Origin of the sequence: Nitrospirillum bahiense, from assembly GCF_007828025.1 — a bacterium.
Taxonomy (GTDB): domain Bacteria; phylum Pseudomonadota; class Alphaproteobacteria; order Azospirillales; family Azospirillaceae; genus Nitrospirillum; species Nitrospirillum amazonense.
The window spans coordinates 573,728-623,977 of the sequence record NZ_VITO01000001.1 but is presented as its reverse complement, the minus strand read 5'-3'; the positions used below and the strand labels follow the sequence as shown (position 1 = coordinate 623,977).

Annotated in this window: 41 protein-coding genes and 1 tRNA gene (1 of these 42 running past the window's edge); 34 read left to right on the top strand and 8 right to left on the bottom strand. The window is 68.7% G+C overall.

Annotation, left to right across the window (positions count from 1 at the left end):
- Nucleotides 1-329: 329 nt before the first annotated feature.
- The 4 genes from FBZ88_RS02630 to ptsP form a co-directional block, all read right to left on the bottom strand.
- Entirely contained in the window at nucleotides 330-1,592 is a 1,263-nt protein-coding gene (locus FBZ88_RS02630) for a carbohydrate porin (protein ID WP_246138463.1), read from the bottom strand.
- Between the two features lie 131 nt (nucleotides 1,593-1,723).
- Complete coding sequence (locus FBZ88_RS02625; RefSeq protein ID WP_145615265.1) at nucleotides 1,724-3,505, bottom strand: fructose-specific PTS transporter subunit EIIC; 1,782 nt, start codon at nucleotides 3,503-3,505, stop codon at nucleotides 1,724-1,726.
- Nucleotides 3,506-3,546: 41 nt separating this feature from the next.
- Nucleotides 3,547-4,527: a 1-phosphofructokinase gene (gene pfkB / locus FBZ88_RS02620; RefSeq protein WP_145615264.1), complete on the bottom strand. Its 981-nt coding sequence runs from the start codon at nucleotides 4,525-4,527 to the stop codon at nucleotides 3,547-3,549.
- On the bottom strand, nucleotides 4,524-7,055 hold the full coding sequence (gene ptsP / locus FBZ88_RS02615; RefSeq protein ID WP_145615263.1) for a phosphoenolpyruvate--protein phosphotransferase: 2,532 nt from the start codon (nucleotides 7,053-7,055) through the stop codon (nucleotides 4,524-4,526). The genes pfkB and ptsP overlap by 4 nt, the downstream gene beginning before the upstream one ends.
- Nucleotides 7,056-7,218: 163 nt before the next feature.
- Here ptsP and FBZ88_RS02610 point away from each other — a divergent pair, with 163 nt between their 5' ends.
- On the top strand, nucleotides 7,219-8,211 hold the full coding sequence (locus FBZ88_RS02610) for a LacI family DNA-binding transcriptional regulator (protein WP_145615262.1): 993 nt from the start codon (nucleotides 7,219-7,221) through the stop codon (nucleotides 8,209-8,211).
- A gap of 221 nt (nucleotides 8,212-8,432) precedes the next feature.
- Here FBZ88_RS02610 and FBZ88_RS02605 read toward each other — a convergent pair whose 3' ends face one another.
- Both FBZ88_RS02605 and FBZ88_RS02600 read right to left on the bottom strand, forming a co-directional pair.
- Nucleotides 8,433-9,032, bottom strand: a complete 600-nt coding sequence (locus FBZ88_RS02605) for a cytochrome b/b6 domain-containing protein (RefSeq protein WP_246138462.1) — start codon at nucleotides 9,030-9,032, stop codon at nucleotides 8,433-8,435.
- Nucleotides 9,032-9,340 carry a PepSY domain-containing protein gene (locus tag FBZ88_RS02600; RefSeq protein ID WP_186464161.1) on the bottom strand — a complete coding sequence of 103 codons (309 nt, stop codon included), beginning with the start codon at nucleotides 9,338-9,340 and terminating at the stop codon, nucleotides 9,032-9,034. Before FBZ88_RS02600 ends, FBZ88_RS02605 begins: the two co-directional genes overlap by 1 nt.
- A gap of 116 nt (nucleotides 9,341-9,456) precedes the next feature.
- Here FBZ88_RS02600 and FBZ88_RS02595 point away from each other — a divergent pair, with 116 nt between their 5' ends.
- The 7 genes from FBZ88_RS02595 (at nucleotide 9,457) to FBZ88_RS02565 (ending at nucleotide 18,817) form a co-directional block, all read left to right on the top strand.
- Nucleotides 9,457-9,777 (top strand): PepSY domain-containing protein, encoded by a 321-nt coding sequence (locus tag FBZ88_RS02595; protein ID WP_145615260.1) that lies wholly within the window; start codon nucleotides 9,457-9,459, stop codon nucleotides 9,775-9,777.
- On the top strand, nucleotides 9,774-10,436 hold the full coding sequence (locus FBZ88_RS02590; RefSeq protein ID WP_145615259.1) for a response regulator: 663 nt from the start codon (nucleotides 9,774-9,776) through the stop codon (nucleotides 10,434-10,436). The genes FBZ88_RS02595 and FBZ88_RS02590 overlap by 4 nt, the downstream gene beginning before the upstream one ends.
- Nucleotides 10,433-11,791: a sensor histidine kinase gene (locus FBZ88_RS02585; protein ID WP_145615258.1), complete on the top strand. Its 1,359-nt coding sequence runs from the start codon at nucleotides 10,433-10,435 to the stop codon at nucleotides 11,789-11,791. The genes FBZ88_RS02590 and FBZ88_RS02585 overlap by 4 nt, the downstream gene beginning before the upstream one ends.
- 128 nt (nucleotides 11,792-11,919) lie before the next feature.
- Nucleotides 11,920-12,861, top strand: a complete 942-nt coding sequence (locus FBZ88_RS02580; RefSeq protein WP_246138461.1) for a glutaminase — start codon at nucleotides 11,920-11,922, stop codon at nucleotides 12,859-12,861.
- 258 nt (nucleotides 12,862-13,119) lie between these two features.
- On the top strand, nucleotides 13,120-14,388 hold the full coding sequence (locus tag FBZ88_RS02575) for an NHLP bacteriocin system secretion protein (RefSeq protein WP_145615256.1): 1,269 nt from the start codon (nucleotides 13,120-13,122) through the stop codon (nucleotides 14,386-14,388).
- Between the two features lie 38 nt (nucleotides 14,389-14,426).
- A complete protein-coding gene (locus FBZ88_RS02570; protein ID WP_145615255.1) occupies nucleotides 14,427-16,589 on the top strand; it encodes an NHLP family bacteriocin export ABC transporter peptidase/permease/ATPase subunit in 2,163 nt (720 codons plus the stop codon).
- 2 nt (nucleotides 16,590-16,591) lie between these two features.
- On the top strand, nucleotides 16,592-18,817 hold the full coding sequence (locus FBZ88_RS02565) for an NHLP bacteriocin export ABC transporter permease/ATPase subunit (RefSeq protein WP_145615254.1): 2,226 nt from the start codon (nucleotides 16,592-16,594) through the stop codon (nucleotides 18,815-18,817).
- Here FBZ88_RS02565 and FBZ88_RS02560 read toward each other — a convergent pair.
- Nucleotides 18,796-21,651 carry a type 2 lanthipeptide synthetase LanM family protein gene (locus tag FBZ88_RS02560; protein ID WP_186464160.1) on the bottom strand — a complete coding sequence of 952 codons (2,856 nt, stop codon included), beginning with the start codon at nucleotides 21,649-21,651 and terminating at the stop codon, nucleotides 18,796-18,798. The two genes, FBZ88_RS02565 and FBZ88_RS02560, sit on opposite strands and share 22 nt — an antisense overlap.
- A 35-nt stretch (nucleotides 21,652-21,686) precedes the next feature.
- Nucleotides 21,687-21,983 (bottom strand): hypothetical protein, encoded by a 297-nt coding sequence (locus FBZ88_RS02555; protein ID WP_040849894.1) that lies wholly within the window; start codon nucleotides 21,981-21,983, stop codon nucleotides 21,687-21,689.
- A 435-nt stretch (nucleotides 21,984-22,418) separates the two neighbouring features.
- Between FBZ88_RS02555 and FBZ88_RS02550 the strand changes: the two genes are divergently transcribed.
- The 26 genes from FBZ88_RS02550 to FBZ88_RS02425 form a co-directional block, all read left to right on the top strand.
- Nucleotides 22,419-22,494, top strand: a tRNA-Glu gene (locus FBZ88_RS02550).
- Between the two features lie 385 nt (nucleotides 22,495-22,879).
- Complete coding sequence (locus FBZ88_RS02545; RefSeq protein ID WP_145615252.1) at nucleotides 22,880-23,980, top strand: hydrogenase small subunit; 1,101 nt, start codon at nucleotides 22,880-22,882, stop codon at nucleotides 23,978-23,980.
- Nucleotides 23,980-25,779 (top strand): nickel-dependent hydrogenase large subunit, encoded by a 1,800-nt coding sequence (locus FBZ88_RS02540; protein ID WP_145615251.1) that lies wholly within the window; start codon nucleotides 23,980-23,982, stop codon nucleotides 25,777-25,779. Before FBZ88_RS02545 ends, FBZ88_RS02540 begins: the two co-directional genes overlap by 1 nt.
- A gap of 19 nt (nucleotides 25,780-25,798) precedes the next feature.
- Entirely contained in the window at nucleotides 25,799-26,380 is a 582-nt protein-coding gene (locus tag FBZ88_RS02535) for a HupE/UreJ family protein (RefSeq protein ID WP_088872947.1), read from the top strand.
- Between the two features lie 13 nt (nucleotides 26,381-26,393).
- Nucleotides 26,394-27,131, top strand: a complete 738-nt coding sequence (gene cybH / locus FBZ88_RS02530; RefSeq protein ID WP_186464159.1) for a Ni/Fe-hydrogenase, b-type cytochrome subunit — start codon at nucleotides 26,394-26,396, stop codon at nucleotides 27,129-27,131.
- A 237-nt stretch (nucleotides 27,132-27,368) separates the two neighbouring features.
- Nucleotides 27,369-28,079, top strand: coding sequence for a HyaD/HybD family hydrogenase maturation endopeptidase (locus tag FBZ88_RS02525; RefSeq protein WP_145615250.1), 711 nt, complete (start codon nucleotides 27,369-27,371; stop codon nucleotides 28,077-28,079).
- Nucleotides 28,079-28,396: a HypC/HybG/HupF family hydrogenase formation chaperone gene (locus FBZ88_RS02520; RefSeq protein WP_145615249.1), complete on the top strand. Its 318-nt coding sequence runs from the start codon at nucleotides 28,079-28,081 to the stop codon at nucleotides 28,394-28,396. Before FBZ88_RS02525 ends, FBZ88_RS02520 begins: the two co-directional genes overlap by 1 nt.
- Nucleotides 28,393-28,836 (top strand): thioredoxin domain-containing protein, encoded by a 444-nt coding sequence (locus FBZ88_RS02515; protein WP_145615248.1) that lies wholly within the window; start codon nucleotides 28,393-28,395, stop codon nucleotides 28,834-28,836. Before FBZ88_RS02520 ends, FBZ88_RS02515 begins: the two co-directional genes overlap by 4 nt.
- Before the next feature lie 10 nt (nucleotides 28,837-28,846).
- Nucleotides 28,847-29,698 (top strand): hydrogenase expression/formation protein, encoded by an 852-nt coding sequence (locus FBZ88_RS02510; RefSeq protein ID WP_145615247.1) that lies wholly within the window; start codon nucleotides 28,847-28,849, stop codon nucleotides 29,696-29,698.
- The gene (locus tag FBZ88_RS02505; protein ID WP_145615246.1) at nucleotides 29,695-29,919 is read left to right on the top strand and encodes a rubredoxin; all 225 of its coding nucleotides are present in this window, start codon (nucleotides 29,695-29,697) and stop codon (nucleotides 29,917-29,919) included. The genes FBZ88_RS02510 and FBZ88_RS02505 overlap by 4 nt, the downstream gene beginning before the upstream one ends.
- Entirely contained in the window at nucleotides 29,916-30,473 is a 558-nt protein-coding gene (gene hybE, locus FBZ88_RS02500) for a [NiFe]-hydrogenase assembly chaperone HybE (RefSeq protein ID WP_145615245.1), read from the top strand. Before FBZ88_RS02505 ends, hybE begins: the two co-directional genes overlap by 4 nt.
- Nucleotides 30,470-31,432, top strand: a complete 963-nt coding sequence (locus FBZ88_RS02495) for a hypothetical protein (protein WP_145615244.1) — start codon at nucleotides 30,470-30,472, stop codon at nucleotides 31,430-31,432. The genes hybE and FBZ88_RS02495 overlap by 4 nt, the downstream gene beginning before the upstream one ends.
- The gene (hypA, locus tag FBZ88_RS02490) at nucleotides 31,432-31,773 is read left to right on the top strand and encodes a hydrogenase maturation nickel metallochaperone HypA (protein ID WP_145615243.1); all 342 of its coding nucleotides are present in this window, start codon (nucleotides 31,432-31,434) and stop codon (nucleotides 31,771-31,773) included. Before FBZ88_RS02495 ends, hypA begins: the two co-directional genes overlap by 1 nt.
- Nucleotides 31,773-32,642 carry a hydrogenase nickel incorporation protein HypB gene (gene hypB / locus FBZ88_RS02485; protein WP_145615242.1) on the top strand — a complete coding sequence of 290 codons (870 nt, stop codon included), beginning with the start codon at nucleotides 31,773-31,775 and terminating at the stop codon, nucleotides 32,640-32,642. The genes hypA and hypB overlap by 1 nt, the downstream gene beginning before the upstream one ends.
- Before the next feature lie 8 nt (nucleotides 32,643-32,650).
- On the top strand, nucleotides 32,651-32,932 hold the full coding sequence (locus FBZ88_RS02480) for a HypC/HybG/HupF family hydrogenase formation chaperone (protein ID WP_145615241.1): 282 nt from the start codon (nucleotides 32,651-32,653) through the stop codon (nucleotides 32,930-32,932).
- The gene (gene hypD / locus FBZ88_RS02475) at nucleotides 32,919-34,061 is read left to right on the top strand and encodes a hydrogenase formation protein HypD (RefSeq protein ID WP_145615240.1); all 1,143 of its coding nucleotides are present in this window, start codon (nucleotides 32,919-32,921) and stop codon (nucleotides 34,059-34,061) included. The genes FBZ88_RS02480 and hypD overlap by 14 nt, the downstream gene beginning before the upstream one ends.
- Entirely contained in the window at nucleotides 34,058-35,086 is a 1,029-nt protein-coding gene (gene hypE, locus FBZ88_RS02470) for a hydrogenase expression/formation protein HypE (RefSeq protein WP_145615239.1), read from the top strand. The genes hypD and hypE overlap by 4 nt, the downstream gene beginning before the upstream one ends.
- Nucleotides 35,087-35,098: 12 nt before the next feature.
- The gene (locus tag FBZ88_RS02465; RefSeq protein ID WP_145615238.1) at nucleotides 35,099-36,601 is read left to right on the top strand and encodes a sigma-54-dependent transcriptional regulator; all 1,503 of its coding nucleotides are present in this window, start codon (nucleotides 35,099-35,101) and stop codon (nucleotides 36,599-36,601) included.
- Nucleotides 36,602-36,604: 3 nt separating this feature from the next.
- Nucleotides 36,605-37,945: a sensor histidine kinase gene (locus FBZ88_RS02460; protein WP_145615237.1), complete on the top strand. Its 1,341-nt coding sequence runs from the start codon at nucleotides 36,605-36,607 to the stop codon at nucleotides 37,943-37,945.
- Nucleotides 37,929-38,954: an NADH-quinone oxidoreductase subunit B family protein gene (locus FBZ88_RS02455; protein WP_145615236.1), complete on the top strand. Its 1,026-nt coding sequence runs from the start codon at nucleotides 37,929-37,931 to the stop codon at nucleotides 38,952-38,954. Before FBZ88_RS02460 ends, FBZ88_RS02455 begins: the two co-directional genes overlap by 17 nt.
- Nucleotides 38,951-40,405, top strand: coding sequence for a nickel-dependent hydrogenase large subunit (locus FBZ88_RS02450; protein ID WP_145615235.1), 1,455 nt, complete (start codon nucleotides 38,951-38,953; stop codon nucleotides 40,403-40,405). Before FBZ88_RS02455 ends, FBZ88_RS02450 begins: the two co-directional genes overlap by 4 nt.
- On the top strand, nucleotides 40,405-42,756 hold the full coding sequence (hypF, locus tag FBZ88_RS02445) for a carbamoyltransferase HypF (RefSeq protein ID WP_145615234.1): 2,352 nt from the start codon (nucleotides 40,405-40,407) through the stop codon (nucleotides 42,754-42,756). Before FBZ88_RS02450 ends, hypF begins: the two co-directional genes overlap by 1 nt.
- A gap of 467 nt (nucleotides 42,757-43,223) precedes the next feature.
- A complete protein-coding gene (locus FBZ88_RS02440; protein WP_246138459.1) occupies nucleotides 43,224-44,315 on the top strand; it encodes an AraC family transcriptional regulator in 1,092 nt (363 codons plus the stop codon).
- Nucleotides 44,316-44,470: 155 nt separating this feature from the next.
- Nucleotides 44,471-46,792 (top strand): TonB-dependent receptor, encoded by a 2,322-nt coding sequence (locus FBZ88_RS02435; protein WP_186464158.1) that lies wholly within the window; start codon nucleotides 44,471-44,473, stop codon nucleotides 46,790-46,792.
- A gap of 139 nt (nucleotides 46,793-46,931) precedes the next feature.
- Nucleotides 46,932-48,989 (top strand): acetoacetate--CoA ligase, encoded by a 2,058-nt coding sequence (locus tag FBZ88_RS02430; RefSeq protein WP_145615231.1) that lies wholly within the window; start codon nucleotides 46,932-46,934, stop codon nucleotides 48,987-48,989.
- Nucleotides 48,986-50,250, top strand: partial view of an MFS transporter gene (locus tag FBZ88_RS02425; RefSeq protein ID WP_246138458.1) — the 5' portion only. Its footprint extends 163 nt past the window's final position; the window shows 1,265 of its 1,428 coding nt (coding positions 1-1,265); its start codon is at nucleotides 48,986-48,988; its stop codon lies beyond the right edge, outside the window. Before FBZ88_RS02430 ends, FBZ88_RS02425 begins: the two co-directional genes overlap by 4 nt.

The following is a 50,250-nucleotide window of genomic DNA, read 5'->3' as shown; positions in this document are numbered from 1 at the left end:
GACAGTGCGCCGGGGGATCGATCCCCCGGCGCACTGTCGGCTCTGTGCGAGCGCCTCAATGCGACGCCTCGCCGATGCCTTAACTACCGAACGCCAGCGGAGGTCTTCCACGCCAAGCTCGCGGAACTTGGGGCGGTTGGTTAGGATGAAAAAGCCAAGTCGCACTTCGACTTGAGCCCACCCCCGGAAGGACAAACCTTGAGTGGAGAGCATCTGTTCGCATCGCCTTATTCCCATTGGAAAAGCGATCTCAAGGAGACTCCCGGATTTCATCATTTTTGAGTCAGAGCCAAAACCGCATGCCGATACAGCATGTCCGTATCGGGGCGCTAGCGTCCCCGGAGGAGCGCCGCGAGGTCCAGGTCGAACCGTAAGCCGACGACGAAAGCGTCCGGGGCATCGCGCAGGCGGGCGGGGTCGCTGAACTGGTCTGGATGGATGACGTATTGCAGGTTGGGCTGGATGCGAACGGCGCGGGCCAGTTGCACGCCGTAGCTCAGCTCCATCATGATCTGGTCATCCGCCGGCGTGCCGCGGCCGCCAGCCGCCGCGCGGGCCAAGCTTAGCGCCTCCAGGGCGTCGTGGCTGTACTTCTGCTGGTTCACGACGAAGCCGATGGTATCGTCGTCGCGCCCGGCGAAGGTGCCGCGTTGGACCAAGCCCAATTCCAGGAAATGGTCCTCGATCAGCTGGCCGCTCACGCCCGTCATCGCCACGCCGAACAAGGTCAAGCCCCGCTGCGACGTGTCGTCGGGGCGCAGCACCATCTGTTCGAAACGGAAGAACACGCCCGATCGGCCGTTCAGGGTGGCGTTGGGCTGGCCGCTGACCACGGCGGCGCGTCCGCTCGCGTCGCGGAGCGGGTCGGTATAATCGGCGCCATCGTACCAGCCGCCGACCTCGTATTTGCGGGGCAGGCGGTCGTTGTCAAACGTCGTCTGATATCCCAGCGCCATCGGCGCGATGGCGCCCGTAGCGGTGGCTGTGCCCCAATCAAAGCCATGCTCGGTGCTGGACTGGTGGCTGGGATTCACTTCGTAGGCGCCGACATGCAGATAGACCGTCGGCGTCAGCCAGGCGGTGGCGTGGGCACCCCAGCTGGATACCGGCCACCAAGTGAAGCTGCTGGTTTTGAAGACGAAGGTGGGGTTGCCGCAGGCGGAGTTGATCTGGAAATTGGCGCAGAGCGCTGACCCGAGGAAACTTATGTTAGCCACCGTGCGCCCACCCTCCACCACCAGGCGGCCGTCCAGCAGGGACTGTTCCACCGTGAAGCGGGCCAGGCGCGTGTTCTGCGCGCCATAAATCTCCTGCAGCGAAGTGGTGCTGCCCAGATACTGGGTCGCCAGGTTGCTGCCGTGGCGGTTCACCGCGGCGACATGCAGGGTCCCTCCGCTCCAGTCCAGGGCATTGGTCAGGTTCACGTCCGCGCCCAGTAGAATTTGGCCGGCATAGGCAGCCCCTTGGCGCATGCCGCCGCTGGGATTGGCCGCCGCCTCGCCCGTGTAGCTGGCCAGCCAGTCGACGGTCTCGCCCGTGCCTGGTTCGGCGGCCAGGGCGGCACCGGACAGCATTATGGCCAGGGCGGCCACTGGAAACGTTTCCACAACGGGGCGCAAAAATGGATTGGGCACCGAAGGTGCAACGTGACGCATATCATCCCTCCCTGGGTTCTTCTGGGTACGGCCTTGTGGCGACCATGTTGATTGGGTGGTTCGGGTCTTCAGACCGGACGCTTCAGGACGCGCAGGGCGACGGCCGTGACCCCGGCGCCGATGGCCAGCGCCGCGACATAGCCGCCGACATGACTGACGGCGTTGGGGATGGGCAGCACGAACACGCCACCGTGGGGCACCCGCAGTTCCGCGCCGATGGCCATGGAAATGGCGCCCGCCACGGCGGATCCCGCCACCAGGGCCGGGATGACCCGCAGCGGATCGCGGGCGGCGAAGGGGATGGCCCCCTCGGTCACAAAGGCCAGGCCCAGCACCGCCGCCGCGCCGCGCGTCTCCCGCTCCTCCGCCGTGAAGCGGCTGGCGAACACCTGGGCGGCCAAGGCCAGGCCCAAGGGCGGGGTCATGCCGGCGACCATGGCCGCCGCCATCGGGGTGTAGACCTGGCTGGCGATCAGGCCCGTGGAAAAGGCGTAGGCCGCCTTATTGATGGGGCCGCCCATGTCGAAGGCCATCATGCCGCCGATCAGCACGCCCAGCAGGATGGCGCTGCTGCCCTGCATGCCCTTCAGCCAGGTGGTCAGGGCGGCCAGCGCGCCGGCCGTCGGCCCGCCCACGACGTAGATCATCAGCAGGCCCGTCAGCAAGGTGCCCAGCAAGGGCAGGATCAGCACCGGTTTCAGGCCCTCCAGGGTCCGGGGCAAGCGGATATGGCGGTTCAGGAAGGCGGTGCCGTAGCCGGCGATGAACCCGGCCAGGATGCCCCCCAGAAAGCCCGCCTGAAGATTGGCCGCCACCATGCCGCCGATCATGCCGGGCGCGATGCCCGGCCGGTCGGCGATGGAATGGGCGATGTAGCCCGCCAGCACGGGCACGATCAGCACGAACGCCCCTTTGGCCCCAACCTGGAACAGGGCGTAGGCCAGCGTGCCCTTGTGGGCGTCGTCATAGGCGTAGATGCCGCCCAGCGCGAAGGCCAGCGCGATCAAAAGGCCCCCCGCCACCACGAACGGCAGCATGAAGGAAACGCCGGTCATGAGATGCTTATAGGGGCCCGTCCGCCCACCGCGCCCGGCCTTCGCCCCGGCGACGGCTTGCGGCGAAGGGCCTTCGGCGCGCCCCTCGTCCGGCCCGCCGTCCTCCGCCTCGGCCAGGGGCGTCGCTTCCGCCAGGGCCCGCTGGATAAGGCCGGCGCCATCGGAGATCGCGGGTTTGGTCGCCGACTGGAACACCCGCTTGCCGGCGAAGCGGCCCAGATCCACTTGGCGGTCCGCGGCGATGATGACGATATCGGCGGCGGCGATCTCGTCATCCGTCAGGCCGTCGCGGGCCCCGACCGATCCTTGCGTCTCCACGCGGATGATGTGCCCCAGTGTCTTGGCGCCATGCTGCAGGCCCTCGGCCGCCATGAAGGTGTGGGCGATGCCCGTCGGGCAGGAGGTGATGGCCACGATGTGTCGTGGACCTTCGGCTATCGACGGGGTAGCGGCCTGGGCCCGCTTGACCCGATGCGGCTTGGCCGATTCCGGTTCAGCCAGGACCAGCGCGTCCAAGACTGCGGCGGGGTCGGCCAGGACGGCCTCGATGCTGGTGCTGTGGTGGGGCAGTGCCCCAAAGCGATCAGCGTCCAGGATGCCCGATCCCACCAGCAGGACGGCGTGCGCGTCCTGAATCTGCGCCGGTTCCAAGGCGCCAAGGACGCCCTGCCCGGTACGCACCTCCACGGCGATGGTATGGCCCCTGTTGCTGGCGGCCTTGCGCAGGGCCTCCGCCGCCAGCAGGGCGTGAATGGTCATTTCGCCGGCGCCGATTACAGCCAACAGTGTGGACATGGTTCCTCCCCGGGCCGGGTCTTCGGCCCGCCCTTCATCCTTCAGTGCGGCGCATACGTCGCGGTGGTTGATGCCCAATCATCGGCCGGTGTCATCGTGACCTGGTCGGCCAGGGCCTGGACGATCTCCACCCCGGGGAGGTTGGGGCCGGCGCGGCCCAACTTGGCCACGGCGAACCCGGTCGCCAGGCGGGCGATCGCCTCCAATCCCAAGCCGGCATGCAGCCCGGCCGCCAGCCCGGCCACCATCGCGTCGCCAGCGCCCACGGTGCTGCTGCCCCGCACCTCGGGGGCTTGGGCGTGCAGGGCGGTGTCGCCGTCCACGAACAGGGCGCCGCCGGTGCCCAAGGACACGACCACCAGGGGGATGCCATGCCCTTGCAGGTGCCGCGCCGCTGCCAGCAAGTCAGGCGGAGCCAAGGGCCGGCCGGCCCAGCCCTCCAACTCATGTCGGTTGGGCTTCACGCAATGGGGCAAGACGTCGGCGGCCAAGGCCCGCGCCAGCGGCTCCCCGCTGCTGTCCAGCACAACCCGGGCGCCGGTAGGGGCCAGGCCGGCCACCATCTGGGCATAGGTGTCAGGGGGCAGTCCGTCAGGCAGGCTGCCGGCCAGCACCACCGAGGTGCCGGGGCCGACGGATTCCTCGAGATAGGTCTGGATCCGCTCCACCGTTTCCGGGGCTGCCGCCAAGCCTGGCAGGTTGATGTCCGTGGTGCGGCCGTCGTGGCGATCCAGCAGCTTGATGTTGGTGCGGGTTTCGCCGGGAACGCGCAGGAAGCGGTCGAGGATGCCCTTGGCGGCGAACAGCGCCTCGAACGGGGCGGTGTTGTCGATGCCCAGCAGCCCGGTCGCGGCCACATGCAGGCCCCAGTCGGCCAGGCAGGAGGCCACGTTCACGCCCTTGCCACCGGCATTGTGGCGCACGGCCGCGGCCCGGTGCACATGGCCTGGCCGCAAGTCGTCGAGGGTGACGGTCTCGTCGATCGCCGGGTTCAGGGTGACGGTGTGCAGATCAATGCTCATGCCATGCCTCCTTCCAGCGCCCGCACGTCCTCGGCGGCCTCGCAAGCCAAGGCCTGGGCCGCCAGCGCGCGCAACGCCGTCAACTCGCTGTCGCGCAGGCGCGCCTTCACCGACGGCACCTCACGCGGGGTCATCGACAGCTCATGCACGCCCAGGCCGGTCAGCAAGGCGGCGCCGAAGGGGTCTCCGGCGATGCCGCCGCAGACGCCAACCCAGCGGTCATGCTTGGCCGCCCCCGCCACGGTGGCCTGAATCAGACGCAGCACGGCGGGATGCAGGCTATCCGCCTGGGCGGCCAACTGTGGATTCTGGCGATCAATGGCCAGGGTGTACTGGGTCAGGTCGTTGGTGCCGATGGAGAAGAAGTCGGCATGGCGGGCTATGCTTTCGGCCTGCAGCGCTGCGGCGGGGACCTCGATCATGATGCCCAGCGGCACCGCCGGCGCCTCGACCTCGGCCCGGATGCGCTCGCTGACCGTGCGCAGGGCGATGATCTCGGCCGCCGTGGTGATCATGGGGAACATGATGGACAGGCTGGCGCCCGCGCGCGCCGCGCGGTACAGGGCGCGCAGCTGCGGCTCCAGCAGATCGGGCCGGCGCAGCAGCAGCCGGGCCCCGCGCACCCCCAGGAAGGGGTTTTCCTCATGCGGCAGGTTAAGATGGGCCACCTGCTTGTCGCCGCCGATATCCAGGGCGCGGACGATCAGCGGCCGGTTGCCCAGAGCCACCGCCATGGCGCGATAGATGTCGAACTGTTCGTCCTCGCTGGGGCTTTCGCCCCTTTCCAGAAACAGGAACTCGGTGCGCATCAAGCCGACGCCCTCCGCACCCTGCGACAGGGCGAAGGCCGCCTGGTCGGGCAGGTTGATGTTCGCCCCGATGGACACGGTGTGGCCGTCACGGGTGCGCGCGGGCAGGGCGCGGGCCTCCGCTTCACGGGCGCGGGCCTCCGCCTTGACCGCCAGCCATTGCCGCGCGGATGCCAGGTCGGCGTCGCTCGGCTCCAAGTACAGTTGTCCCGACTGGCCATCCAGGATGGCGTTGGTGCCATCCGCCAGTTCCAGCAGGGCGGCACCGCCCCCCACCAGGGCCGGCAAACCCAGTGTGCGGGCCAGGATGGCGGTGTGTGAGGTGGGGCCGCCCGAAGCCGTGGCCAAGCCCACCACACGGGCCGGGTCCAGGCCGGCGGTGTCCGAGGGGGATAGGTCCGGCGCCACCAGGATGCAGGGTGTGTCGGGCAGGTCGAGCAGCGAGTTGGCGCGCAAGGAGGGGTCGATATGCCCCAGGACACGGCGGCCCACGTCGCGCAGATCGGCGGCGCGGGCGGCCAGGACGGGATTGCCCAGCGCCGCCAACCGGCTGGCCATGCGATCCACCGTCTGATTCCAGGCCCAGGCCACGCCATGACCGTCCACCATCAACTGGCAGGCCAGGGTGATCAGGTCGGTGTCATTCAACAACTCCGCCTGGGCTTTGAAAATGCCGGCGTCGGCTGCACCCAGCCGGCGGGCGGTGTCATCGGCCAGCGCCTTGAGTTGTTGGCGCGTGCGGCTCAACGCCTCCTGCAACAGGCTGCCCCCCTCCGCCAGGGCGGCGGGATTGTCCGGCACCACCGGGTCCGCCGCCTTCAGCACATGCAGCGGGCCAATGGCCAGTCCTGGCGCCGCCGGCACGCCGCCGATGGCGGTCAGCGGCGCCGGGGGCGTCCAGCCGGTGCGGGGCGTCTGGCGCGCGCGGCTGGCCGCCAGGGCCGCGTCCATCTTTTCCTGGGCGCTCAGGCCGGTCATGGCTTGCCGCATGGCCGCCAGCGCCCCTGCGGCATCACCGCCGGCGGCGGACACCACCACCGTGTCACCGGCGCACAGGCCCAGTTGCAGGAGGGCGATCAGGTTCTTGGCGTCCGCCGCTTGGTCGCCATGGCGGACCCGGATCTGGGCGGCGAAGCGGCGGGCGGTGTCCACCCAGTGGGCCGCCGGCCGGGCGTGCAGGCCGCTGGGATAATCCACCGTCCAGTCGAAACCGGGCGCGAGATCACCCACCGGCGCACCGGCCGCGTTTTCGTCCGTGCGCCCGACCAGGGCCGTGTCGCGGCCCAGGGCGGCCGCGATCTCGCCGGCATCGGTCGTCACCAACAGACGCTCCAACCGGTCGCTGTCCTGGATCAGGCGGGTCAAGCGGCGCAGGATGGTGATGTGCGCGTCGGACTGGGCGGCAATGGCGACCACGAGGCGCGCGCGTTGGCCGGCGTTCCACTCCACGCCATCAGGGATCTGCAGGATGGCCAGGCCGTTGCGGCGGACCAGGTGGCGATCCTCCCCCAGGCCGTGGGGAATGGCGACACCTTGGCCCAGGTAGGTGTTGGCCACCTCTTCCCGGCGGACCATGCTTTGTTCATAGGCGGGATCGACGCACCCGGCGGCGACCAGCAGCTGTGCCGCCTCGCCAATGGCGTCACGCTTTCCAGCCGGACGCGCGCCGATGCGGATCAGCTCGCGGGGCAGCAGGTCGCTCTCAACGGCGAAAGGCATTCTCGGAACCTCCCGAATTCATTCTTGTGCTTAGTGGTAACGTTTCCACAAAAATTGTCAAAGGGAATCCCTAGGGTCTATCTGGGCATATGCGCCGTATTCCCTTTGAACGCGCGGCGGAAGGCTTTAGACTGAGGCAAAATAACTGGAAACGATTGCGAAGATGACGGTCAACATCAAGGACGTCGCCCGGGTTGCCGGTGTATCGGTTTCCACCGTGTCCCGCGCCTTGGGGGAGGGGCCGGTCAGCGCCGAGGTGCGGGAACAGGTGCAGGCGGCGGTACGCGCCACCGGTTACAAGCCCAACCTGTCGGCGCGGCGGCTGCGCTCGCAACGCACCCAGACCATTGGCCTGATCGTCGCCGACATCCGCAACCCCTTCTTCACCGCCGTCGGCCGGGCGGTGGAGGACGCGGCCTACCGCGCCGGCATGCGGGTTATCCTGTGCAACACCGATGAGGACCCCGCGCGCGAGGCGCTTTACCTGACCCTGATGCAGGAAGAACGGGTGACGGGGCTGATTTTCGCCCCGACCCGCGCCACGCTTGATCGGTTACAGGCCGATGCCCTGGATTTTCCCATGGTGCTGATCGACCGCGCCGGTCCGGGCGGGCAATTTGACACCGTGTTGCTGGACAATCGCGAGGCCAGCGCCACCCTGGTCGATCACCTGGTGTCCCGGGGGTACACCCGCATCGGCGGCCTGTTCGGTGCCACCAGCACCACCGGCGTCGAACGGCGCGACGGCTATCTGGCAGCCATGGCGGCCCGGGGCTTGGCGGGGGAGGCGCGCTTCGCACCGCCGTCGGCGGAGGCCGCCGAGAACGCCGCCGCCGCCTGGCTGCGCCAACCTGATCGGCCTCAGGCCCTGCTGGTCAGCAATGGGCTGTTCCTCACCGGCGTGGTGAAGGCGGCCCGCACCCTGGGGCTGCGCATCCCCCACGACATCGCCGTCGCGGGCTTCGACAACGAACCTTGGACGGAACTGGTTGAACCGGGCCTGACCGTCATTGAGCAGCCGGTCGAAACCATAGGCCGCGAGGCTATGGCCCTGTTGTTCCAGCGCCTGAAGACCCCGGACGCTCCGACGCGCAAAGTGGTGCTGTCCGGCCGTTGCGTTGCCCGGGGCTCGACGGCCGCCCTGCCGCGCACGTGATGGAGGCCGCAGGCCCGCACCTGGTCGCGCGCCTGCGCCCAATCACATATAAACCATTCCCTATACGACGCAGCGGCGCCGAGCCTGCCTCCTGAAGTATAAAATCGGCGTGATCACATGGCCCTGCGGATTTTAGAATAATAAGGCAGTTGATGTGCTGATCGGCCTCCAAATCCCATCTGGTTCACCTAAGGCAGGGGCTTCACGCCGGCCGTGGCGCCTCAGGCCCGCTTGCGCCCGGTGACCATGGCGCGGACCAGATTTTCCCGGTGCAGTCTGCTGGACAGGACCACGCCGCCGATGTGCAGGGCCACCAGGATGAGGGTCACCGTGGCCGCCGCGCCGTGGATGTCCTCCATCGCGTCCTCTCCCAGAACGCCGCCACCCGTATCCAGAACGATGCCGGTGGCCACGGTCAGGAGCAGGCTGGCCAGAAGAGCCACGATCATGGCGCCGCCCGCCGGGTTGTGGCCCACATACCGGCCCGCCCGCCCCTTCACCAGGGCTCCCATGTAGGAGAGGAGGCCCCTTGGGCCGGGCACGAACTCGGCGAACCGGGCATGTGGGGTGCCGACGAGGCCCCACAGGGACCGCACCCCAACCGCCACCAGGATCACGAAGCCGGCGGCCTCATGCACCGGCATGATCTCCTCGGCCGACAGCCAGGCGATGGCGGAGGAGGCGGCGATGGTCCAATGCAGAATGCGGATGGCCGGATCCCACACTCTCACCGTGCCGGTGGGAACCGCGGCGTCGGGGGAAACGGCGCCCTTGGGTACGCTGTGGGTAGAGGCGCCATCGGAGGAGATGGGCATGGTCATCAGTCCTCATCCTTTTCCGTTTTCAGGATATCGCCCGTGCGGGCATCGACGGCCAGTTCGACGCGCTTGCCCTGCGGGTCGCGGGCCTCGACCTTGTAATTCTTGTCGCGGTGCCGCTTGATTTCGGTGATATCGGAATAGCCCTGGGCGGCCAGGCGCTCAACCAGCTGCGGGACGGTCAGGGTGCTTGCGTTCGCCGCTTTCCCCGGCTGAGCCTGACCGGGTGGCGCGGTCTCGACGGCCAGCGCGTAGCCGCCGATGGCCAGCGAACCCGCCAACAGCGCCGCCGCGGCGATTTTGCCATACATCATGGTGTCCTCCGTATTGGGATTGGATGGTGGCATCATCCTGGCGGGGTTCCGTTGAACGCAGGCTGAACGGCGCGTTCAGCCTGCGTTCAGGAAAGGAACGGTCAACTGTGCCGATGAGATGGATCGTTGCCCTTCTGCTGCCCCTGCTGGCCGTGCCCGCCGCCCTGGCGGACGCGGACCAGGACCAGGACCGCGCCCGCGCCGCCGTGGAACAGGGGCGCGCGCTGCCCCTGCGCACCATCCTGGACCGCGCGGCGGCCCGCTTCCCCGGCCAGCTTCTGGAAGCGGAATTGGAGGAGGAGCACGGCCGATTGGTCTACGAGATCAAACTGCTGATGGACGGCGGGCGTGTCGTGAAGCTGCATTACGACGCCCGAACGGGCGACCTCCTCGCGGTCAAGGAACGGGGGGCGGAGAAGGACCGCAGGCCATGAGGATACTGCTTGCCGAGGATGATCCGGCGCTGCGCCGTCAGCTTGCAGAGGCGCTGACAGATGCCGGCTACGCCGTTGACATGGCAGCTGACGGCGAAGAGACCGCCTTCCTCGGGGAGAGCGAGCCCTATGACGCCGTGGTGCTGGATCTGGGATTGCCGGTGCGCGACGGCCTGTCCGTCCTGCGCGCATGGCGGGTGGCGGGCATCACAGTGCCGGTGCTGATCCTCACGGCCCGTGGAACCTGGCAGGAGAAGGTGGCGGGCATCGACGCCGGTGCCGACGACTACCTGGCCAAGCCGTTCCGGATGGAAGAACTGCTGGCCCGTGTGCGCGCCCTGATCCGCCGGGCCGGCGGGCTGGCGGCGGCGGAACTGCGCTGCGGCCCCGTGGCGCTGGACACTCGCACCGGCCGGGTGACGGTGGACGGCCGGTCCATCGCACTGACGGCACATGAGTTCAAGGTGCTGTCTTATCTCATGCACCACCCTGGCAAGGTCGTGTCCCGCACCGAATTGACCGAGCATGTCTACGCGCAGGATTTCGATCGCGACAGCAACACCATCGAGGTGTTCGTCGGCCGGCTGCGTCGCAAGCTGGGCGGCGACCTCATCCGGACGGAACGGGGCCTGGGGTACCGCCTGGAGGCGGCGCGGTGATACCTTCTTCGCTGACAACCTCCTCGCTGACCCGGCGTCTTTTCCTGCTGTCGGTCCTCTGGATCGCTCCGGCGCTGATCATCACCGGCATCATCCTGACCGACCTGTTCCGCACCCATGCCGAGGCCGAGTTGAGCCGGCGCATGGCCCAGCACCTGGATGAGTTGGCGGCAGTGCTGGAAGTGACGCCGGACGGCGCGGTGGCGCTGGCCCGGGACCTGAGCGACCCCCGTTTCCGCCGCCCGCTGTCAGGGTTGTATTGGCGGGTGGATGGCCCTGGGGACCGGGTGCTGCGGTCGCGGTCGCTCTGGGACCAGGCCTTGGACCTGCCGGCGGACACCCCCAAGGATGGTGAGGTCCATCGCCACACGCTGACGGGACCGAACCGAGCCCCGCTGGTGGCTTGGGAGCGCAGCTTGCGCCTGCCGGGAGCGGCAACACCGGTGCGTGCGGCCGTGATCGTCGACGCCAGCGACGTGCAGGCCGCGACGGCCGGCTTTTCCCGAGCGTTGGGCCTGTCGCTGGCGGTGCTGGCCGCCGGTCTGCTGGCGGCGGTGGCGGTCCAGGTGCGCCTGGGGCTGGGCCCGCTGCGGCGGATGCGGGCGGCCCTGGCCGATCTGCGCGCCGGGCGGTCGAACCGTCTGGAGGGCGCCTTCCCTGGCGAGGTCCAGCCCGTGGTGGACGACCTCAATCTGCTGATGGAGGAGAACCGGACGATGGTGGAGCGGGCGCGGGCGCAGGCGGCTGATCTGGCGCATGCGCTGAAAACCCCACTGGCCGTCATCGCCAACGCCGCCGCCGCGCCGGGCGGCATGGACCCGGCGGTGGTGGCGGCCGAGGCGGATCGCATGCGGGGTCAGATCGAACGGCACCTGGCCCGGGCGCGGGCCGCGCCGGCGCTGCTTCATTCCTCAGGCGGAACGGTTGTCCTGCCGGTGCTGCGGCAGATCGCCCGCACTGTGGCTCACCTGCATACCGAGCGCGGGGTCGATATCCAGGTTGATGGCGACGCGCTAGCCCGGGTTCGAGCCGACCCGGTGGACCTGCAGGAAATGGCCGGCAACCTCATCGACAACGCCGCCAAATGGTGTACAGCGGTGGTCCGGGTGACGGCCGTGGCGGCCGGCGGCGGGATTGTCATCACCGTCCAGGATGATGGACCCGGCATTCCGGCGGACAGGCGGTCGGACGTTCTGGCCCGGGGTGCCCGCCTGGATGAGGCGGTGCCGGGTAGCGGCCTGGGGCTGACGATAACGGAGGAGTTGGCGCGCCTTCATGGCGGAAGCCTCAGCCTGGACACCTCGCCGACCGGTGGGCTCAGCGTCTCGCTCCATCTGCCACAGGCGGCCCGCTAATCCCCAAATGGCCCGGTTGACCCCAAGGGACCGGCCCGGTGCGGCGTGACGCTGTGGGACGCGACTGCTACCCTGCCCAACCGCCGGGGCATCGGCCCCTTTCCCGCCCGTCTGATATGGCAGCGCCCGTGACTCTCCAAGGTATCATCCAGGACATCGTCGACGAGATGCGGGCCGCGCCTGATCGTGGCAAGGTCGCGACCTACATCCCCAGCCTGGCCAAGGTCGACCCCGCCAGGTTCGGCATGGCGGTCTATACCGTCGATGGGGAATGCCATGCCGGCGGGGATGATGAGATTGGCTTTTCCATCCAGTCGATATCCAAGGTCTTTTCCCTGACGCTGGCCCTGGGCAAGGCGGGAGACCAGCTGTGGGAGCGGGTGGGGCGCGAGCCCTCCGGCACGGCGTTCAATTCCATCGTCCAGCTTGAGGCGGAGCGGGGCATTCCGCGGAACCCCTTCATCAATGCCGGCGCCATCGTCGTGACGGATGTGAATCTGGCGGGGCATCCGCCCCGTGAGGCCATCGGCGAACTGGTCCAGTTCGTCCGCTATCTGGCGGAGGATGAATCCATCGCCATCAATGAGGAGGTCGCCCGGTCGGAGGAGCGTACGGGCGAACGCAACCGGGCCCTGGCCCATTTCATGAAATCCTATGGCGTGCTGCGGCATGCGCCCGACCTGGTGTTGGGCACCTATTTTCATGCCTGCGCCATCGAGATGACCTGCCGCCAGCTTGCCGCCGCCGGACGCTACCTGATGCTGGATGGCCGCCATCCCGGGGGCGGACGCACCATTTCATCCATACGGGCCCGCCGCATCCTGTCCCTGATGCTGACCTGTGGCCACTATGACGCCAGCGGCGACATCGCGTTCCGCGTCGGGATCCCGGCCAAGTCCGGCGTCGGCGGCGGCATATTGGCCATCGTTCCCGGCCGGGCCTCCATCGCCGTCTGGTCCCCCGGCCTGAACGCCAACGGCAACTCCCAGCTGGGCAGCCTCGCCCTGGAGCGCCTGGCCGAGGCCACGGGGTGGAGCCTGTTTAACCCAGGGCGCCTGTCAGATCGATGATGCGGCGTAGTGCCGGCCTGGATGGAAGCGCCGCGACCGCACCGGGGTTGGGCGTGGCCATCCCACCGCTTGGCTCCGTCCTCGGTCTCTAGCCCGCTCCGCTCCCCCGGGGACCTGCGGCGAACGCAATCGACTCTTGCGAAGGCAGTCGCCGGTCTCATGCCGTTGGCATTACTTTCCATCCTCCTCGCGCACCTTGCCTTTTCGGATGAACTTCCGCACCAATGACGTTTGTTTCCCGTCATAGCGGTCGCCTTTATGAGTTCTTCCGCCCCCGCCTTCCGGCCTGCGAACCCGGACCAGCTCGACCGCATGGTGCGGGTGTCGTTCCCGCTGGGCTGGCTGGTGTTCGGCATCTTCCTGGCGGCCGTGCTGGGCGGACTGGCCTGGTCCCTGGTCGCCACCGCGCCGGTCAAGGTGGCGGGCAACGGCGTGCTGCAGGGCAGCGGCGGCGTGGCCCTGGTGACGGCGCCCAGCAGTGCTGCCATCACGGCGCTAAAGGCCAGTGTCGGCGGCGCCGTTCATGGGGGGGAGATCGTCGCCGTGCTGGCGGACCCGGTACTGGACGCCCGGCTGGAGACGGTCCAGGCCCGCCTGGCCCGGCTGGAGGCGGAGGAGGGGCGGCTGAAGGACTTCCAGGCCCGCGCTCGGGCGGCCCGCACCCGCGATGACGAGCAGCGGCGCCAGGGGTGGGAGCAGGCCTTGCAGCAGGCCCGCCAGCGGGAGGCGGCGCTGGGCCAGGTGTTGGCCAGCCAGCATGAGCTGATGGGCCGCGGCTATGCCACGCGTGAGCGCATCCTGATGACGGAGAACGACCGCGCCCAGGCCCAGCGCGACATCACCGCCGCCCTGAACGCGCTGAACACTCTGGGCGTGGAGGCGGACGAGCGCGCCATCGAGGACGAGCGCGAGCTGCTGGAGCTGGAGAGCAAGATCGGCCAAAGTCGGCAGGATCTGGCCGAGGCTTTGGCCGAACGCGCGGCGCGGACCGAGGTTCGCGCGCCCATCACCGGCCGGGTGATCGAGCTGTCGGCCGCCACCGGCGACCGGGTGGCCGCGGGTTCGGCCCTGATGCGCCTGGTACCGGAAGGTCGGGTGGTGGCGGGCGACGGGCTGGTGGGTATCCTCTACGTCGCCCCAGCCGATGGTAAGAAGATACGCCCCGGCATGGCGGTGCAGATCATTCCTTCCACCGTGAAGGTGGAGCGTGACGGCTTCATCCATGGCGAGGTCATCCGCGTGTCCGAGACGGCGGCGACGCGGGAGGCGGTGCAGCAGACGCTGAAGAACGACGCCTTCGTCACCAGTCTGATGGCCAACGGTCCGCCGTTCGAGGTGCGGGTGGCCCTGCGGCGCGATCCGGCGACCGTCAGCGGTTTCGCCTGGTCATCATCCCGGGGCGCCGCGCGGCCGGTGGAAAGCGGTACCGTCATCAAGGGCGGGGTGGTGGTGGAGCGCACGCGCATCATCGCCCTGGCCTTCCCCGCCATCGAACCGGTGCTGGACGCCCTGGGGCTTGAGCCGTGACGGCAGCGGCGGCGGTGTCCGGCGCGGTCCGGAAGGCGATGGCGGCACGTCCACGCCCCGTTCCCACCGTTTTCCAGATGGAGGCGGCGGAGTGCGGCGCCGCCTGCCTTGCCATGGTGCTGGCCCACCACGGCAAATGGGCGCCCCTGCCGGAGTTGCGCGAGGCCTGCGGCGTTTCCCGCGACGGCAGCCGCGCCTCCAACATCGTGCGGGCGGCCCGGGCCTATGGGCTGGAGGCCAAGGGCTTCCGCTGTGAGCCGCACCATTTGGCCGACATCGCCATGCCCTGCATCGTCTTCGTCGACCTCAGCCATTATGTGGTGCTGGAGGGCATGACGGGCGGCAGGGTGCAGCTGAACGACCCCGCTGCCGGCCGCCGCGTCCTGACAGCGGCGGAGTTCGATGCGCTGTTTTCCGGCATCGTGCTGACCTTCCAGACGGGGGCGGATTTCCGCCGGTCCGGCACCGCGCCCAGCACCTGGCGCGACATCGCGGCCCTTGTGGCGGGAACACATGGGCCCCTGGCGCTGGCGATGCTGGCGGGCGTCGCCCTGATCCTGCCTGGGCTGGTGGTGCCGGCGGCGACGCAGGTCTTCGTCGACTATTATCTTGTGCAGGGCCAGGCGGACTGGGGCGTGCCCCTGTTGGGGGTGTTGCTGGCCACGGCGGTGGTGCAGTGGGGACTGACGGGCCTGCAGAACAGCCTGCTGGTGCGCCTGCACACCCGCATCGCCATCCTGGCGGCCGGCCGCGTGGTCTGGCGTATGCTGCGCCTGCCCGTGCGCTTCTTCGGCCAGCGCCACGCCGGCGCCCTGGCTGGCCGCGTGGACTTGGCCCGTCCCCTGGGCCTGCAGGCGGCGGAACAGCCGGTGAAGGCGGCGCTGGCCCTGGCGTCCAGCGTCTTCTTCACCCTGGCCATGCTGCTCTACAGCCCCATCCTGACCCTGGTCACCCTGCTGGCCGCCGCCATTCCCATCGCCGCCCTGGCGCTGACGCAACGCCGGCTGGAGGAGCGGGTCCGCAAGGCCGGCATGGCGGCCATCAAGGTACATGGCCGGGCCATCCAGGGCATCGGCATGGTGGAAACCCTGAAGGCCAGCGGTACCGACGACGTGTTCTTCGGCCAGTGGGCCGGCCTGCTGGCCGCCCTGGTGCGCGACCGTCAAGCGGCCGGCCGTATCGAGGCGCTGCTGGGCGCCGTGCCCGACGGTGTCATGCTGCTGAACCGGGGCCTGGTGCTGGCCCTGTCCGCCGGCTTCGTCATCGCGGGCAGCATGACGGTGGGCGAACTGGCCGCCTTCCAAACCCTGATTACCGCCTTCGCCGCTACCTTGTCCACCCTGATGCGTCAGATCACCAGCCTGAAGCAGGTGCGCAGCCCGCTGGATCAACTGGCCGACGTCGCCACCACGCCCCTGGCCTGGGAATTCGCGGGCGACCGGCCGGACGCGCCGGCGGCACCCGCCATCCGCGGTGGCGCCAAGCTGAGCGGCGCCCTGGCCGTCCGCGACCTCACCTTCGGCTACACCTCTCAAGGGGCGATGGTGGTCAACGGCGTGGATCTGGACATCGCTCCCGGCGCCCGGGTGGCCCTGGTCGGGGCGTCGGGCAGCGGCAAGTCCGCCGTCGGCCGCCTGGTGGCCGGCCTGTTCGACCCGCTGGGCGGCACCATCCTGTTGGACGGCCATCCCCTGCGCGTCGTGCCGCGCGACCGGCTGCGCGCGTTGCTGGCCATGGTAGACCAGGATATTCTGCTGTTCGAGGGCACGGTGCGCGACAACCTGACCCTGTGGGACGAGGCCGTGCCCGAAGCCCGGATCATCCGCGCGGCCAAGGACGCCATGATCCACGACGACATCGTCGCCCGCGTCGGCGGCTACGGTGGCCGGGTGGAGGAGGCCGGCCGCAACTGGAGCGGCGGCCAGCGCCAGCGGCTGGAGATCGCCCGCGCCCTGGTGATGGAGCCCAGCTTGCTGATCCTGGACGAGGCCACCAGCGCCCTGGATCCGACGGTAGAACAGGCGTTGATGGACAATGTCCGCCGTCGCGGCTGCGCCTGCCTGATCATTGCCCACCGCCTCAGCGCCATTCGCGACTGTGACGAGATCATCGTCCTGAAGGACGGCCGGGTGCTGGAACGCGGCGGCCATGAGGCGCTGATGACGGCGGGCGGCGCCTATCGCCAGTTGGTGGAGTCGTGAGCATGGACGACACCGACCGGCTGGAGGGGGAGGAGCGGGCGGCCCGCGATCGCCATGCCGGCCTGCTGGCCCTGCAGGCGCTGAGCGGGGTATTGGGGGGCGGGGTATTGGGACCGGACCGCGGCGCCACTCACGCGTCCCTCTTGGCCCCCCTGTCGGAACAGCCCCTGGTGTTGGCCTTCGCGCATCTGGGCGCGCTGCTGGGCTTTGAGGTGCGCCTGCCGCCCCGCCAGCAGGAGGGGGCGCCGATGCCGGCGCTGGAGGCGCTGGCCCGGGCCAGCCGCGTGCGCCTTCGGGGCGTCCAACTGGATCCCGGCTGGTGGCGGCAGGACAGCGGCGCCTTCCTGCTGCTACGGCCGGCGCCGCTGTCGCCCCTGGCGCTCAGCCCCGGCGGGCGGGGCCGCTACACCGTTTATGACCCCGACACACGCGTGGCGCGGCCGCTGCCGGCGGCCGAGGCGGTGCTGCTGGCCGGCCAGGCCTACGCCCTGTACCCGCCGCTGCCGGACCAGGCACTGACGCCGGGCAGCTTGGCCAAGGGGTTGCTGCGCGCCCGGATGGGCGACATCGCCACCCTGGCCGGCGGCACCCTGCTGGCCGGCGTGTTCACCATGGGTGTGCCGCTGGCCATGGGCTACCTGTTGGAAGGCGCCATCCCCGACAGCAATCTGGGCCGGGTGGTGCAGGTGGCCGTCGCCCTGGCCTTGCTGGCGGTCATGACCCTGCTGCTGCGCCTGGCCACCCAACTGACCATGCTGCGCATCGAGGGGCTGGAGGGCAGCCGGGTGCAGGCGGCGGTGATGGACCGCCTGCTGCGTCTGCCCACCGGCTTTTTCCGGGGCTACTCCACCGGTGACATGGCAACCCGGGTCATGGCTGTGGCCCGCCTGGAAAAGGCGCTGACCGCCTCCACCATCAATGCCGTGATGACGGGGATGGTGGCCTTGGTCTCCTACGCCGTCATGCTGGGCTATTCCTGGCGCCTGGGCCTGGTGGCTATCGCGCTGACCCTGATGTTGGCCGTCGTGACCGTGGTGCTGGGGCTGCTGCGCGTCCGGCACGAGGCGGCGGCCATCCGGGGCGATGCCCGCATGTCCGGCCTGACGCTGGAACTGGCCAGCGGCATCGCCAAACTGCGCCTGGCGGCGGCGGAGGACCGGGCCTTCCTGCGCTGGGCGCGCCTGTACGCCGAGGCCAGCCGCGCCCAGTTCGGCGCCGACCGGGCGGCCGGCCTGCTGGACACGGTGGGCGTGGGCTACCAGGCCTTCGCCACGGCGGCGCTGCTGGCGGTCTGCGTCATGGGCGGCTGGACCGACACCGTCGCCCTGGGCCTGCTGGCCGCCTTCGTCACCGCCTTCACCGCCGCCCTGGAAGGCCTGCGCGGCCTGGCGGCGGCTGCCGTGGAAATGGTGGGCCTGGCGCCCATCGTGCAGCACGCCCGCCCCATCCTCCAGGCCCTGCCGGAGGCGGCGGACAAGGCAGACCCGGGCGCGCTGACCGGCGCCATCGAGCTGTCGCGCGTCACCTTCCAGTATCAGCCGGACACTCCCCGCATCCTGGACGCCTTGTCGGTCAGCGTCCGGCCTGGGGAGTTCGTGGCCTTCGTCGGCCCGTCCGGTACGGGCAAGTCGACGCTGTTCCGCCTGCTGCTGGGTTTCGAGCGGCCGGACGCCGGCCTGGTGCTCTATGATGGCGTCGACCTGGCGGGTCTGGATTTGCGGGCCGTGCGCCGACAGTGCGGCGTGGTCCTGCAGCACGGCCGCCTGATGCCCGGCACCTTGATGGACAATGTGCTGGGTGCCGCCACCCATCTGGGGCAGGAGGCCGCCTGGGACGCGCTGGCCCAGGTGGCACTGGCCGACGACGTGCGGCGCATGCCGATGGGCCTTCACACCCTGATCACCGACGGCGGCGCCGGCCTGTCGGGCGGGCAGGTCCAGCGCCTGCTGCTGGCCCGTGCCCTGGTGGCCCGGCCACGCATCATGATGCTGGATGAGGCGACCAGCGCGCTGGACAACCAGACCCAGGCGGCAGTGACCGCCAGCCTGGACAAGATCGCCGGCACCCGCCTGGTCATCGCCCACCGCCTCAGCACGGTGCGGCGGGCCGACCGCATCATCGTGCTGAACCAGGGCCGGGTGGAGGAAGAGGGCGCCTTCGATACCCTCATGGCCCGCGACGGCTTCTTCGCCGCCTTCGCCCGGCGTCAACTGACGCGAGACACCTGACGGGGCAGCAGCACGTCGCAGGCGAAGTCCGGCGCCAGGCGTCGGACCAGCAGGTGTCCCAGGCCGGCATGGCCCCGGAACAGGGCGGCATCGTCGGGTGCGCCCGCCACGTCCGCCACCATCAGTCGGCCCCGTCCGGCCGCCCAGTCGGCCAGCCGGGTGTTCAGGGCGGTGTCGATTTCATCCTCCACGCCCGGCAACCGGGTGGTCAGCGTGGCCAGGATCTCCAGCCGTCCGGCCTCGCCACAGCACAGGTCGTCCACCTGGTCCAGGGGGGACGCTCGCAAGGTTGCCAGTGCGGTGTGCAGGTCGGCGGCCAGCCGGCCGTCCTTGTCCCCCAGCATATCCATCAAGAGCGTGCGGGCCAGGGCGATGCCGGGCGCGCCATGGCACCATGTGGACGAGCCCTGCTGGCGGCCTGTCTGCCAATCGCCGGCGGCCGGATTGAACAGCGCGTTCTCGTAGGCCACGGCCTCCCATGCCGCGGCGTGGCACCGGGCATCGCCGGTGGCCGCATGGATGTGGGCCAAGGCGGTGGCGATGCCGGCGGCGCCGTGGGACAGGCCGGCCAATCCCGACCGCCGCCGGCCGGGCCAGTGCCGGCCACCCACGCCATCGGTTTGGGAGGCGGCCAGCAGTGCCGTTCCGCAGGCGGCCATGGCCTGGGCAACGACCGGCCCGGGATCCAGGACGGCCAAACCCCAGGCCAGGCCGGCGGCGCCGTCCATCACATCGGACGCATCGCCCACCGGGCCATTCTCGATCGCCAGCGCCAGGGGCGTCTCGACCGCCAGCGCCAAGGCGTCATGGGCCAGGGCCGGGTCGGCCAGCAGACGGGCGCACCAGGCCAAGCCGGCGATCATCCCCCCCAGGCCGCGCCCATAGCCGGGCCCGAAGCGGCGGGCCAGGCGCGGTGCCTCCCCCCGATGGATGGCGGCCCGTAAGGGCTGCTGCGCCTGCCGCGCTAGGTCCAGCAGGCGCTCGTCGTCCAAGGCGCGCCCGGCCTCCGCCAGGAAGACGGCGATGCCACCGGCGCCGTAGCATAGGCCGGGCCCCGCCGGGGCGGTCAGGGCCGGCATCTGCTCCCACAGCCGCACCCAGCGCAGCGCTCCCGGTTCCTGAGCCACGGCCAGATCGGCCACCCGGTCGGCCAGCGCGCGCAGGGTGGTGCGGAAGTCGGGGCCTGGGACGGCTTCCGCTACGACGCCCACGTTCTGAGGAAGCAGGGTGGGGGGACGCAGGGCGGGGGGACGCAGGGCGGCGCGCAGCAGGGCCGTTGTTCGGTTGATCGCCGCGTCATCCAGTGCGGCGAGCGCCGCCGTCACTTGGTCGTACGGGGGGATGGCGAATACCGGGCCCAGGGGGCTGGCGGCCGTGCCTGCGGCTTCAACGCTCCAGGCCTCGCGGCCATCGGGACGGAAGGTGAAGGCCGGGATGTCCAGACGGTCCAGGGCCCGCGCTTCCGCCGCCAGCGCCCGCCGCCAGGCGGCCGGATCGCCCAGCAGTGGCGCGCGGCCGGCGGCCCGCGCCACCTGGCGCGTGAAGGCGGCCTCATCCTTGGCCCCCTCGCCGATCAGCGCGGGTGCCAGGACCAGCCCATAGAGGTTGGTGGCGGCCAGCAGCAGGCGGCAGCGGACATTACGGAACCGGGCCAGCGAACCCTCCGGCGCCATCAGCGCCGTCTTGTGCGCCACCAGGGTGCGCAGGGTGGCCTGGAAGCCGTCCAGGACGGCCGTGCTGAAATTCCGTACGTCCAGGGGGACGCCGCCCAGACTGGGGCCGGGGGCGAAGCTGGGCACCGGCTGTTCGCCCAGGTGCAGCCAATCCGTGCCGGCGTGACGCACCACGGTTTGCGGCCGGGGCGCCAGGGGGCCGGAGCCAGCGGCGGCCAGGGGCGCAAGCGTCGCCCCTCCGTCGAAGGAGGTGTAGACCGGCAGGATGCCGTTGGCGAACAGGTGCGGGTCGTCCAGGGGATCGGCCACACCCAGATCCGCCGGGCCGGGCTGGAACAGGCATTCCAGGTCGACGATGACGGGAAAGAGGCCCGCCGGGATCAAGTTGTCGGGATGGATGTCGCTGCCGCGCAGCAGGAACATGAGGGCCAGAAGGCCGCCGCACCGTTCCATATAGGCGTGCGCCCCGGCCGCATCGGGCAGGGGGGCAGGGGCCACCCATTCCATCCACCCATGGTCGCTGCCGTCCATCACCCACGGGACGCGGTGGGCCGGGGCGGTGCCGGCGGCGTTCAGCCGGTCCAGCAGGTGCCCGAACGCCGCCTCCGCCGCCAGGGCGCGGGGCTTATAGGCGATGCGTGTGCCGTCGGCCAAGGTGACGCGGATCACCGTGCAGCCGCCGCCATGGGGGTCGGACAGGCCGGGGGTGAGGTCGGCGACCGCCGGCACGGTGCCCCGCCACGCGGGATGCCGGACGGCCAGGGCGGCGGCGTCCTGGTGGAAATGGCGGGCGAAGGCCGTGATGGCGTCCACCCAATCGGTGCACATCCGGTCCAGGCGGCGGCGCAGTATGGGCCAGTCGGCCAGCAGCGTATCGACGTGCGGTCCCCGGGCGGCCGTGGCGAAGGCGCGATAGCGGTCGCGGTGCACCCAGGCCGGTGGCTCATCATAAAGGCGGGCGATGGCAGGCACTGCTTCCGCCGCCTGGAACGCCGCCGTCAGGGCCGGGCCGGCAATCTCGCCCAGGCGGGCCGCCAGCGCCCGTGTCGCGCCCCGCCTGGCCGGCAGCGGCAACACGATGCCGCCGGCCAGGGACCGGTCAAGACGCTCCGCCGCCCGGTTGACCAGCGGCGCCAGGATGTCCAGGAACGGGGTGTCCACAGGCGACGCCGTCACCGCGGGCGGCTTGCCCGGCCTTACTTGGTGAAAATGCAGTAGCAGCCTTTGGTGTATATGCAGTAGGGGGAGCCGCCGCCGGAAACGTGATCCAGCGCATCGTCGTCCAGCGGTTCCATCTGCGTGGGCGCGCTGCCGGCCCGGGCGGCGAAGACGCCCTCGATCTCATCGGCGGTCAGCTGGATGCCGCGCGTGGCCGCGAAGTCCGCCAGCGCCTTGGCCGCCGCCTTCACATCGCCCCCGCCGGCTATGCCCTTCAGTATTTCCGTGTCCGAGGCGATCAGGGCCTTCAGTTTTTCCAGTTCCGACTGCGACATGACATCATCCCCCACCAGTGTCCGGATCCCGGATACACGGTAAAGAGCGTGGCATCAATACGCTGGTAAGTTGCTATCGCTTTAGTGCGGGATGGCGGGGTGGATTTTCAAAGGCCACCTAGCCGCCAGAGGTTGACGGCTGGCAAAGCCATAGGTCCCGTCTTCAAGGACCCCCTGGGCGCGGAAGGCGTGGAAAGTCCAAGCCTTGCAGGGCGGCGTCAGAAAGATGTCGGACATCTGCGAAACCCAGTTGCGCCAAGCCGATCCCATGTGCCATATGTTCACCCCGCTTGCGGCGCCCTGATTTTTTCAAGGGGTGGCGTATTTTCCGCAAGCGAATACAGTATCTTGTATCCCCCTGCGGTGAAGTCTGCCGTAGGAAGGCCATCCCCCGGGTGGCCGCACATAGGATGGATTACCCTCCATCCGCCTCATGTCCCCTTCGTCTAGAGGCCTAGGACACCGCCCTTTCACGGCGGCGACACGGGTTCGAATCCCGTAGGGGACGCCACGCTTCCAGCGTTTGGGCTGGATTTGGCGGGACAATCTGGGACAGAGGGATCCGCGGGACGCCAGCGGAAATACATTCCCATAGCGACGATCACCCTCGGAAGAGCCGGGACGGCTCGCCGCGGCCGCGGGTGCCGATGAGGCAAAGGGCGGCTGCGGGAACGGCGCCTCCGCGATCATGGGCTCATCCATCCGCTGGTCAGGCGCCGTGGCTTCCGCATGCGCGGTTACCTTACAATTGGAAAGGTGCTTTCCACCCCTGAGGGGAAGCGCCGATACCATTAAGCCTTTTGCGCCCTCAATTTTTTGCCTGGCACGCTTTTTGCCCAAACGTCACCGATGCGGAGCGAGACAGCCCCGCCGGGGACGTTGGAGGAAATGCCGGAATGGCGAGCGAGACGTTTTACGAGGTGATGCGCCGGCAGGGCATCACCCGGCGAAGCTTCACCAAATTTTGCAGCCTGACGGCTGCGGCGCTGGGCCTGGGCCCTTCCTACGCCCGGGCCATCGAAACCGCCATGGAGACCAAGCCGCGCATCCCGGTGCTGTGGCTGCATGGCCTGGAATGCACCTGCTGTTCGGAAAGCTTCATCCGGTCGGCCCATCCCCTGGCCAAGGACGTCATCCTGTCGATGATCAGCCTCGACTATGACGACACCATCATGGCGGCGGCGGGCTTCCAGGCCGAATCCATCATCGACGAGACCATCGAGAAGTATAACGGCAACTTCATCCTGGCGTGCGAGGGCAACCCCCCGCTGAACCAGGAGGGCATGAGCTGCATCATCGGCGGCAAGCCGTACCTGGAACAGTTGAAGAAGGCGGCCGACCACTGCAAGGCCATCATCAGCTGGGGCAGCTGCGCCAGCTGGGGCTGCGTCCAGGCGGCCCGGCCCAATCCCACCCAGGCCACCCCCATCCACAAGGTGCCGGGCCTGCCGGCCAAGCCCATCATCAAGGTGCCCGGCTGCCCGCCCATCGCCGAAGTCATGACGGCGGTCATCGCCTATATCTTGACCTTCGACCGCTTCCCGGAACTGGACATGCAGGGCCGGCCGAAGATGTTCTATTCCCAGCGCATCCACGACAAATGCTACCGCCGCCCGCACTTCGATGCCGGCCAGTTCGTGGAAAGCTTCGATGACGAAGGCGCGCGCCGCGGCTACTGCCTCTACAAGGTCGGCTGCAAGGGCCCGACCACCTACAACGCCTGCTCCACCGTGCGCTGGAACGGGGGCCTCAGCTTCCCCATCCAGGCCGGTCATCCCTGCATCGGCTGTTCCGAGGACGGCTTCTGGGACAAGGGCGGCTTCTATGAGCGCCTGAGCGACGTCCACGGCTTCGGCGTCGAGGCCAACGCCGACAAGATCGGCGGCACGGCGGCCGGCATCGTCGGTGCCGCCGCCGCGGTGCATGCCGCGGCCAGCGCGGTCAAGCGCGCCCGCTCCAACAGCGGCACGAACGATAAGAGAGAGGGAAGGGACTGATGCCCACGCTTGCGACACCCAACGGCTACCAGCTCGACACCAGCGGCAAGCGCGTCGTGGTCGATCCGGTCACCCGCATCGAGGGCCACATGCGCTGTGAGGTCAACCTCGACGGCGACAACGTCATCCGCAACGCCGTCTCCACCGGCACCATGTGGCGCGGGCTGGAGGTGATCCTGAAGGGTCGCGACCCGCGCGACGCCTGGGCCTTCACCCAGCGCATCTGCGGCGTCTGCACCGGCACCCACGCGCTGACCTCCGTCCGCGCGGTGGAAAACGCCCTGAACATCCAGATTCCGGAGAACGCCAACAGCATCCGCAACATCATGCAGCTGTCGCTGCAGGTGCATGACCATCTGGTCCATTTCTACCACCTCCACGCCCTGGATTGGGTGAACCCGGTCAACGCCCTGAAGGCGGACCCCAAGGCGACGTCGGAACTGCAGCAGGCCGTCTCGCCCCACCATCCCAACAGTTCCCCGGGCTATTTCCGGGACATCCAGACCCGCCTGCGCAAGTTCGTGGAATCCGGGCAGCTGGGGCCGTTCAAGAACGGCTATTGGACTAACCCGGCCTACAAGCTGCCGCCCGAAGCCGACCTGATGGCGGTGACCCATTATCTGGAGGCGCTGGACTTCCAGAAGGAGATCATGCGCGTCCGCACCATCTTCGGCGGCAAGGACATTCACCCCAACTGGCTGGTGGGTGGCGTTCCCTGCGCCATCAACCTGGATGGCGACATGGCGGCCGGCGCGCCGGTGAACATGGCGTCGCTGAACTACGTCTCTTCCATCACCGACCGCTGCATCGAGTTCGTGGAGAACGTCTACATTCCCGACATCATCGCCATCGGCGGGTTCTACAAGGACTGGCTGTACGGCGGCGGTTTGTCGAACAAGTCGGTGCTGGCCTACGGCGACATCCCCGACCGGGCCAACGACTACAGCCCCCGCAACCTGCTGATGCCCCACGGCGCCATCATCGACGGCAAGCTGTCGGAGGTGCACCCCGTCGACCTGACCGATCCCGAGCAGGTGCAGGAGTTCGTGCCCCACAGCTGGTACAAGTACCCGGACGAGAGCAAGGGCCTGCACCCCTGGGACGGCGTGACCGAACCCCATTACCAGCTGGGCCCCAACGCCAAGGGCACCAGCACCAACATCGTCCAGTTGGACGAGGGGGCGAAGTACAGCTGGATCAAGGCGCCGCGCTGGCGCGGCCATGCCATGGAGGTGGGGCCGCTGGCCCGCTACCTGGTCGGCTACATGCAGGGCAATGTCGAGATCAAGGACCAGGTCGACCGCACCCTGGCGGCGCTGAACGTGCCGCTGGACGCGCTGTTCTCCACCCTGGGGCGGACGGCCGCGCGCGCGCTGGAGGCCCAGTGGGCGGCGCGCAAGCAGCGCTATTTCCTGGACAAGCTGATCGCCACCATCAAGGCGGGCGACACCTCCACCGCCAATACGGCGAAGTTCGATCCCAAGACCTGGCCGTCCGAGGTCAAGGGCGTGGGCTTCACCGAGGCGCCGCGCGGCGCGCTGGCTCACTGGATCCGCATCAAGGACGGCAAGATCGACAATTACCAGTGCGTGGTGCCCACCACCTGGAACGGCAGCCCGCGTGACAACAAGGGCAACATCGGCGCCTTCGAGGCGTCGCTCATGAACACCAAGGTGGCCCGCGCGGAAGAGCCGGTGGAAATCCTGCGCACCCTGCACAGCTTTGATCCCTGCCTGGCCTGCTCCACCCATGTCATGGGCCCGGACGGGCAGGAATTGGCCGAAGTCAAAGTCCGCTGAACCAAAGGAGACTGATCCCATGAAGACCTTCATCACGAAATCGGTCCCCCGCGTCTCGGCGGCTGTCCTGGCGGCGGGTTTCATCACCACCCCGGCCGTGGCCCATCCGGGGCATGACGGGGGCTTCGCCGCCGGCATCGTCCACCCGCTGACGGGCTTGGATCATCTGGCCGCTATGGTGGCCGTCGGCCTGTGGGCGGCCACCCGGCCGGCGGCGCGCGCCTGGCAGGCGCCGGCGCTGTTCGTGGCCATGCTGGCGGTCGGTGCGCTGGCCGGCCTGGCCGGGGGGGCCTTCGCCCCGGTGGACACGCTGGCGGCGCTGTCGGTGACCCTGCTGGGCCTGATGCTGATCGTGGCCCCCCTGCTGCCCGACGCCGCGGGCCTGGGCCTTATCGCCCTGTTCGCCACGGTGCATGGCTATGCCCATGGCATGGAGGCGGGAGGCCACCTGCCGGGCTACTTCGCCGGCTTCATGGTGGCGTCGGCGCTGCTGCATGCCGCCGGATGGCGCCTGGGCGCCGGCCTGCTGGCCACCCGCTGGGGGCGTTGGGCTTCCGGCCTGACCCTGGGCGCAGCGGGCCTCGCGCTCGCCGCGCTGTAAGGGGGGACGCGCCATGAGCGAGGCCTCCCTGGGAACACATAAGGCGGGAACTCATAAGGCGGGGACACACAAGGAAGAGGCGGTTTACGTCTATGAGGCGCCGGTGCGCTTGTGGCACTGGGCCAATGCCGCCGCCATTCTGGTGCTGTGCGTCACCGGCTATCTGATCGGCTCACCCCCGCCGTCCATCCATGGTGAGCCCAGCGCCCATTTCCTGTTCGGCTGGATCCGCTTCCTGCATTTCTCGGCGGGGCAAATCCTGGTCGTCGGCTTCGTCTTCCGCTTCTACTGGTCCTTCGTGGGCAATGACCACGCCCGCGAAATCTTCCGGCCGCCGGTGTGGCGCAAAAGCTTCTGGCTGGGTGTGATCCATGAGATCCGCTGGTATGCCATGCTGGAAAAGGCGCCCAAGAAGTACAGCGGGCACAACCCGCTGGCCATCCTGTCCATGCACGTCCTGTTCGTGTGGGGCACGCTGTTCATGATCATCACCGGCCTGGCCCTGTATGGCGAGGGCCAGGGGCCGGGCTGGATCCACCGGCTGTTCACCAGCTGGGTCATTCCCCTGTTCGGGCAGAGCCAGACGGTCCACACCTGGCACCACATGGCCATGTGGGTGATCGTGATCTTCGCCATCGTCCACATCTATGCCGCCGTGCGGGAGGACATCATGTCCCGGCAGTCCATCATCTCCTCGATGTTCTCGGGCTGGCGCACCTTCCGCGATGGCGGCCCCACCGACGAACACTGAGGTCCAGGCAAGTTTCCAGTCGGAAAGGGGGGCTTCGCGGCCCCCTTTTTCATTTGGAAAATTGTCTTCCAGTTCCCCTTCCAACTGGAAGGATTCTATCCAATAAGAAGATGAGGATGACCCGCCGTCCCCCAAAGCTTCAGCCGTTTCGGCGCTGAACGGTGCGCTGGCATGCCCCTTGCTGATCCACCCCCAACATCCGGCCCGTCGGATGACAGGGGAGTGAGAGGCGTGGAAGTGACGACGGCAAGCGGACCCCGCGTGCTGGTGCTGGGCATCGGCAACCTGCTGTGGGCCGACGAAGGGTTCGGCGTGCGGGCTGTGGAGCACATGCACCGCCATTATGCCTTTCCCACCAACGTCCGCCTGATCGACGGCGGCACGCAGGGCATCTACCTGGTTCAGGAAATCCGCGAGGCCGACATCCTTGTCGTCTTCGACGCTGTCGACTACGCCCTGCCGCCCGGCACCCTGAAGCGGGTGGAGGGGGCCGAGGTGCCGAAGTTCCTGGGCGCCAAGAAGATCTCCCTGCACCAGACCGGCTTCCAGGAGGTGCTGGCCATGGCGGAGATGATGGGCGACAGCCCCGCCCACCAGCTGCTGATCGGCGTGCAACCGGTTGAGCTGGAGGATTTCGGCGGCAGCCTGCGGCCGGAGGTGAAGGCCCAGGTTGAGCCGGCCATCGCGCTGGCGCTGGAGTATCTGGCGGGCTTCGGCATAACGGCCAACCCGCGCCCGGTGACGCTGCCGGCCGAGCAGGGCATCGGATCGCTGGAAATGATGCTGGAACGTTATGAGACGGAGCGCCCGGACGAGGCGGCGGCCTTCCGCGGCGGCGACGCGCGGGTGCTGGGCGCCGGCGGCTGGACGGGACCTGCGGATTTCGAGGTGGAGATGCAGGCCCTGGTGGCCCGCCCCCTGGCGGGCGCACCCGGGAAGGACGCCTGATGTGCATCGGCATTCCCATGCAGGTGGTGGAGGTCGGCGCCGGCCATGCCCGCTGCCGGTCCGGCGCGGAGATACTATCCATCGACACCAGCCTGGTGGGCGACGTCGCCCCGGGCACCTGGCTGATGACCTTTCTGGGTGCCGCGCGGGAGGTGATGAGCCCTGAGGCCGCCCAGCGGTCCCTGGCGGCGCTGAGCGCCCTGGAGGCGGTCATGCGGGGGCAACCGGCCGACCTGGACGCCGCCTTCGCCGACCTGATCGGCCGTGAACCTCAACTACCCAGCCATTTGCGTCCTACTCCGGAGCCTGAAGCATGAGCGATGCGCGCGACGACTTTTCCCCCCTGCTGCGGTCCGTCATGGCCCGGTGCGACTACCGGGTGGTGGGGGAGGCGGAGCTGGCGGATATCTGCGTCGGGCAGCCGCTGGCGATGCTGTTCCTGTCCGGTGACCACTGGCGGGTGGCGGAGAGCGACGATGTCGCCGCCATCCTGCCGGAGCTGGACGGTGCCATGGGCGGCCATGTCGTGCCCCTGATCGCCGCACGGGCGGATGAGCGCGCGCTACAGCGGCGCTTCCGCTTCGCTCGCTATCCCGCCCTGGTCTTCCTGCGCCTGGGCGACTATCTGGGCGCCATCGAAGGCATCCGCGACTGGGCGGACTATATGCGTGAGATTCCGGAAATCCTCGGGCGCGAACCCAGCGTTCCCCCTGCCTTCCGCCTGCCCGCCGGCTGCGGCACCGACGCTGTGCATTGAGGAGAGACTGATGAACGACGCCCATGGCGGTGCCCTGGTCGGGCCCGGCAGCCAGCCCGAAGATTTCGACGGCGACCGGCTGGACTACATGGTGATGCCCGACGGCATGGCCATCTTCTCCGCCGCCAACGTGCCGGAGGCGGATGCTGCCCAGGCGGTGCCACAGGGTGTGGCGGCGGGTCACGCCATCCTGGCGGCTTTGACCCGTGCGGTGGACGGCGCGGGACCGCAGTGGGTGGATCTGACGCGATTGGATGCCGCCAACCTGGCGTTCGTGGACCAGTTGCTGGGCGAGGGCGAGGTATCGGTGGTGTTCGGAACCGATATCCAGGCCCAGGAGTCCGTCCTTGCCGGTGTCTGGCGGGTGCGCGAAAGCGACGCCGCCGGCCGGCGCCTGCGCGACTATGTCGATTGCGCCCCTTTCCCGGCCGGGCTGGCGGAACGTGCCTTCAACGGCGCGAGGGGCGCGGCCGTCCTGCCGGAAACGGCACGCCCCAACATCTTCAACGCGCCGCCGCTGATCGCCGAGATCAATGAGCATATTCCCCGCGTCGGGGAGGCCGGCGGCGCGGGCCATGTCATCAACCTGTCCCTGCTGCCCCATACCGAGGAGGACCTGGCCTTTCTGGATGAGGCGCTGGGGCGCGGCGGCCTTGTCATCCTGTCGCGCGGCTACGGCAACTGCCGCATCCGGTCGACGGGGACGCGAGGCTGCTGGTGGACGCAATACTTCAATTCCCAGGACACGTTGATTCTCAACAGCATCGAGATTTGCGCCATCCCGCTGGTCGCCCTAGCGGCGGAGGAGGACTTGGCGGATTCCGCCGAACGACTGCGCGAGATCATGGAGATTTACCGGTGACGGATCATTTCTTCGCCGGATCGTTCGGGGGCGATGTCAGCAAGATCAGCCCCGGGACGAAGCTGGAGTGCAAGATCTGCTGGCATGTCTACGACCCGGCGGTGGGCGACACCTACTGGCAGGTGCCGCCCGGCACGGCCTTCGCGGACCTGCCGGAGCATTGGACCTGTCCCGAGTGCGACAGCGCCAAGACCGGCTTTGTGGTGATTGCTGACGAATGACCGACGCGCCCGCCCTTTCCGCCCGCATCGAGACCGCCTTCGCCCGCATCGCGGTGACGCGCATGGCCGGCGTTCCGGTGATGAACCCGGCGCTGTCGGTGGCGATGCGGGGGGTGCACCGCCATGGCGGGCATTGGGTGGGCGTGCTGGTGACCCCGTGGTTCATGAACCTGCTGCTGCTGCCCGTGGCGGAGGAAGGGCCCCGGCAGGTGGGGGCGAAGACGGCCCTGGCGTTGCCGTCCGGCAGGTACGAAGGCATCTGGGGGCATGAGGACGACTTGGGCGGGTATTGGAGCTGCTCCTTGTTTTCCCCCATGTTCGACTTCGCGGATCAGGAGACGGCGGTGGCGACGGCGGACGCCGCCCTTGCGGAAATCATGGCGGTGCCTGAGCCGGACGCCGATGACGATGGTATGGCTACGATCTGGGCGGGAAATCCTGCCGTTCCCCCGCCCGCCAAGACGGAACCGGCGCCGCCGCCCAGCCGGCGTGCGCTGTTCGGCCTGGGCCAGACGGGACCATCGCAGACGGGACCATGGCAGGCGGGACCATGACTCGTCCGGCCATCATTCTGCGGCTTCCGGCCGATGCCGAGGGCACGGCCGCGCTGAGCTACGCGCCACGCGGTGATGTCGCGAGCCTGCTCGCGGCCGTGCCGGTGGAACGGGTGCCATCCCTGGTCCGGACGCTGTTCGCCATCTGCGCCAACGCGCAGGGGCATGCGGCAGAGCTGGCGATGGAAGCGGCGCTCGGCCTGGAAGCCACCACCGGTGAACTGGTGGCGCGTGAAATCCGGACATGGACGGAGGTGGTGCGGGAGCACGCCCTGCGTATCAGCCTGGACTGGGCCCGCCTGCTGGGGGAGGCGCCGGATCTGGCCGCCGCGCGCGCCTTTATGACCCTGTCCGCCGCCGATGACCCCGCAGTCCTGATCGGGGAGGCGGTGGCCGGCCTGTCGCCCGAACGGTGGCTGGCGATGACCTCGACGGTCGAATTGGCCCGCTGGGCCGGGGCTGGCCGTACGGTGGCCGCGCGCTTCATCGCCACCCTGTTCGACGCGTCGATGCTGACGCCGACGGGCGAGGTGGATCCGGGGTCGCTGGCGGCGCGTCATGCCGACCACCCCCTCCTGTCCCGCGCCCTGCCCGCCGGTTCGCTCATCGCCCGCCATGTCGCCCGGCTGATCGATCTTTGCCGCGTGCCGGCACGCCTGAACGTGTTGCGCGCCGGTGATGCCGCCCCCTTGCGTGGCACGACGGCCGGGCCGGGCTGGGGGATGGCGTCGGTGCCCTGCGCCCGGGGCACCCTGGTCCATGAGGTGGGCGTGGTGGCCGGGCGGGTGGAGCGCTATCGTATCCTGTCGCCCACGGATCGCGCTTTCGCGCCGGGTGGGTGGGCGGAGCGGCAGATCCAGGGGCTATGCGCGTGGCCGTCCGCCGATCGCGCACGATGGGCCGAGGTGATGATGCTGGCGCTGGACCCGTGTGTGGACTACGCGGTGGAGGTGGCCTGATGCATGAGATGGCCATCTGCGAGAACATCCGCGTCCTGATCGAGGAACAGGCCCGGACCCAGCATTTCAACCGGGTGGAACGGGTGTGTCTGGAAATCGGCGCCCTGTCCGGCGTGGAGGTGGAGGCGCTGCGCTTCGGCTTCGACGTCGTCATGCGCGGCAGCGTGGCCGCCGCCGCCCGGCTGGAGATCGTCGAAACGGCCGGCACCGCCTGGTGCCTGCCCTGTGCCGTGACCGTGACAATCGGCCGGCGCTATGACCCATGCCCCCGCTGCGGCTCGCACCAGATGCAGGTGACGGGCGGGGAAGAGATGAAGATACGCGAACTGGAGGTGACGTGATGTGCACGGTCTGCGGATGCGGCGAGGGCCAGGTCAAGATCGAGGCCGACACCCATGGACATGATCACCACCATGATCATGACCACCATCACCATCATGACCATGATCATCACCCCCACGGCGCGGACGGGACGCTGGATTACGGCGGCGGGCCTGCGGGCACTGCCGTCCCGGGCATGAGCCAGGCGCGCCTGATTCAGATCGAGGCCGACATCCTGGGCAAGAACAACGGCTATGCCGCCGCCAACCGCGCGCGGTTCGCCGAGGCGGGCATCCTGGCGCTGAACCTGGTGTCCAGCCCGGGGTCCGGCAAGACGACGCTGCTGTGCCGCACGCTGGGCATGTTGGCGGGTGAGTTCCCCTGCGCGGTCATCGAGGGCGACCAGCAGACCAGCGCCGACGCCGACCGCATCCGCGCCACGGGCGCCCCGGCCATCCAGATCAACACCGGCAAGGGCTGCCACCTGGACGGCCACATGGTGGGCCACGCCGTCGACCATCTGCATCCTGCCGACGGTTCCGTCCTGTTCATCGAGAATGTCGGCAACCTGGTATGCCCGGCGGCTTTCGATTTGGGGGAGGCGCACAAGGTGGCGATCCTGTCGGTGACGGAGGGGGAGGACAAGCCCCTGAAATACCCGGACATGTTCGCCGCCGCCGACCTGGTGCTGATCAACAAGACCGACCTGCTGCCCCATCTCGACTTCGACGTCGACCTGGCCATGGCCAATGCGCGCAAGGTCAATCACCGGGTGCGCCTGCTGAAGGTTTCGGCCCGCACGGGCGAAGGCATGCAGGCCTGGCTGGATTGGGTCCGCGGCGCCCGCCTCATGGCGCTGTCCGGCCGGCCCTCCCAGGCAGCGGAATAGGGGGAACCATGTGCCTGGCCATACCCGCGCTGGTGACGGCGCTGCATGACGGCGCGATGGCGAGCGTCTCGGTCGGCGGCATCGCCAAGCAGGTCTCCGTGGCCCTGCTGGAGCAGGTTGCGGTGGGCGACTATGTGCTGCTGCACGTCGGCTACGCCCTGCACCGCGTCAGTGAGGAGGAGGCGCGGCGCACCTTGGCCATGATGGCCGAGGCGGGACTGCTGCAGGCCGAGGTGGCGGATATGGGCGGGACAGCGAAGAGCGCGGGGGTGGTGCATGAAATACGTTGATGAATTCCGCGACCGGGATTTGGCGCGCACCCTGGCCGCCGCCATCGCCGCGGCGGCGGACCCGGCGCGCGACTATAATTTCATGGAGTTCTGCGGCGGGCACACCCACGCCATCTTCCGCTATGGCGTGCAGGACTTGGTACCGGCCAATGTGCGCTTCGTGCACGGCCCCGGCTGTCCCGTCTGCATCCTGCCCGCCCGCCGCCTGGACGACGCCATCGAATTGGCGGAACGGCACGGCGTCATCCTGTGCAGCTATGGCGACATGCTGCGCGTGCCGGGCACGGGACGGCGGTCGCTGCTGAAGGCCAAGGCAGACGGCGCCGACATCCGCATGGTCTATTCGACGCTGGACGCGCTGGACATCGCCCGCGCCAATCCGGGGCGCGAGGTGGTTTTCCTGGGCATCGGGTTCGAGACAACCACCCCGCCCAGCGCGGCCGCCATCGCCCAGGCCCAGGCGGAGGGCATCGCCAATTTCTCCGTCTTCTGCAACCATGTGCTGACCCCGCCCGCCATCCGCCACATCCTGGAGGCGCCGGAGATCGATCCCAGTCAGGCCGCCCGCCTGGACGGCTTCCTCGGCCCCTCGCACGTCAGCACCATTATCGGTTCCCGGCCCTATGAGTTCCTGGCCGCCCGCTATGCCAAGCCGGTGGTCATCGCCGGGTTCGAGCCGCTGGACGTGATGCAGTCGGTCCTGATGCTGATACGCCAGGTGAACGAGGGGCGGGTGGAGGTCGAGAACCAATACACTCGGGTGGTGACGCGGGACGGCAACGCCAAGGCGCAGGAACTGGTGGATGGCATCTTTGAGCTGCGGCCCAGCTTCGAATGGCGTGGGCTGGGCAGCGTGCCGGACAGCGCACTGGCCATCCGGGCGGAGTATGCTGCCTTCGACGCAGAGAAACGCTTCACCCTCAGCGAGAAGCGGAGCCGCGAGACCAAGTCCTGCGAATGTCCCGCCATCCTGCGCGGCGTGAAGAAGCCGAAGGACTGCAAGCTGTTCGGCAAGGCCTGCACGCCGGAAACGCCCATGGGCGCCTGCATGGTTTCCTCCGAAGGGGCGTGCGCCGCCTATTGGACCTACCGGCGAATGGAGACCCTGGCGGAGATGGCGGCCGAATGACCATCCCGCCCCCCGATCTTTCCGGTGCCGTGGACATGAGCCACGGTGGTGGCGGCCGGGCCATGGCCCGGCTGATCCGCGACATCTTCCTGCGCCACCTGGCGAACCCGCTGCTGGACCAGGGGCACGACGCGACGCGCATCGACGCCGGTTCCGGCCGCATCGCCGTGACGACGGATGCCCATGTCATCTCGCCCTTGTTCTTTCCCGGTGGCGACATCGGTTCCCTGGCCGCGCACGGCACGCTCAACGACTTGGCCATGGCCGGTGCCCGCCCGGTGGCGCTGACCGCCGCCTTCATCATCGAGGAAGGCTTTCCCCTGGCGGACCTGGACCGCATCGCCGCCAGCATGGGGCAAGCTTGCCGGGCGGCCGGCGTGCCGGTGGCGACGGGTGACACCAAGGTGGTGGAGCGCGGCAAGGGCGACGGCGTTTTCATCACCACCAGCGGCATCGGCGTGGTGCCGGCGGGCGTGGACATCGGCCCACGCCGGCTGCGCCCTGGGCAGGCCGTCCTGCTGTCCGGCCCCATCGGCGACCATGGCATCGCCATCCTGTCCAAGCGCCAGGGCCTGGAATTCGGCACGGAAATCCGGTCCGACAGTGCCGCCCTGCACCGCATGGTGGCCGACATGGTCGCTGTCGTCCCGGGCATCGCGGTCCTGCGCGACCCTACCAGGGGCGGCCTGTCCGCCACGCTGAACGAACTGACCAACGCCGCCGGCGTGGGCATGCTGCTGGATGAGCGGGCCATCCCGGTCCGGCCGGAGGTGGCGGCGGCCTGCGAGCTGCTGGGCCTGGATCCACTCAACATCGCCAATGAAGGCAAGCTGGTCTGTGTTTGCGAGCCGGAGGACGCGGAGACGCTGCTGGCAGTGATGCGGGACCATGCGGAAGGCCGTGACGCGGCGCTGATCGGTCATGTTACCGTGGGCCAGCCCGGCTTCGTCCGCATGACGACGGCCATCGGCGGCCAGCGCGTGGTTGACTGGCTGTCGGGCGAACAGCTTCCGCGCATCTGCTAGCGGAGAGGAGCGATGGCCGACCTTCCCACCGTCCTGATCGTCGATGACGAGCTGCGCTCCCTGGAATCGCTGCGGCGTATCCTGGAGGAGGACTTCGACGTGCTGACCGCCGCCAGCACCATCGAGGCCGAGCGGCGGCTGGCCGACAATCCGGTGCAGGTGGTGCTGTGCGACCAGCGCATGCCGGAACGCAGCGGCGTGGAATTCCTGACGGAGGTCAAGGAGCGCTGGCCGGAGGTCGTGCGCATGATCATCTCCGGCTATACCGACGCCCATGACATCATTGACGGCATCAACCAGGCCGGCATCTTTCAGTACGTCACGAAGCCCTGGCACCCGGAAAACCTGCTGCTGACATTGAAGGGCGCCTGCCGCCTCTATGCCTTGCAGCGGCAGAACGAACTGCTGGCGGTGGAGATGAAGATGCTGCCGGCCGCCGCGTCCCGCGTGGTGGGGGAGCGGAAGGAGAAGCTGCGCCGCGCCTACAATTTCGACGACGGCATCGTGCGCGCGAAGGGCAGCCCCATGGAGGCCGTGTGCGGCAGCCTGGCCCAAGTGGCGCCCTTCGACGTGCCGGTCCTGCTGTTCGGTTCCTCCGGCACGGGCAAGGAGTTGGCGGCGCGCGCCCTGCACTATGGCTCGCTGCGCTGGAACCAGCCCTTCGTGGTGGAGAATTGCGGCGCCCTGCCCGACGAACTGCTGGAGAGCGAGCTGTTCGGGCACAAGAAGGGCGCCTTCACCGGCGCCATCGAGGACCATGTCGGCCTGTTCGAGCGGGCGGACGGCGGCACCGTCTTCTTGGATGAAATCGGCGAGGTTTCCCCCGCCTTCCAGGTCAAGCTGCTGCGTGTGCTGCAGGAGGGGGAGATACGGCCCCTGGGGGGAACCCGCACGCGCAAGGTGGAGGTGCGGGTGATCGCCGCCACCAACAAGGATCTGGAGGAGGAGGTTCGGGCCAAGCGCTTCCGCGCCGACCTGTTCTATCGCCTGGCCGGCATGATCATCCGCCTGCCCGACCTGAAGGACCGCAAGGGCGACCTGCCCCTGCTGGTGGAGGTGCTGCTGGACCGCGCCATGGCGCAGATGGGCAAGCGCGTGCCCGGAATTTCGCCGGAAGCGCTGGAGTGCCTGGCCCGCTATGACTGGCCGGGCAATGTCCGCGAGCTGCAGAATGAGGTGCAGCGCCTGATGGTGCGGGCCACGGAAGGCCGGCGGCTGGAGGCGGATCTGCTGTCCCCCCACATCCTGCGGGCGGAACCGCAGGAGGTCGGCGCGCGCGAGGACGATTTCGCCGACATCGCCGGCCTGGCCGGCGACCTGCGCGAGCGGGTCAGCGCCATGGAGGCGCGCATCATCCGGGAAACCCTGATCCGCCACCGCTGGAACAAAAGCCAAGCGGCGCGGGAACTGGGGCTGTCCCGCGTTGGGTTACGGGCCAAGCTGGAACGCTACGGGCTGGAGAACGTCCACCCTCTGGCACCCCCCGCGGCGCCCAAGCGCGTGACGGGGGGCTGAGCCATGGGCAGCCACGAGCCGGCGCTGCCCTTCGGGGACCGGTCGCCAGAGGCGGAAGGCGAGGGTGAACAGCTGTGGATCGACGTCATCCGCCGCATGGACGTGGTCTACAGCGACCTCGTGGCCTCGCAGGTGGCGCTGGAGGAACAGAACCAGCGCCTGCAGCAGGCGCGCGACTTCATGCACTCCGTCCTCGGGGCCATGAATGACGTGCTGATCGTTTGCGACGCGGCTGGCGCCGTGTTGCGGGTCAACGCCGCGCTGACGGCGGCGCTGGGGCGGGAGGAGGGTGATTTACTGGCGGTCCCCTTGCTGGATCTGTTCGATCCCGCCGACCATGCCGACATCCGGGCCTGCCTGGCCGAGGGGCGCGCCATCGAGGACAAGGGCTGGCACCTGCTGGCGGCGGACGGCCAGCGGGCGGCGGTATCCGTGAATGGGGCGCCCCGTCGCGATGCGCGCGGCCGGTTCGCGGGCATGGTCCTGGCCGGCCGGCCCGTGGGCGAACTGCTGCGCGCTTACCGGGATCTGGACAAGGCGCACCAGCGCCTGCGGCAGACCCAGCAGCAGCTGCTGACGTCGGAAAAGATGGCGGCGCTGGGCCGGCTGGTGGCGGGGGTGGCGCACGAACTCAACAACCCCATCAGCTTCGTGTTCGGCAACATGTACGCGCTGAAGCGGTATGGCGCCGCCATCACCGGCTATCTCGCGGCCATCGATGCCGGCAAGCCGCGGGCAGAGCTGGCGGCCCTGCGCGACAGCCTGCGCATCGACAAGGTGCTGGCCGACATAGGCCCGCTGGTCGACGGTACGCTGGAAGGGGCGGAGCGGGTGCGCGACATCGTGCAGGATCTGCGGCGCTTCTCCTCCAACCAGCGTGAGGAGCCCGAGGCGTTCAACCTGGTCCGCTTGATCCACACGGCCACCGACTGGGTGATCAAGACGCAGCGCACCAAGCCGGAGGTGCGGCTGGAGTTGCCGGCCGCGTTGGAGGTGGTGGGCCTCAAGGGCCAGTTGCACCAGATCCTGGTCAATCTGGTGCAGAACGCGGTGGACGCCGTGAACGGCCGCGACGGCGCCCTTATCCGCATCACAGCGGGGGAACAGGACGGGTGGATCGTCCTGACGGTCGCCGACAACGGCCCTGGCATCCCGCCGGAGAACCAGGGCAAGATTTTCGAGCCCTTCTTCACCACCAAGCCCATCGGCAGCGGTACCGGGTTGGGGCTATATGTCAGCTACAACATGGCGGAAAAACTGGGCGGCAGCCTGAGCCACGCCGAAGCGGAAGGCGGTGGCGCCGCCTTTACCCTGAAGGTGCCGGTCGATGACCGCAGTATCTGAACCGGCCCGCCCGCTGCGGCTCTTATGGTTGCAATCCGGTGGCTGCGGCGGCTGCACCCTGTCCCTGCTGGGGGCGGAGAAGCCGGATCTGCTGACGGCCCTGGCGGCGGCCAACGTCGAACTGCTGTGGCACCCGTCCCTCAGCGAGGCGACGGGCGGGGAGGCGCGGGCCATCCTGGAGGCCGCAGCCGCGGGCGACCAGCCGGTGGACATCCTGTGCCTGGAGGGATCGGTCATCAACGGGCCCGGCGGCACCGGCCGCTTCCACCTGATGGCCGGGACGGGCAAGCCCATGCGCGACTGGATCGCCGCCATCGCCCGCCGGGCCGGCTATGTCGTGGCCGTGGGCAGCTGCGCCGCCTTCGGCGGTGTCACCGCCGCCGGCGGCAACGAGGTGGAGGCATGCGGCCTGGCCTATGACGGCACCCGCGCCGGCGGCCTGCTGGGGGCGGGGTTCCGCTCCGCCAAGGGTCTGCCCGTCATCAATATCGCCGGCTGCCCCATCCACCCCGGCTGGTTCACCGACACGTTGCTGCAGATCGGCGCCGGCACGTTGACCGGGGCCGACCTGGATGAGTGGGAGCGCCCCCTGGCCTATACCGCTCACCTGGTCCATCACGGATGCGCCCGCAACGAATTCTATGAGTTCAAGGCCAGCGCGGAACAGCCGGGTGATTTGGGCTGCATGATGGAGAATTTAGGCTGCAAGGGCACGCAGGCACGGGCCGACTGCAACATCCGGCCGTGGAACGGCGGCGGCTCCTGCCTGGACGGCAACTACGCATGCATCAATTGCACGGCCCCGGGTTTTGAGGAGCCGGGCCACGCCTTCGCTGTCACACCCAAGGTGGCCGGCATACCCATCGGCCTGCCGACGGACATGCCCAAGGCGTGGTTCGTGGCGCTGGCATCCCTGTCCAAGGCGGCGACGCCCAAGCGGCTGCGCGACAACGCCGCGCGGCCAGCACCGGTCCTTCTTCCCCATGACAAGCGCAAGGACAGCGCATGAGCCGCCTGATCGTCGGTCCTTTCAACCGTGTCGAGGGCGATCTTGAGGTGCGCCTCGACATCAGCGCCGGCATGGTGGCCGACGCCCGCGTCGTCTCCCCGCTCTATCGCGGGTTCGAGGCCATGCTGGTGGGCAAGCCGGCGCTGGACGCGCTGGTCTACGCGCCGCGCATCTGCGGCATCTGTTCCGTGTCGCAATCCGTGGCCGCGGCGCGCGCGCTGGCGGCGACCGGTTCCGGGCCCTTGCCAACCAATGGCGGTCTGGCCATGAATCTGATCCACGCGGTGGAGAACGTCGCCGACCACCTGACGCACTTCTACCTGTTCTTCATGCCCGACTTCGCCCGCGCCGTTTACGCGGGGGAGCCTTGGTATGCGGGCACGGCTGCGCGGTTCACGGCGGTGAAAGGCGATGCTGCGCAGGAGTTTCTGCCCGCCCGGGCGGAACTGATGAACCTGCTGGGCATCCTGGCGGGTAAGTGGCCCCATACCCTGGCGGTTCAGCCCGGCGGATCGACGCGCGCCGTATCGCGGGCCGAACTGGCGCGGCTGGGCGCCCTGCTGGCCGCCTTCCGCCGCTTCCTGGAGCGCACCCTGTTCGGCGATGCGCTGGAGGCGGTGGCGGCCCTGTCGACCCGCGACGCTTTGCTGGCCTGGGCGGAGGCGAAGGCCGACCGGGGTGACTTCGCCCGCTTCGTCGCCGTGTCCCAGGCGGTTGGCCTGAATCGCCTGGGCCGTACCGACCTGCGGCATATGAGCTTCGGCGCCTATCCGTCCGCGGAGGGGCCACTGTTTCCGCGCGGCATGTTCAGGCAGGGCGTCGGCAGCATCCTGCCGGTCGACCGCATCACGGAGGATGTCAGCCACGCCTGGTACCGGTCCGACCCGGACGCGGCACCGCGTTCCCCGCGCGAGCCGGGGATGCCGCCGGATGCCGCGCGGGACGACGCCTACTCCTGGTGCAAGGCGCCGCGCCTGGACGGCGAGGTGGCGGAGGCGGGCGCCCTGTCGCGGCAGCTGGTCGCGGGACACCCGCTGCCGCGCGATCTGGTGGCACGGGACGGCGCGACGGTTGAGGCGCGGGTGGTGGCGCGGCTGCTGGAGGTCGCCCTGGTCACCATGGCCATGGAACGTTGGGTGCGCGCCATCGACCCGGCGGCTCCCTTCATCGACCATACACCCCTGCCGATGGTGGGCGAGGGGGCCGGCCTGACGGAGGCCGCCCGCGGCTCCCTGGGGCATTGGGTGACCGTTCAGGGTGGGCGCATCGCCAATTACCAGATCATCGCCCCCACCACCTGGAACTTCTCCCCCCGCGACGCCGCCGGCACGCCCGGCCCGCTGGAGCAGGCGTTGCGCGGCGCCCCCGTCCGCAAGGGGGAGGGCGAGCCGGTGGCCGTGCAGCACATCGTCCGTTCCTTCGACCCCTGCATGGTCTGCACGGTGCACTGATGGAGGCCGCCGGCGCCATGGCGGGCCGTCGCATCCGGGTGCGGGGCCTGGTCCAGGGGGTGGGCTTCCGGCCCCATGTGTGGCGCCTGGCCCGCGTGCTGGATATTGCCGGTGATGTCGCCAATGACGGTGAAGGCGTGATCATCCACGCCTGGGGCGATCCTGCGGCGCTGGACGGCTTTCAGGACCGGCTACGCCGCGAGGCGCCGCCCCTGGCGCGCATCGACGCCATCGAGGTCTTCCCCCACCGTGGTCCGGCGCCCCATGGCTTCACCATCGCCGCCAGTGCCGTTGGATTGGCACGGACGGGCATCGTGCCCGACGCCGCCACCTGCCCCGCCTGCCGGGCGGAACTGTTCGACCCCGCCGACCGGCGCCAGAGCTATGCCTTCGGCAACTGCACCCATTGCGGTCCCCGGCTGTCCATCGTCAGCGCCATCCCCTATGACCGCGCCAACACGGCCATGGCGGCCTTCACCCTATGCCCCGCGTGCGCCGCCGAATACGCGAACCCCGCCGACCGCCGCTTCCATGCCCAGCCGACGGCCTGTCCCGCCTGCGGGCCCCGGCTGTGGCTAGAGCCCGCCCCGGAGGCGGGGACGGACCCGCTGGACGCGGCGGCGGCGCTGCTGCGCGCCGGCGCCATCGTCGCCGTGAAGGGTATCGGTGGCTTCCACCTGGCCTGCGATGCCGCCGACACCAAGGCAGTCGCGGAATTGCGGCGGCGCAAGGCGCGCGATGCCAAGCCCTTCGCGGTGATGGCCCGATCGGTGGATGAGGTCGGCCGGTATTGCCGGCTGGACGACGCGGCCTGCGCCCTGTTGCAATCGCCCGCGGCGCCCATCGTGCTGCTGCCCAGGCGGCCCGATGGCGCGCCGCTGCCGGACGGGCTGGCGCCGGACCAGGACCATCTGGGTTTCATGCTGCCCTACACGCCGCTGCATCACCTGCTGATGGCCCGGGTGGACGGCCCCCTGGTGATGACGTCGGGCAACCGGTCGGATGAACCGCAAGTCATCACCAATGAGGACGCGCGGGCTCGCCTGGTCGGATTGGCCGACGCCTGGCTGATGCATGACCGCGCCATCCTCAACCGCCTGGACGACAGCGTCGTCGCCGCCACCGGCGGTGCGCCCGCCATCCTGCGCCGGGCCCGGGGTTACGCTCCGGCACCATTGCCTCTGCCGCCGGGCCTCGACGGCTTGCCGCCCACCCTGGCCATGGGCGGCGAGCTGAAGGCGACCTTCTGCCTGCTGCGGGAGGGGCAGGCCATCCTGTCCCAGCACATCGGCGACCTGGAAAACGCGGCTGCCTTTGATGACTACCGGGTCCTGCTGCGCCTCTACCGCGACCTGTTCGATTTCACGCCGGAGGTGATCGCCGTTGACGCCCATCCGGATTATCTCTCGACCACGCTGGGCGCAGCACTAGCGCGGGAGTGTGGCGCCCGGCTGGTGTCCGTGGGGCACCATTATGCCCACATGGCCGCCTGCCTGGCGGATGCCGGTATCGGATTGGCGGAAGGTGGGGACGGCACCTTCGGGCTGATCCTCGACGGCCTGGGCCTGGGCGCGGACGGAACGCTATGGGGTGGCGAGATCCTGCGCGGGGGATACCGCGGCGTGACCCGTGTGGCTCATATCGCCCCCGTGGCCCTCGCCGGCGGGGCGGCCGCGATGCGCCAGCCGTGGCGCAACCTGGTGGCCCAGCTACGCCAAGCCTTCGGTGAAACGTGGCGGGACCAAGCCGCGCCCGTGCTGGACCATCTGCCGGCTGACGCGCATGTGGCCGTGCTGGAGCGCATGCTGGAAACCGGCACCAACGCGCCACCCTGTTCCTCGGCGGGCCGGCTGTTCGACGCGGTCGCGGCGGCGCTGGGTATCCACCCCGCACGCATCGGGCATGAGGCGCAGGCCGCGATGGCGCTGGAAGCGCTGGCGCGACCCCATGTCGCCACCGCACGTCCTTATCCAGCGGCGTTTGGGGGTGATGATCCCGTGGTGGTCGGCTGGGCCCCGATGTGGCGGGCGCTGCTCGATGACTTGGCCGCCGGAGAGGTGCCGGGGCTGATCGCCGCCCGCTTCCACCTTAGCTTGGTCGAGGCGCTGGTGCAGGCGACGGGGCGGGTGGGCGCCGGTCCCGGTGCCCTGGTCGCGCTGTCGGGCGGTGTCCTGCAGAACCGCATCATCCTGCACGAACTCCAGGCCCGCCTGCGGGCCGCGGGCTGGCGGCCCGTGATACACGGCCAGGTGCCGGCCAACGACGGCGGCTTGGCGCTGGGCCAGGCCGTGCTGGCCGCCCTCATCGCTGACGGCCGGGGACATGATCGGACGAAGCCGCCGGGCATTTGAAGCGAAACGCGATCAGGATGATGTCGCTGTGAACCGGCGCTGACTGATCGTAGCGTGACGCTGCGCACCTTTCCCGCAACCTTGCCTTCGGCATGGACGCTGGCCGGCACGCTTGCCATCGCGGCCATCGCGACCGCCAAATCACGTCGGTTGATCACCGGAAGTCTCCCGTCGCGGCGACCTTCGGGCACGGCCCCGGAGCATTCCGTTCAAGGAATGCGGGGGGTGAGGAGGCCAGGCGCTTGCTGTTAATTTTTATTAGACTGTGAATAAATGACTTGGCGTGTCAAGGTCCCTTGTACGTCCCAGCGATCGCCCGTGGCGGTGCGCGTGCTGTCGTGGGGGAACTGCCGTGCGACACGCGACAGTCACCCGGCCCTTGCGGCGCGGATGGGGCGCTGCAAATAATGGACGCCTTGCGGTACGCGACATCGGCCCGGCCATGTCGCCATAAGAACGAATACGGGATGGAAGAAGAACCCACGGGAAAAATGGGGTTGGATGGCGAGGCGGTCCGGCAACTGCTGCAAGGCGCCGTGCTCAAAGGGTTCGACCCCCACGCGCTTTTACGGGACGCGGCGATCGATCCGGCGGTTTACGGGAACGCGCGCGCCGCGATCGATGGGCAAGCGTTGGTTCGGCTGATCCGTCGGATTCAGTTCGCGCTTGATGACGTCTATCTCGGCTTCTTCGCCCAAGGCTGTCGCCTCGCGCTCGAGGCCGAGCGTCTCCTGTCCTTCCTGCATTGCGCCACCCTGGGCGAGGCGCTGCGGGTCAGCATCCGCTTCACCGACGCGATGTCCGCCGATGTGGGGCCGGGCATCACCGAGGAGCACGGCTCCGGCCTTCAGCACATCTGCAAGTACCAGACCATCCCGGGTGTGAACCGGGACATCCTGGTCTGGATCCGGTTCGTCTGGATATACCAGTTCTTCAGTTGGCTGATCGGCCGTCCGCTGGTGCTTCGCGGCCTTTCCATCCGGGGGCCGCGCCCCATGCAGGAAAACGGCTTCGACCGGTTCGCGCTGTTCCGCTGTCCCGTGCAATTCGACGCGCCGGTGGATGCCTTGTCTTACGACTGGGACGATCTGGCGGTGCGCCTGGTGCACAGTTCCATCAAGGAATATGACGATTACTACGCGAGTGAGCCCGACTGGTTCGACATTCCCGATCGTGGCCCCACCTGGCGGGAGCGGACGCAGCAGGTGCTGATCGACTTCCAGCGCGCCGGCCTCTGGTCGGCGCCGGTCGAGGTCGTCGCCGCGCGCCTGCGCACTCGACCCAGGCGGCTTCGCCAGGATCTGTCGCTGGAAGGGGAGTGCTTCCAGGACATGAGGACGCGCCTGCGCGGGGAATTGGCCGCGGCCTACCTGCTCGCGAGCGATCTGCCGATCACGGAGATCGGCCTTACCGTGGGGTTCAGCGAACCCGGCAGCTTTTCGCGCCATTTCTGCGCCTGGGCCGGAATGACGCCATCGGCCTATCGCACCGAGTACATGGCCGACGCGGCAAAGGTCGGCGCCGCGACCGTCCTTCTCAAGGATCGGCGCATCGCATAGGGCGGGATGGGGCCGCGCCGCCCCCCATGTCACTTCCGCCAAATCATGGCGTCACCCGTGTCATTGCCTCTCATCCGGCAAATGCGAAGATCCGCCTCGACCGGGGGCGTGAGATCCCCGGCGTCAATCGCATCAAAAAAAAGGGAGGGGAGGACATGAGCAGCTTGAGGCTGATCCGTCGTGGGCGCGCGCTGGGGTTGGGGGCGACGGCGCTGGTCGGTGGATGCCTGGCCACGGGCCAGGTGTGGGCGCAAGCCCAGACCCAGGGCGCCACCCAGGGGGCCGCCGTTCAGCCGCAGAATGGCGCCTCGGCCGCCCCGGCCGACGCCTCGCGCGACCTCGGCTTGGAGGAAATTCTCGTGACGGCCGAAAAGCGCGCCGAAGGGCTGCAGAACATCCCGATAGCGATCACCGCCGTCTCGGGCGAAACGCTGGAGAAGGCCGGCGTGAAGGAGGTGGGCGACCTCGTCCAACTCGCGCCCAGCCTCCAGTTCGGCACGCGCTCCACCAATGTGTTCATCGCCATGCGCGGCATCGGCCAGGCCGGGCAGGACATCGGCAGCCAGTCGGGTGTGACCGTGTCGCTCGACGGCGTTCCCTTGCTCAACCATTTCATGATGAACCCGTCCTTCCTCGATGTCGAACGGGTGGAGGTTCTCCGCGGGCCGCAAGGCACCATCCAGGGCCGCAACGCGACGGGTGGCGCCATCAATGTCAACAGCAAGGCCCCGACCGATCAGACCGATGCCGAACTGGCACTTACCGGTGGCAACTATTCGCGTTTCGGGGCCAAGGGCTTCGTGAACGTGCCGCTGTCCGACAAGGTTCTGACCCGCGTCTCCTTCCAGCGGGACCGTGCGGATGGCTGGACGGACAACGCGTATCTCGGCCGTCACAACGACAATGCCGACCTGACGGAGGTGCGCGGCCAGGTGTTGGTGAAGCCGTCCGAAATCTTCAGCATCAGTGCGCTGGTCGATTACACGCGTGACCGCAGTGACCCATCGTTCAATCTTCTGCTGGGCCGTGCCGATCCGGCCAGGCCCACGCCGGCCGAAGTGCCGGGGTATGCCTATCCCCGCAACAACATTGACGACCTGACCTTCTATTTCAACGAACCCAATCAACGGGACGTGGAGGACATCAGGGCCACCCTGACCGCGCACCTGGACCTGGGGCCGGACACGTCGATTACCTCGACCACGGGCTTCATCAAGCACGATATCGACCTGACCAACCTCGATGTCGATCTGACGCCGGTGCCCAGCGCGCGGTTCGATCTCATCGGCCTGTACGCGAAGCAGGTGACGCAGGAACTCACCGCGACCACGGACGTGGGCAGCCGGGCGGATCTGGTCGCCGGCCTGTTCTACATGCACGGGGATTCGAGTGAGCCGCTGTACCTCAGCACGGCGGCGGTCAAGAACCTGCTGGTCTATCTTCCGGCCGAAACGCTGGACTCGTATGCGGCCTACGCGCAGTTCCGCTACAACCTGACCGACAATCTTCGTGCGACGGCCGGCGGGCGCTATACTCTCGACTCCAAGTCTTACGCGATGGATGCCACGTCGGGCGGGCTCCACTATCTTCTCGCCGACAAGGATATCTGGAAGGCTTTCACGCCCCGCTTCGTGCTTGACTACGCGCCCCAGGACAACACGCTGGTTTATGCAAGCGTGTCCCGTGGCTTCAAGTCGGGTGGCTTCAACACCCTGGGCGACATCACGCAGCCGGTTAATTTCTTCAATCCGGAATATGTCTGGAACTACGAAATCGGCACCAAGGCCAAGTTGTTCGACAACAAATTGCGTATGGGCCTTACCGCGTTCTATGCCGACTACACCAACCTGCAGCAGACCGTCTTCCGCACGAACGTGCAGACGGGGGTGCAGTTCCCGAAGGTCGAGAACTCGTCCGCCGCCACGATCAAGGGCGTCGAATTCGAAGTCGAGGCCATTCTGGCCGAAGGGCTGAAGGTGGCGGGGGCGGCCACGCGCCTCGATACGGCATTTGGGAAGTTCTGCAACAACGATCCGCTGTATCCGGCCCTGCCGACCGCCGCCGCATGCGTGGGTGTGACCAGCGATGGCCAGGCTTTGCCGCCCGGTGCCAAGAACTTGGAAGGCAATACGCTCACCCAGGCGCCGAAATGGCAGTTCAACGTATCCGGCGAGTACGTCTTCCCGGTTTCCGGCGCCCTGGAGGTCACCGCGCGCGCCGATTACAAATGGCAGAGCAGGGTCTATTTCGACATCTACAACAATCCGCTCGTCTCCCAGGACGGGTACGGGCTGTTCAACGCGTCGATCGGCCTGGGCACCTTCGACAAGGCCTGGTCGCTGACCGGCTGGGTCCGCAACGCCTTCGACGTCCGCTATATCAGCCAGGCGAACACCAGCCCCGGTGCGACGGCGTACACCGCCGGGTCCATCGGCATGCCGCGCATGTATGGGGCGACGCTTTATCACCGGTTTTGAGCGGGCGGCGAGGCCCGGGTTACCGCGCGGTCCGGATGGGCCGGTGCTCGGCATCCGGGTCTCGACCGCGGCCCCCATACCGGGCCCGGCGCCGCGATCCGGAGCGGCGCTGGCCATTGATTCACGAGGAAAGTCCGACATGACAAATCGCGGGGCGGGCGACAGCGTCCCCCAGATAAGACTATATCGGGAATGGCTGCATCGGGAACGCGGCCTGACATTTCCTGATTACGCGGCGATGTGGGAATGGTCGCGATCCGATCTCGCCGCGTTCTGGCTGAGCGTCTGGGATTATCACGCGCTGGAATCCCCGACGCCGCCGACCGTCATCGTGGACGGGGCGATGCCGGACGCACGCTGGTTCGCGGGCGCGCAGGTGAATTATGCACGCCAGGTGTTTCGCCATGCCGACCTGGCCGATGCCGCCGGGCAACCGGCGATCATCGCGGAAGGGGAAGGCGGGCAGGCCATCGAATGGACCTGGGGCCAGTTGCGGCGGCGCACGGCGTCGCTGGCCCTCGCCTTGCGTCGCGGGGGCATAGGGCGCGGCGACGTGGTCGCGGCCTACCTGCCCAATATCCCCGAGGCGGTCGTTTCCATGCTCGCCTGTGCCAGCCTGGGCGCGGTGTGGACGATGTGCTCGCCCGATATGGGCACGCCAGCGGTGCTGGATCGATTGCGGCAGGCGGCACCCAAGGCGCTCATCGCCGTCGACGGGGTCTTTTATGGCGACCGGCGCATGGATCGCTCCGCCACCGTCGAGGCGATCCGGCGCGGGCTGCCCACCGTCGCGTCCCTGTTCGCGATCCAGACAGGACATGGCGCGGCGCACATACGGGACTCGGTCGACTTCGACGGTGCCCAGTCTGCGGACGACGCGGAGGTCGCGGCGTTCGAGCCCGAATGGCTGCCTTTCGATCATCCGCTGTGGATTCTCTATTCCAGCGGAACGACAGGCCTGCCCAAGGCGATCGTGCACGGGCACGGCGGCATCGTCGTTTCGGCCTGCGTCGGCAACATGCACCTGGACCTGGGCCCCAGCTATTCGCTCAACACGGTCGGCGAAAGATTCCACTGGTACAGTGCCACGGGCTGGGTGATGTGGAACATCCAGGTCGGTGGACTTCTCACCGGGACGACGATCTGCCTCTATGACGGTTCGCCGAAAGGTGCCGCGGGGCAATCGGAATGGCAGCCTTTATGGGCGTTCGCCGCGCGGCACGGCGTGACCTGGTTCGGTGCCGGGGCGGCGTTTTTCGCCAGTTGCCGCAAGGCGGGCCTGGCCTTGAACGGGATCGGTGACCTGAGGGCCATCCGCGCGCTGGGCAGTACCGGCTCCCCATTGACGGCCGATGTCCAGGACTGGGGCACCGCGCAGTTTGACGCCGTGGGCACCCCCGACATCTGGTGGTGCAACATCTCCGGCGGGACCGACATCGCCGCCGCGTTCCTGTCGGGGAACCGGGAATTGCCTCCGACGCCTGGCCGCCTTCAATGCCGCCACCTGGGCGCCTCGGTCGAGGCCTGGGATGAGGATGGACACGCGCTGCGCGGGCGCGTCGGCGAGCTTGTCTGCACGCGGCCCTTCCCCAGCATGCCGCTGTTCTTCTGGGGTGACGAGGACGGCAGCCGCTATCGCTCGACCTACTTCGACGCGTGGGACGGCATCTGGCGGCATGGTGATTGGCTGGCGGTGGAGGCTGACGGAAGCTGCGTCATCGCCGGACGGAGCGACGCCACCATCAACCGGCACGGCTTGCGGATGGGCACCGCCGACATCTATGCCGCCGTGGAGCGCCTGGGGTCCATTGCGGACAGCCTGGTGATCGACCTCGAGGATGGCGCCGGCGACAGCAAGCTGCTCATGTTTGTCGTCCCCGGCGACGGGCGCGCCTGGGGTCCGGACCTGGAGGCGGCCGTGGTCGCGGCCATCCGGGACACGCTCTCGCCCCGGTTCATCCCCGACGCGTTCATTCCGGCACCGGCGATTCCGCGTACCCTGTCCGGCAAGAAGCAGGAACTGCCGATCAAGCGCCTGTTCCAGGGCTGGCCCGTGGCAAAGGTCATTGATCCCAATCTGACCGAGAATCCCGGCGTCATTCCCTGGTACATCACGCAGGCCGAGGCCTGGCGGGAACGATCGGGCGCTGCGGAAACGAAAGCCGGGGGGGACATTGCCAGGGGTGACATTGGATGAACGCGCGGCAAGTGGATAAAGCGTTGCGTCAACCGTCTGCCGCGCAGCCCGTGGCTGACGGGCGGGCGCCGGCCCGGGAAGAACAAATGACGGATTCATCAGCGGCGAACAATGGGGCGGCGACCAAAGGGACCTCGCTCTTCAAGGTCGCGTTGACGGCCGGTGCCGGCGCCACCATCGAATGGTACGATTTCTTCGTCTACGGAACGGCCGCCGCCCTGGTCTTTCCGAAGATCTTCTTCGCGGCGGACTTGCCACCGCTGGTGGCCCAGCTCGCGGCGTTCAGCACCTTCGCCGTGGGCTTCATCGCCCGGCCGTTCGGCGGCATCGTATTCGGCCATTTCGGGGACCTGTTCGGCCGCAAGAAGGCCCTGCTGGTCGCGCTGCTGACCATGGGCCTCGCCACCACCGCGATCGGCTTCCTGCCCACATATGCGAGTGTCGGCGTCTTCAGCCCGCTGCTGCTCCTGGCCCTGCGCTTCGTCCAGGGCATCGCCGTCGGCGGGCAATGGGGCGGTGCCGCCCTCATGGCGATCGAAAGCGCTCCCCCAGGCAGGGGCGGCTTTTACGGCAGCTTCGTCCAGATGGGCGTCCCGTTGGGCGTGGTCCTGTCCAACATCGTCTACTTCTTCGTGGTGGCGGCCTTCCCGCAGAACGCGTTCGAAACCTGGGCTTGGCGCGTGCCGTTCATCCTGAGCATCGCGCTGGTTTTCGTCGGCCTCTATATCCAGACGAGGTTGGAGGAGTCGGTGGCATTCGAACAGGCCGCTCGGACGCAGGATTTCCCCCGGAAGGAAAAGCGCAAGTCACCGGTCCTTCAGGTTCTGGCACGCCACCCCAGGAAGATCGTGTTGGCGGGTGGGGCCTTCATCGCCTCGAACACATGCTTCTACGCCGCGATCACCTATGCCGTGTCCTATGGTGACTCGGTCCTGCACCTGTCGCGAAGCGCAATGCTCGCGTCCGTGGTGGCGGCGAGCGTTGTCATGGTGCCCGGCCTGCTGTTCTTCGGGGCGCTGTCGGACCGGTGGGGGCGATCAACCCTTTTCATGGCCGGGGCGGCACTGACCGGGCTGTGGTCCTTCGCCTTCTTCCCGCTGTTGGAGACGCTGTCCTATCCGGCCGTCCTGGTGGCGCTCGTCGTGGAACTGCTGTGCCTGAGCGTGATGTACGGCCCGCAGGCGGCGCTTTTCGCCGAATTGTTCCCGGTGGAAGTGCGCTATTCCGGCGCCTCGCTGGGTTACCAATTGGGCGCCGTCAT

Coding starts and splice junctions, on each gene's coding strand:
- FBZ88_RS02625 (WP_145615265.1), bottom strand. CDS start 3,505: ATGTCCACACTGTTGGCTGTAATCGGCGCCGGCGAAATGACCATTCAC.
- pfkB (WP_145615264.1), bottom strand. CDS start 4,527: ATGAGCATTGATCTGCACACCGTCACCCTGAACCCGGCGATCGACGAG.
- ptsP (WP_145615263.1), bottom strand. CDS start 7,055: ATGCCTTTCGCCGTTGAGAGCGACCTGCTGCCCCGCGAGCTGATCCGC.
- FBZ88_RS02610 (WP_145615262.1), top strand. CDS start 7,219: ATGACGGTCAACATCAAGGACGTCGCCCGGGTTGCCGGTGTATCGGTT.
- FBZ88_RS02605 (WP_246138462.1), bottom strand. CDS start 9,032: ATGACCATGCCCATCTCCTCCGATGGCGCCTCTACCCACAGCGTACCC.
- FBZ88_RS02600 (WP_186464161.1), bottom strand. CDS start 9,340: ATGTATGGCAAAATCGCCGCGGCGGCGCTGTTGGCGGGTTCGCTGGCC.
- FBZ88_RS02595 (WP_145615260.1), top strand. CDS start 9,457: ATGAGATGGATCGTTGCCCTTCTGCTGCCCCTGCTGGCCGTGCCCGCC.
- FBZ88_RS02590 (WP_145615259.1), top strand. CDS start 9,774: ATGAGGATACTGCTTGCCGAGGATGATCCGGCGCTGCGCCGTCAGCTT.
- FBZ88_RS02575 (WP_145615256.1), top strand. CDS start 13,120: ATGAGTTCTTCCGCCCCCGCCTTCCGGCCTGCGAACCCGGACCAGCTC.
- FBZ88_RS02570 (WP_145615255.1), top strand. CDS start 14,427: ATGGCGGCACGTCCACGCCCCGTTCCCACCGTTTTCCAGATGGAGGCG.
- FBZ88_RS02565 (WP_145615254.1), top strand. CDS start 16,592: ATGGACGACACCGACCGGCTGGAGGGGGAGGAGCGGGCGGCCCGCGAT.
- FBZ88_RS02555 (WP_040849894.1), bottom strand. CDS start 21,983: ATGTCGCAGTCGGAACTGGAAAAACTGAAGGCCCTGATCGCCTCGGAC.
- FBZ88_RS02545 (WP_145615252.1), top strand. CDS start 22,880: ATGGCGAGCGAGACGTTTTACGAGGTGATGCGCCGGCAGGGCATCACC.
- FBZ88_RS02540 (WP_145615251.1), top strand. CDS start 23,980: ATGCCCACGCTTGCGACACCCAACGGCTACCAGCTCGACACCAGCGGC.
- FBZ88_RS02535 (WP_088872947.1), top strand. CDS start 25,799: ATGAAGACCTTCATCACGAAATCGGTCCCCCGCGTCTCGGCGGCTGTC.
- cybH (WP_186464159.1), top strand. CDS start 26,394: ATGAGCGAGGCCTCCCTGGGAACACATAAGGCGGGAACTCATAAGGCG.
- FBZ88_RS02520 (WP_145615249.1), top strand. CDS start 28,079: ATGTGCATCGGCATTCCCATGCAGGTGGTGGAGGTCGGCGCCGGCCAT.
- FBZ88_RS02515 (WP_145615248.1), top strand. CDS start 28,393: ATGAGCGATGCGCGCGACGACTTTTCCCCCCTGCTGCGGTCCGTCATG.
- FBZ88_RS02510 (WP_145615247.1), top strand. CDS start 28,847: ATGAACGACGCCCATGGCGGTGCCCTGGTCGGGCCCGGCAGCCAGCCC.
- hybE (WP_145615245.1), top strand. CDS start 29,916: ATGACCGACGCGCCCGCCCTTTCCGCCCGCATCGAGACCGCCTTCGCC.
- FBZ88_RS02495 (WP_145615244.1), top strand. CDS start 30,470: ATGACTCGTCCGGCCATCATTCTGCGGCTTCCGGCCGATGCCGAGGGC.
- hypA (WP_145615243.1), top strand. CDS start 31,432: ATGCATGAGATGGCCATCTGCGAGAACATCCGCGTCCTGATCGAGGAA.
- hypB (WP_145615242.1), top strand. CDS start 31,773: ATGTGCACGGTCTGCGGATGCGGCGAGGGCCAGGTCAAGATCGAGGCC.
- FBZ88_RS02480 (WP_145615241.1), top strand. CDS start 32,651: ATGTGCCTGGCCATACCCGCGCTGGTGACGGCGCTGCATGACGGCGCG.
- hypD (WP_145615240.1), top strand. CDS start 32,919: ATGAAATACGTTGATGAATTCCGCGACCGGGATTTGGCGCGCACCCTG.
- hypE (WP_145615239.1), top strand. CDS start 34,058: ATGACCATCCCGCCCCCCGATCTTTCCGGTGCCGTGGACATGAGCCAC.
- FBZ88_RS02465 (WP_145615238.1), top strand. CDS start 35,099: ATGGCCGACCTTCCCACCGTCCTGATCGTCGATGACGAGCTGCGCTCC.
- FBZ88_RS02460 (WP_145615237.1), top strand. CDS start 36,605: ATGGGCAGCCACGAGCCGGCGCTGCCCTTCGGGGACCGGTCGCCAGAG.
- FBZ88_RS02455 (WP_145615236.1), top strand. CDS start 37,929: ATGACCGCAGTATCTGAACCGGCCCGCCCGCTGCGGCTCTTATGGTTG.
- FBZ88_RS02450 (WP_145615235.1), top strand. CDS start 38,951: ATGAGCCGCCTGATCGTCGGTCCTTTCAACCGTGTCGAGGGCGATCTT.
- hypF (WP_145615234.1), top strand. CDS start 40,405: ATGGAGGCCGCCGGCGCCATGGCGGGCCGTCGCATCCGGGTGCGGGGC.
- FBZ88_RS02440 (WP_246138459.1), top strand. CDS start 43,224: ATGGAAGAAGAACCCACGGGAAAAATGGGGTTGGATGGCGAGGCGGTC.
- FBZ88_RS02435 (WP_186464158.1), top strand. CDS start 44,471: ATGAGCAGCTTGAGGCTGATCCGTCGTGGGCGCGCGCTGGGGTTGGGG.
- FBZ88_RS02430 (WP_145615231.1), top strand. CDS start 46,932: ATGACAAATCGCGGGGCGGGCGACAGCGTCCCCCAGATAAGACTATAT.